Raw genomic sequence first — 57,671 nt, 5'->3', positions numbered from 1 at the left:
TTACGCGGTGCCCATCATTCGTAGGGTGATAAATATCGTAGAAGAATTGCCGCTTGGAGATGATATTCCCTTCGGCCTTGCTCAGCCGGAACTGCTCTGTTACTGCATCTTTGACACTGACCATCGGGAGATTATAGCGTCTGCCTACCGGGGAGAGGCGGTCCTGCAGGTTCCAGTCATTCACGAAGACACTGAACAGCAGGATGACAGCAGGATGGTTCGGGGCAGACAGAATTTTGAGACAGAGGCTCTCGAAGCAGTTACCCTTCGTCTCGTCCCCTTCATCATTCACAGCAAATTCCACCACTACGATGTCAGGAGCGGCTACACTATCCCTCAACACATCCCGCTCATAGCGGATCATCCCCAGCTCGGAGGGCGTCCCGCCAACCCCGGCCTTGATGAAATGAATGTTCTCTCCTCCGTCCTTGCCGAATAACTCCTTAAATCTCAAGTACGACTGATAAGCATAGCATTCTGTATGGATCGGTTTGGCTCCTGCACCCTGTGTGATAGACCCGCCAATATAAGCAATCGTCACATCCTCGCCGCTTGCAGCCTTGTCCATAGCCCGCTTCAGCCGCCGGTTATTGCCCGCATGCAGCAGGGACTTCGCAATCATTGCACGATAAGCAGACGAATCGAAGTCTACGGGAGGTTCCGCTGTCAGCTCAGGTGCCGTGTACCCGTCATTAAGGTAGAGAACGATGCTCGCTGTCGCCAGTTCCCCCTCGTTGTTGAACTCAAAGGCATATTTGCCGGGAGCCACATCCTCCTCAGACCATTCGGTCTCCTCCAGTTTCACTAGGATTTCCGTTCCATCGCCAGGGCAGGGGACCCGCAGCTGCGTGCCAGTCTCATATTTGCTGGTTCTGCCCCAATTCTGCAGGAGAAAAGTGACCGCTGTCCCTTCCTCCCCCGTCTTCACAGATACACCAATGCTGTGCACCAGCTTGCGGAAGCCGGTCCAGTCTCTAAGCATCGCCAGCATCTGCTCATCCGTAACCCCGCCTATGTATTTGGCTTTATCGATCAGATAATTGCCTTCCAGATAGACCTCCTGCGAGGGCTTGCCCTCCGCCCGGGCGGTTGCCTCAATCGCCGTCTCGAACATGACGAAGAAGCCGTCCCGGCGCTCCACTGGATCTTGGGGTGCCGCCGGACCCTCCTGCCCGCCAAGCCCGGTACTGTTGCTATACTTTTCCATATCCATCAGCCTCACTTTGTCTGAAGGCGCTCTCACTCATCAGGAGCAGGACAGCTCTCATCCGCCGCCATGCCCGCTCTTGACTTCAGCTGCGCCATAATAGTCTGCATTAACGATTTCATTATAGCCTGGGGTCTGGAGCAGCTCAACGTACAACCTGAAACTCTGTTTAGTTATTACAACAATTCGTTAGTTTGTCTCTATTGCAGCATTCCGGTGGAGATGAACAGAATCATATGCTCTTTGATCTTGTTCTGATCCAGCGGCTCATGGGATTTGTTCCATTCCGTGGTCAGCGCCAGATACATCCGCAGAATCATAAACGCCGCCACACTGGCATCGCAGGCCTTCACTTCTCCGTTCCCGATGGCCTCCTCGATCTGCTGCTGCAGGAACTCCAGCGCATAACCCTCCATCCGCTTCACGCCTTCGAGCGCCTGGGCCGTACCGATATCCCGTACCTCCTGCGCCAGCTTCACGAACAGCTCATGGTCCAGGCGGAACTCCAGAATGGAGTCCAGCAGATGAAGCAGCTTATGCACGAAGGAAGTTTGCTGCGCAGCCACACGGCTCATCACCGATGTTAATTCAGCTGTGGCCTTGCCCAGAATTTCCTCGAACAGTTCTTCCTTGGTTTTGAAAAAGGTATAGATCGTGCCCTTGCCCACATTGGCGATTCTGGATACCTGATCCATCGTCGTAGCTTTATAGCCGAATTGTACAAAAGACAGGGTTGCAGCCTGCAGGATTAAAGCTTTACGGTCAATAGACATAGGTCATGCTCCTTTACTGTAAACAAGTGGAAACCGCTTTGCCGTCCTTTTAAGGAACGGTACCGTTTCAGCGGGAAATAGAAGGATAATGTATAGCCTTATCTTTTGAAAATATCACAAGCCTCCCCCTTCGGCAAGCCGCGCTTTCGCACAAAATGTCATCAAATGAGTATCCATTGCTGTTCTTTCTGGGGTATGATAGTAAGGATGCAACCACGAAACTAATTGTATGGATGGTGGAATATGTCTGAAATCAAAAAAACATCTAAGAACAAAAAAACCGTTGTAATTCTGGCCGCGCTCGTCGTTGTTATCGCTGCGGCTGTGGTAATCTGGCTTACAGTAGGCAACAACAAGAGTGAAGACAGTCCTGCTGCTACTGGAACCGGCGATACGAAATCCCTGGAACAGACATTTTATATTTATGACACCGTCGTGAATATCAAGGTGTTCGGCGATACAGTGAAGCAGAAGAATATGGACGACATTCAGGCCATGCTGGAACGGATGGACATTGAGTTCAGCCGCACCAAGACGAACGGGGAATTGTACGCAGTGAATCAGGCCGCCGGTAAGCAAGCTGTTGCTGTGTCTGACGAAACGCTGGATATCGTGAAGCTCTCCCTCAAATATGCAGAGGAAATGGACGGGCTTTACGATCCGACCATCGGGCCGCTGGTCGACCTCTGGGCCATCGGCGAAGGCGGAGAGCGCGTGCCGGACCAGGCAGCGATTGACAAGGCGCGCAGCTTGACCAACTATAAGGATGTTATTGTAGATGAAGCCGCGAAGACGGTGAAGTTAGCCAAAGAAGGCATGGTGCTGGACATGGGCGGAATCGGCAAGGGCTATGCGGCTGACCGGATCGCCGACTATCTCAAGGCTCAGGGCCTGAACAGCGCGATGATTAATCTCGGGGGCAGCAGCATTATCGCCCTTGGCAATAAGCCAAATGGTTCCCAGTGGAATATCGGCCTGCAAGACCCCGATCAGAGCCGGGGCACCCAGCTCGGCACGATTAAAATTACCGATGAGGTCATTGATGCTTCCGGGGTGTATGAGCGCTTCTTCATGCAGGACGGGGTGCGTTACCACCATATCCTCGACCCCCGCACGGGCTTCCCTTCCCAGAACGGGCTGAAGAGTATCACTATCATGAGCCCCAATGCGACAGATGCGGACGCTCTTTCCACTGGTGTGTTCCTCATGGGCCTGGAAGAAGGCATGAAGTATCTCGAAGCGCTGCCGGAGAAGGTTGAGGCCTTCTTCATTACGGACGATAACAAGATCTATGCCACCTCTGAGCTGAAGAAGCGGCTGAATCTGACCGATCCCACTTATAGCTTCGCTAATTAACGGAGTCTGGTGCTGATGTGGCTAAGTAGCTTCCAGGTAAAATACACAAAAAAGGTGCCTTCCACTCACGGAGAGCACCTTTTCTGTATGAATATCACACCAGCGGCAGCTCGCTGAACTCTTTATAATTCGTGAAAATATGGCTTGGCCTATGATCCGTCCCCGGCTCTCGCCCGCGCGGATTGTACCAGCATACCTGCCAGCCCGCAGCCAGTGCCCCGACCACATCGTTGGCCCAGGTATCGCCCACATAGAGGCTGTTCTCCGGCACCGTTCCCGTCACACGGTTAACATGCGCGAAGATGGCCGGGTCCGGCTTTGCCAGACCGACCGCATCCGAGATGAAGATCATCTCCGGCGGAATGATCCGGTCGATCCCCAGCCCGCGCAGCTTGCCCATCTGGTGCTCCTGCGGACCGTTCGTGATAATGCCTACCGGGTGCCCTTGGCTAATGAACCGCTGCAATTGCTCCGCTACGCCTTCAATCATCTCAATCGTATATTGGCGGGCAATGTAGGAGGCCTGTATCTGCACCGCCTGCTCCCGAGAGAGCGGCAAGCCAAATTCGTCAAAAGCCAGCTCCAGCCGCATCACCCGCGTCTCCTCCAGCTCCATCTCCCCGCGCAGATACTTCGGCCACAGCAAATCACTGTGATGTCTTACCGTGTAGAACAGCTCTGCGTAATCCAGCTTGTCCTCCTCAGGGGCCAACACCTCACGTACGGCTTCCCGGAAGGGAAGCAGGTGGTCATACAGCGTATCATCCAGATCAAAAAACACAGCCAGCTTACCATTTGTCTCCGTCACACTAACTCTCCTAACCCTGCCTTAGAAATATAAATAATAATTGTAAAAGCTCTCGTCCCGCACATATCCATGGGCTTCGTATAAACGCTGTGCACCGGTGTTGTCCATCATGGTGGACAGCGTCAGGCCTTTGGCTCCTGTCCCCTGGGCGAAGCCCTTCACGCCTTCAAGCAGCAATGAGCCCAGTCCTTGTCCCCGCTGCTTCTGCGTCACGAACAGATCATTCAGAATCCATACCGGCTGGAGCGTAACGGAAGAGAACGAAGGATATAACTGCGCCAATCCATGAACCTGCCTGTCTTCACCCTCACCGGCAACCGCCATGAAGACAACCGATTCCTCATGCTGCAGTCTTGCCGTCAGGAACTCCCGGGCAGCTTCCAGGTCGGCAGCTTGGCCGTAAAAGCTGCGGTAGTCATTAAATACCGGTGCAAGCTCCTCCACATCCTCAAGACCCGCACGTTCAAAGCGAAAATTCAGCAAAGGTACGCCCCCTTATTCCCTGGAATCGTAAAAGACATGACGGGCGGTAATTGTACCGTCCTCAATATCCATCAGACCAAACGAATACTGCTTCTCCCGGCGTTTGTCCGTAGGCGAGCCCGGATTGAACAGCAGAATCCCGTTCTCCCGGCGCATCAGCGGCTGATGGGAATGGCCAAAGAGGATGCAGTCCACATCCTGGCCTTCAAAGGCCAGCAGCGCATTCCCATCCGTTCCTTTGCGGGAATATGGCGCGTGTCCGTGAATCATTCCAATGCGCATGCCCTCTAACGTAAGAATCTTACTCTCACCGAAGCGCTCAATAATATCATAGCCATCGTTGTTTCCGGCAATACCCTCCACCGGGGCAAGCTCGGACAGCATGTCATAGATCTCCGGCGACACCCAGTCTCCCAAATGCAGAATGATATCCACCTGGCGGAATTCTTCCATAAGCACGGACGGCAAGCCCTTGGCCCTGCTTGAGAGATGGGTATCCGACACAACTCCAATCTTCATCTGCCTTCTCCTCCTTATTCAAAATGGCTAAGAAGCGCGGTAAACTGCGGTTCCCAGCCATTGTTATGTTCAAATCCAAGTTTACGTTCTATCATTGTACGATGCCCTGAAGAGGGAATGCAAGCGGGAGGCCCGGCTTCCGCCGCCGCTTCGCCTTGCCCGGCAAGGCGCTTTTCTTCTGCATTTGCGAACCCTATAATGAATGAACGCACCTTTAATTCAGAAAGGAGCGATAGTGCGTATGGACTACTATTTGCTCGAACCGCAATATCCCCGCAGCGGATTTATCAGCGGCGGCACAACCTTTATTCCTGAACTGGACACCAACTATATAGCTGTAGACGGCCCGCTGCCCGTTGATACAAAAGCTGAAGTCGAGCTTATGTCATCAGTCCGCAGCTTGAAGGTGGACTATTTCGAGACGGTCACGGGCACAAGAGTGGTATCAGATGCATTCAAAGCGCTACTGGAGCAAACCGACACAAACGTGCAGTTTATTCCCGCCGTTGTCCGCTATCATCATGGCCTCCCGGTTGAACGGACCTACTGGATCGCGCATCTGCCGGACCGGGTGGACGGCTTCGATTACGAACGATCAGAATACGGACGCAAAGCGGTGATCGCTGCTTCTGAGCACCAGCCGCCGCGCAAGCCCGTCAAGGTAATTTCCAGGCTCGTTCTCGATTCCGGCAAAATTGCCGGGCGGGAATTTTTCTTGCTGGCACACGTGTACGTGAGGCAGCCTATCATCTCTGGTGAATTCTACGCCCTATGCCAAAAGCACAAATTGAAGCTACAGGTCATCGCCATCTGATGCTGACTTGTATCTTGCCGGGAAGCGCTGTAAACTGCGGCTCTTGGACATTATCCTGTATTGCGATCCTCACTCCGTCCAGTTCCACAGCCGCACTTCCCCCACCTGGAGGTGACTCACCCATGAAGCCTCGCGCAGCTTCAGCAGTTCCTTGACCGGTCCGGTGACAACGGCCCCATAGAGCTTCACCCCGTTCTTCTCCAGATAAGCCACAGAGGTGTCTAACTGATTGATATACGCCGCTCTGCCCGCGAGTGTCTGATGCTGCTGCAGCAGCTTAAGGGTCTTGATGAAATTGGCATCCCGCAACGCGCCGCTCCCGTAAGACTCAACGGAAGGCGACACGCTGCTGAATGAGGATACGGAGCTGAACCAGCCTGTTTTTTCCTTGGTGACCTCTGATCTCTTCATATCATCCGCGTGCCACATAGGCTGATAGGGGAAGCCAAGCGGGTGTACGACCACATCGTTATCCCTCTCCCAAGGCCCGGTATCTGCTCCGAACCAGACAGGTTGAAGGTTCAGCGGCTCCAGCTGCTTCAGCAGCTCATCTGTGGTATATAAATGGCTGAGTGACAAATACGCCTCGGCAACCGTACCTTCAGGAAGCTTTGCAAGCCTCTTCCACTGATTATTGTCATCTCCTCCCCTGGCAGTCCCCTCCGCAGACGGATAATAGAACACTTTTCCAGACCCATTCCGCTCATCCGTCCAATTAAACTTACTAATATTAGCTAGTCCCAGATGGAGATCTTGGGTATAGCTGCCCACCTGAATACTCTCGCTGCCCACCTGCTTCAGCAGATTCCCGGATAACTCCAGCCGGAAAAAATAATGTACATCCGCTGAAAGCCGTACCGTGGTGTTAGGACGGGTAACAGCAATCGCTGATTCTACCACATCACGGTAGGTATTCATACGGTCGCCGGTGTTGTAGAAGACTGTTGTAATGATGCTGGTGATAACCGTAAAGATCAGGAACGCCGAAAATACAGTAAGTGTATTGTTAATCCGCGCCTTCCATTTGCCCCGGCGAATAATGGACTTCTCTCTTCGCTTCTTCTTCGCCTTTTTGAACCCTGGAGCTTGCGTATCCGTCTTGGTCCAGCTCCCAGTGGCCTGCCCGTCCTGCTCTTCCCGTTCCATCTGCTCCTCCAGATACAGCTGATACGCCTCAAGCTTCACAAGCTCACTCTCCAGCTCCTCACGCTCTTCCTCCGGGAGGGTGCCCTCACTGTACCTGCGTAGCTTCTCTTTAAATTCCTCACTCATGCTCATTCCTCCTCCGATCCGCCTCACGCAGCTTCTGCCTGGCGCGGAATACGAGTATCTTGTATTGGGACAAGCCTACCTCCATAATGTCAGCGGCTTCCTTATAGCTCAGCCCGTGCACATCGTGCAGCAGCAGGGCATGACGCTGCCCCTCCGGCAACTGGCTGAGCGCCCGCGCTGCTTCCTCCCAGCGTTCCTGCTTCAGCAGAGTGCCTTCCGTCGTCTCCGGGTGGGGCAGGCTGCTGAAATAAGCGCCTTCCTTCGCCACACTCCGCTTCTCCTTGCGCGTATAATCCACGAATGCATTATATGCAACCCGGAACAGCCACGGCTTAATCCGCTCCTCCCGGCAATCCTCCAGATACAGATACGCCCGGTAAAAGGTATCCTGCATCAAATCTTCAGCCGCATGATGGTCCTGGCAGAGGGAGCGCAGATAGCGGTAGATGTCGTCAACATATTGTTCATATAGTTCATCCAGCGAATTCGGCTCCATCTCCTCCCCCCTTACTCCATCCACGTATGAGCACGCGAAAAGTTACACTTTTGCAGGAAATTCCCTTAATACATTGGAACCCTAAACAAGTTTGCTCTAACGTGTGAACCATAGGTAGCATGGATACGCTTATTTAGAATGTGATCGGTTTTTCGATTACATTTGGTCGATGCGCCTCCCCGTCATCATTTCCTGGACATTACGAACAAAAAGGAGCCTCACGGCTCCCTCAAGTACTTGCTATTCCGCCTCTGTTCCCCGGCGGCTCAATAAAATCCAATGCTGGACGAAGCGTCCTTCATCCATTCCCGTTTGCGGCCCTTGTCCAGCTCGCCGCGCATACCGCGCACCAGAAGCTCCACATCTGCCGTGCCGTTCTCATGCCATTCCAGTGCGGCACTGACATACAGCTCGCCGAGCTGGGTCAGGGAGAAATCCCCGGTCAGACGCGCAGCGGTGGCCGTGCCTTCCTCACCTGCGAAGGCGGAGAAGCCGCGCAGCTGCAGATATTCAAGGCGCAGTGCCTCGCTTGGCATCTTGATCTCGTAGGCCCGGTCGAAGCGCCCGGCGCGGTTCATGAGACCCGGGTCGATTTTATCCGGGTAATTGGTCGTGCCGATCAGGAAGATCCCCTCCTTGGAGGTCGCCCCGTCCAGCGTGTTCAGGAAGAAGGAGCGCACCTCCTGCGGCATAGAGTCGATGTCCTCAATCACGAGTACCATCGGTGCCAGCCGGGCAGCAGCCTCGAATACCTCATTCACCGATTCACTGCTTGTGTACTCCGTAATCTGCCAATAGAGCACCGGTCCCGGCACGCTTCCGGCAATGGATTTGACCAGAGTGGTCTTGCCGTTGCCCGGATGCCCGTAGAGCAGAATCCCCCGCTTGTACGGGATATCATAGGTGACATAGAAGCTGCGGTCGCTGTCGAAGAACTGGTCGAGCGAGCGGTAGATCTCTTTTTTGATACCGGCATCCAAAATCACCTCTTCGCGCCTAACCGCACGCGTAATCGGCTCATCCTCACGGGAAATCCCGTTGCGCCGGTCGGTGAACACCGTCACCTTGTTGATATTCTGCTCCCGCTGGCGCTTGCGCACATTGCCAAGGAAGAACTGCAACTGAGCATCCGATGCGGCAAACACATAATCCTGAAAGTTAATCCCGTTCTCCTGAAACACCGGAACCCGTGCCAGCGCAATGCCCATCGCCGGATAAGCGAGCACATTATTGCGGACCGACAGATGGATATGATACTCCGGCTGCTCCTTCTCATCATCAAACACGAAGGTCCGGTCCTCCAGACGGTCAAAAATCCGCGCCACATGCTCCACACCATCATTCCCGCTCTGCACATCGTTCTCCAGCAGCTTCCAGTATTCGCTGTTGGGATCATCGCTGGCATACAGCTCGTAACGGACACCGTACCGGGTGTAGAGGGCTTCAAGGATGCCGTCCACCAGACGGGCGTACACATCGTAGCCTTTGATAATTCCGGCTCTCTCTTCATCATATTCATAGATTACAGCCGGTTTCTTGTTCTCCTGCTCCATCCTTATTTCGTCCCCTTTATCGCTGCGAGCGGCTTGCACTTGGCCACCACGGCAGCCAGGCCGGCGCCCGTAACGCTTTCTATGATCTCATCTACATTCTTATAGGCTTGGGGAGATTCGTCAATAATAGATTCCAGGGAATGCTGGTTCACAACAATCTCATCTTCCGTTCCTACCTTCATCGACCGGGAGAATTTCTGGACACTCACCAGCCGCTTGGTGGCCGAGCGGGAACGGATACGTCCTGCACCATGGCAGATGGAATAATAATTCTCTTCCCCGCCGGGCTGGCCGACCATGATATAGGATGCGGTGCCCATCGAGCCGGGAATCAGCGCCGGATGTCCAGTCGCTGCATAAGGGCGCGGATTATCCGCATGCTCTGCCGGCAGAGCGCGGGTAGCCCCCTTACGGTGGACGAACTTGCTGCCTGAGGAAGTCTTCTCTTCCCAGGCGTAATTGTGCATCAGATCGTAAAGGGTACGCAGCTCGCACTTCGTGCCGAAGACATCCCGGAAGCCCTCACGGACTCCATAAGCAATCAGGTGACGGTTCACAACCGCATAGTTCAGTGCCGAGTTCATCAGATTAACATAGCGCTGAGCCTGAGGATGCGCCAGAGGTGTATAGATCAGGCGCGGATCAGCGCTGCCCAGCCCCAGCTGGCCCATGACCTTGGCGAACGCCGGGGTGCAGAACTGATTGACCATACCGCCCCAGGCCCGTGAGCCGGAGTGGATCATAACGGCAATCTGCCCATCCTTCAGCCCCCAGGCTTCGGCTACTTCCCGCTGCTCCTCTGCGATCTCAATCGCCTGAATCTCCACAAAATGATTGCCGCCGCCAAGAGTTCCAAGCTGGCGGTGGCCCCGGTGCCAGGCCATGTCCGGCAGCTCATTCAGAATCTCTTCATCGAAGCCGAGCTTGCTGATCTCCACATGGGACAGCGCACTTGATTTCTTCGGCGTGTAGCTGTCCGGGATATATTTGTTCGGCAGGCCGTGCAGCCCCTTGCGTACGATATTCTCCAGCCGGATATCACTGTAGTGGCCGCGCTGCTGGGCCTCCATCGGCAGATATTTCTCAATGGCGCGGACCAGCTTGCGGCGCAGCTTCACTTCACGCAGATCATCCATATGCAGGTTGGTCAGATGCACGCGCATCCCGCAGCCGATGTCACTGCCCACAATGGACGGCGACACATAGCCTGATTGGGCATCCCAGACAGCGGTTGTACCGATGCAGGTTCCGACGCCTACATGCACATCCGGCGTATAACTCATATATTCGATGCCGGGAATCTGCAGATTATTGTTAGCCATCTCCAGGACCTTGTAATCCAGCGTACCGAATAATTGCTCACTGGCGTAGATTTTGAGGTCGCCGCCCGGAAGGGCCACCTCATGTTTATAGCGGGACATTTCCTCCGCTTGGTGCTCCATGCTATTCATATCTATTTTCATTTCCTCTCAGGTTGGGTTTCTGGTTAGGTTTCCATAGGGGTTCAGCAAATTCCGAGTTTCCAGGTACACAAAAAGAGCCGCAGACCAGTTCTGATCATGCGGCTCCCGGCGCGCTAAGTGCAGCTTCCCGTTGAAGCTTGCACCCGTTCAAAGCACACCTGTATTCAGTTCAGACATCAGCAGCAATACCCTGCATATTATGTCTTCCGGACGAAGGCGATGAGATCAGATCGTACATATGCGGTTGTGAGGTGATCCTGCTGTCTGTTCCGTTTATTTGTTCCAATCATGACTCATCAGCCTCCCTTCTCTAAATGATAAACCCAATAATATATGGCCTTGCAGCAGATTGTCAACCCTTATTCTGGTAAAGAATTATTTTACTTAAATTTGGACCAGTCCTGATTGCTGTTCTCCAGCAGATGGCCGAAATCATTTTCCAGCCGCTTCTGCTCCGCCTTCCGCTTATCCTCGGCTGCCTTTAGGACAGCCTCCTTCTTGTTCTGTTCTTCTGCCTTGAGCGCATCGGACTGCGCCTTTAGCTTCTCCAGCACCTCGCCGCTCAGCATATCCTTCAGGGTTGCCGGGGCATCCGTTGCCGCAGGGCGCGGGGCCGGTGTATTCTTCTTCTTTTTTGCCATGGGAATCATCCTTTCATGCAGCTATAATCCTTCAAATTTGTTTTAGGTACAGGGAAATTCGTTTATAATGTACAGTAAGAGGTGAGCCTAATGAAATACACAGAGTTATGTCCAAGATTACAAAAAAGCATGGATATTATCGGCAGACGCTGGACGGGCTTAATCATCTATCAGCTGCTCCAGGGCCCCCAGCGCTTCGGGGAAATCGAGTCCTCACTGCCTGTCAGCGGCAGGCTGCTGTCTGAACGGCTGAAGGAGCTGGAGCAGGAAGGCATCGTGCTGCGCGAGGTGTTCCCGGATACCCCCGTCCGCATCCAATATTCGCTTACAGGCAAAGGCCGGGCGCTGGAATCCGTCATTCGCGATCTTCAGGTCTGGTCGGAATCATGGATTACGGAAGAGGAATGCCGTTCCGCCTTCAGCCCTCCTACGCAACCTCAATAAGGCCTGTCTATTTATATATTTACAGCTTGCGGCCAATGATGACCAGATCGCGCGGGATGCCGTCAAGCACTGCGACTCCAGGCAGCAGCCCCCATTCCTTGAAGCCGAACTTCCGCAGCAGGCCGAGGCTGGGCTCATTATGGCCGAATACGAACCCGACCAGATTCTGCAGCCCAAGGCGCGGACATTCCTCCACTGCCTTGGCGAGCAGAATACTTCCCGCACCGCTGCCGCGGAATTTCTCATTTACATAGACGCTAATCTCTGCTGTTCCATTATAAGCCGGCCGTCCGTAGAATGACTGGAAGCTGAACCAGGCCGCGATCTCGCCGCCCTGTCTCAGTACCCACAGCGGCCGGTGATGGCTGCTATGCTCATGGAACCATCCCACCCGCTCCTCCACGCTAACCGGTTCAATATCCGCAGTTACCACTCTACCGGCAACCGTCGAATTATAAATTTCCACAATTGCATCCAAATCCTCAATTCGTGCATCCTCTATGGTATAAGCCTGCCATTCCATGCTCTATTTCCTCCTAATTGTGGTATAAGCATACGTACCGTAATTATACTCCAAGCCGGTCCTATTACGCAGCAGTTCCACAGTTTCAGCAATGCTGAAGCAACCCTACTGAAACGGCTTTACTAAAGCCCCGTCTGATCCAGACTCCACTTCCATAATCGTGCGGCCGCTTCTGTATCCTCCGCCCGTGGCGTCAGCTCCTTGATCTTGCGGCGGTAATAATATTGCCCGCTTACCCCGTCCAGCTCCGGCGCAGTTGCCAGATAGATGGCTGTATCCGCTCCCTGCTCTGGAGTGAGGAAGAAGTAGGACATCAGCTTCAGAACCCTGCGTCCGAAGCCAGTCTCCCGGTTCACGCCGATGCTCGTTCCTACTGCACCCGGATGCAGGCTGTTCACCGTCACCTGCGTTCCCTTCAAGCGTTCCGCCAGCTCACGGGTGAACAGAATATTCGCCAGCTTGGAGCGGGCGTACGCCTTGCCGGGATTGAAGCCACGGGATAACGTATGATCCTCCAGATAGAGCTTGCCGATCTTATAGGCTCCCGAAGCCACAACCACAATCCGGCCCTGCTCAGCAGCCTTGAGGTTATCCAGCAGCAGGCGGGTCAACAGGAAATGCCCCAGATGATTCACGCCCAGATCCAGCTCGTAGCCATCTGCTGTCAGCTCACGCTTCAGCGCGACCACCCCTGCGTTATTGATCAGAACATCAAGTACCGGATATTCGGCAGTGAACTCCCCGGCAAAAGCGCGAATGCTATCGAAGGAAGCGAGATCGCACAGCATCAGCCGGATCTGGCTGGAGCCGCTCTGCCGCACCGCTTCGGCAAGCGCCTCTTCCCCCCGCTTAAGGCTGCGGCAGGCCATAATGACAGTTGCTCCCCTGCGGGCCATTTCTACGGTTGTAGCCAGTCCCATCCCGGAGTTCGCACCGGTGATCAGTACGGTTGTGCCTTGCATGGACTTCCTCCCCTTCCTCGCCGGCCGGCACAGCTCAAACACCGGCCTAACTTACTCCATATCCGAGTATATGCGCTAAGCTCATGTTACATCATTTCAGAGAGTTAACATAGTCTTCGTCCGGGATGTGCAGGCTTCAGGATTATGAATTATAATAGGAACATTGCTGTTCAAGCGTGTAGATGAAAGGGGAACTATTGAAATGAATGCAGCTCTGCAACAACTGGAGCAGGACATGGCGGCCGCAAGCCTGGATGCCCTGCTCGTAACCGATCCTAAGCATGTGTACTATCTGACGGGCTTTGCCAGCAACCCGCATGAACGTTTTCTGGGCCTGCTGCTGATCCGGGGTGAAGAACCGGTGCTGATCGTTCCGGCGCTGGACGCCGAAGCCGCGCATGCCGCCTCCTTGGTGAAGACAATTCTGACACACAGCGACACGGACAACCCGTACGCTCTGCTGAAGTCACGCTTTGGCAGTGTTACTCTGGGCAGCATCGGCATCGAGAAGGAACACTTCTCCGTCAGCCGGTATGAGCTCCTCGCAGAGGCGGTCGCCGCAGGTTCCTATCAGGATATCGGCCATCTGCTCCGGGCCATGCGCGCGGTCAAGACCCCGGAGGAAGTACGTATCATGAAGCATGCCGCCGAGCTGGTGGAGGAGGTTCTCCGCCAGGGTCTGGCGCATGTCAAAGCCGGAGTCAGCGAGATTGAACTGGTAGCAGAGCTGGAGTATCTGATGAAAAAAGTCGGCGCCTCCGGCCCCTCCTTCGACACGATGGTGCTGTCCGGTTCGAACACGGCCCTGCCTCACGGCGTACCGGGCGAACGCCTTATTCAGCCGGGCGACCTGTTAATGTTCGACCTCGGTGTATATGCCGGTGGCTATGCTTCCGATATCACCCGCACCTTCGCGGTGGGAGAAACGGACAGCAGACTGCGTGATATATATAGTACTGTGCTTGCCGCCAATGAAGCGGGCATTGCCGCCTCCGTGGCCGGAGCGTCCTTCGGTTCTGTCGACAAGGCCGCACGTGATGTGATTGACGCCGCAGGTTACGGGGAGTACTTCATGCACCGTGTCGGACACGGACTGGGCATGGACACCCATGAGTACCCTTCGCTGCACGGACTGAATACGGATATTATCCAGAACGGCAACGTCTTCACCGTAGAGCCGGGGATTTATGTGCCGGGTCTCGGCGGTGTGCGTATTGAGGACGATGTGCTGGTCACCGCCGAAGGTCCGCAGACGCTGACCAGCTTCCCTAAAGAATGGACCGTGCTTAACCTGTAATTCAGCTGAACGCAGGAAGTTTCAAGTTAGTGCACGAGCCTACTGTACTTCACGGCACACAAAAGCCCCAGTCACCCGGATCTTCGGGGGCTGGGGCTTTATGATGGGAAGGCTTACTCCCGGATAGCAGGCTTCTGCTCTTCCTCGGCAAATTTGAAGGAACGGCCCAGATACAGCACCGGCGTGCCGGCGGCCGTGAGGATGAACTTGGACAGGTAGGTGGTCAGCAGAATCTCGGTCCACACCTTCATGTCATAGGTTCCGGCAAAAGCAATCGTACAGAAGATCAGCGTATCGACAAAGGAGCTGATCATCGTGCTGCCATTCGAGCGGATCCATAGCTGCTTAGAGCTGCCGTAATACTTCCGGATCCAGGCGTAGAGCCGTACATCCAGGAACTGGCTGATAAAATAAGCGGTCAGACTGCCCAGCGCCAGTCTCGGCATCAGGCCGAATATCGTCTGCAGCGCAGATTGGGCAATGTCCGTCTCCTGCGGCTTGAACACCAGCACCATCTGCATAATGACGGTCGTCATCAGCAGCGTGAAGAAGCCGAACCACACAGCACTCCGCGCTTCAGCCCGGCCGTACCGCTCATTGAGCAGGTCACTGGTCATATAGAGCGTGACATACATCGTATTACCCAGCGTCATCACGATATCGAACGGCATTGCAATGGTCTTGGCGACCTGGATATTAGCGACTACGGTTGCCATGCCGACCCAGGCGTAGAGCCCTTTTTTACCGAATAAGCGGTAGCACAGCAGAAAAAACACAAAATTAACGACAACGAAACAAACGCCCCACAACAAGTTAAACATAATACCTGGTATTCCTCCTAGTTTTGGTTACGCGGGATGGTTACGAACCGCGGATCACAATAGTCAAGAAACAAAACATAACTACTCTATCACATACAAAGCTAACATGCTATGAAATTTTAAATTTTCAGAAAAGCAGCAATTCCTTGCTTCTTTTTGCCGAAATAGTGATAGAGTCATTAAATATTCAGGTATTTCTGAAAATAATGCAGCATATAGCAATTTTTCACTATTCAACCGGAGGTTAATTCTATAGAATATGGAGATTAAGATGCATTTCACGTAAAAAGGAGCGAATGCCATGTTTGGCTTCAAAAAATCAATTAGTCGCAAGTTCACGCTGTTGCTGTTCGTCGTTCTGCTACTCACTTCTCTTACGTTGAGTATCAGCTTCTACCTTATATCTATCGGCACCATTAACAGCTATGTCATTCCGCAGATCGACAAGTCTCTGAGTGCCGCCGCCCAGGATGCTTATAAGAACCTGAATGCAACCAGTGCGCAGCAGACCCTGAACAAGAATGAGCAGGCTAGGACCAATGTCGAATTCTATCTGGAGGATAAGCGTAAAAAGCTGGATGTGGATACTATCTTCCTCATCAATCTGAAGGATGGCCAGGCCACTGTCCTGACCGCAGATCATGGTGCCAAGCTCAAACCGGATGAAGTAATAGAAGTATCTCCTGCCATGGAGCAAGCCTCCAAAGGAAAAACTGGACTTAGTGAAATGTATAGTGATAGCCATGGTATACATAAAAGTGCCTATGTCGGCGTTCCCGGAACGACCATGATTGTAGCTGCAAGCGCAGATATGGACTTCGTCAAAGACAAGATGAGCAGCATCCTATGGACAAGCGCAGGAATTACCCTGCTGGCACTGCTGGTAGGGGTCACTGCCGCAGGCTTCATGAGCCGCAGAATCACCCGTCCGATCACTAAGCTTGCTGCCTACAGCAACAAGCTGGCAAGCGGCGACTTCACCGAAGCGCTGACTCTGGAGGGTACCGATGAAGTTGGACAGCTCTCCGAGAGCTTCCGCATCATGAGTGAGCGCCTGAAGGAGATGATCGGACATGTACTGGATACCTCCGGGACAGTAGTAGCCGATTCCAATGATCTGAAAACGCGTGTCCAGATCCTTAATGAGATGGCTGAACATTCAGCGGTCTCTGTGGAGGAGATCGGCAAGGGCAGTACCATGATTGCCAGCAGTGCCATGGATAACTCCCGGGCCATGGATGAGATCAATATGGGTATCCAGCATATTGCTTCCGCCGCCGGTGAGGTCACCGAGCAGATCAGCGAGGCTTCCACCGAGGCCCAGAGCGGCAATGATATTGCCCAGAGTGCAGTGGAGCAGATGCGCCAGGTAGAGCAGGCCTCCGAACAGTCGCTGGAGCAGTTCCGCTTGATGAACGAACGCTCGCTGATGATTGGGGAGGTCGTACAGGGGATTACCGAGATTACCAAGCAGATTCAAATGCTGTCGCTTAATGCTTCCATTGAGGCCGCCCGTGCCGGGGAGCATGGCCGCGGATTCGCTGTGGTGGCCGGGGAAGTGCGCAAGCTGTCCGAGCAGTCCAAGGAATCCAACGAGCAGATCCGCGAATTCCTGCTGAGTCTGCAGGCAGATATGACTCAGTCCGTATCCGAAATGAACCATGTCAATGCGGAAGTGGCTTCCGGAATGAACAAGGTGGCCGAAGCCGGTAATGCTTTTAACCACCTGCTGATCCTCATTCAGAGCATCAATCACAGTATTCAGTCCGTCTCTGCCGCCACTCAGCAGATCTCGGCAGGCACCGAGGAAGTCAGTGCCTCTGTAGAAGAAACGGCGCAGATTACCGCCAAGTCGCAGCAGAACGCAGACACACTTGCCGACAACTCGGCACGCCAGCACGAGGAGCTGGAAGGCCACGCGCTGACCGTCGAGCACCTCTACCAACAGGCCGTGAAGCTGCAAAAAGCCGCTCAGCAGTTTAAGATTTGAGGGCGCTAAGCGCTACTTAACTAAATTATCTAATAGAAAAAGCAGTTCCCGAGGCGATGCGGCCTTTGGAACTGCTTTTTTTTGGGGAAAAGTGAAGAAAGTTGCTCAGTGCCTGGGCGCCCATAAAATGACGGATACCCCGATGACGCAGATGCCGGCTCCGATCCAGTCGTAGAGATCCGGCGTCTTGCGGTCCACCAGCCAGCCCCACAGTACAGCCAGGACGATGAATACTCCGCCATAAGCGGCGTATACCCGGCCAAACGAAGGGAATTTCTGCAGGGTCGGGATTATACCATAGGCGATCAGGATAACCGCGCCTGCTAATCCATACCATACCGGGCGCGATTCCCGCAGCCAGAGCCAGACGAGGTATCCGCCGCCGATCTCAGCGAGACCAGCTACGACAAACAGCAGCACGGCAAGCAGCATCGCTATTCTCCCCCTCCCGGCAGGCCCATAATTGCATATACCGCAGCCATATTCAAATGGGACTCTACAGCATCTGCCAGCCGGTCGAATTCCTGCTCACGGAGTGCAGCAGCCGAGAAGGTGGCGGGTAGCGGTGCTAGTCCCTTGGAGATACGCAGTCCGTTCAGCCAGCTCCGGCGCAGAGCATCATTGTGGAACAGTCCGTGCAGATAGCTGCCCCAGACTCTGCCGTCCCGGGTCCCCCAGCCCTCCGGCACTGCCTGCCCTTCCGATGCGGCCAGTGTAAACAGGCTGAGCACGGAAGACGGGTCATGGTTCGTGGTTGTTCCCATATGTATCTCATAACCGGCGACAGGCAATGTTTCCGGTGTTACGCCAGTGGCTGCGTCGCTTAACTGCAGGGGATGATCCGCAGCCAGCCCGCCGCTCACCCGCACCGTAGTCTTGTGCTGGAGAAACGCTGTCGAGAGCGGCAGATAGCCCAGCCCCTCGCTCTCTCCCGGTTCCGCACTCTCTACGGCATGGGGATCAAGCAGCTTCAAGCCCAGCATCTGATACCCGCCGCAGATCCCGGCAAGCTGTTGCGTTCCCCGCTCCAGCGCACGCTCGATTGCGGCCGGGAACCCCTGCTCGCGAAGATATTGCAGGTCAGCAGCGGTGTTTTTCGTGCCCGGCAGGATAATCACATCCGGTGTTCCAAGCTCATCTGCCGACTGCACATAACGTACGGCAGCATCCGGCTCCTCCTGAAGCGGATCGAAGTCGGTGAAGTTGGAGATCCGCGGATAACGGATGACGGCGATATCTAGCTCCTTCGCGGACTCCTCCCGCTGGCGGCCGGACGTTCCTTCCAGTACTACGGAATCCTCCGCCTCAATCCGCAGCTGCGGCAGGAACGGCAGCACCCCGAGTACCGGGATGCCTGTGCGCTCCTCCAGCCAGTCCAGTCCGGGCTGTAACAGGGAGACATCCCCGCGGAATTTATTGATGATGAAGCCTTTGACCCGGGCGCGTTCATGCGGCTCCAGCAGCTCCAGGGTGCCGACGATGAAGGCGAAGACCCCGCCCCGGTCAATGTCGGCGACCAGCAGCACGGGTGCATCTGCCCATCCGGCCAGATTCATATTGACGATATCCCGGCTCTTGAGATTGATCTCCGCCGGACTGCCCGCGCCTTCCATCAGCACAATATCATAGGCCTCCCGCAGCCGTCCGAGTGCATCCATTACGGTACCCTTGGCTTCCGGGAGGAACTTCTCGCGGTATTCCCTCGCGCTGAGCGCAGCATGCGGCACCCCGTGCACAACAATCTGCGCACTCATCTCCCCGGAGGGCTTCAGCAGAATCGGATTCATATCGCTGGTAGCCGTAATGCCGAAGGCTTCCGCCTGCATCCCCTGGGCACGGCCGATTTCCTTGCCGTCCGCTGTGACATAGGAATTCAGCGCCATATTCTGCGACTTGAACGGGGCAGTCCGGTAGCCGTCCCGGGTCATTATCCGCCCTATGGCGGCGGTGACCAGGCTTTTGCCGACATCGGAGGCCGTCCCCTGGATCATCAGCACAGCGCCGGGCCGACTCTGACCGGCTTCCGCTGCCCGGGCTGCGCCTGTGTATGCGGCTGTATCTTCCATGTTCATCTTCCTCGCTTTCTTGCTGCTCCCGGCGCTTGGCGGCGGTGCAGGTGTTGGCCGCCGGGCGTGGTGCGGCGTATAGGTGTAGGGCTGGCGCACATGAGCTGGACGGCACAGCCGGTTCTTGCGCCGGGCGAAGCGGTGCACATGGGCTGGACGGCGCAACGAGGACCACTGGTACAACACCTGCTAATTGTGTTCGGTTTTCCGCATACATCGGGCCCCGCACACCCTACCTACACATTGTATGTTGTTTTCAGCATAGATTGGCCCAAGGATTTCACATTTAGTCCTTTTAAGGTTCATCATGCCCACCCGCTAGTGTAAATCTGATGATGCATTAGTCTTCAGCAGATTTTCACCTGTGAGCATTGCTTTAACTCGTCGCTTGCTGAAATTTCGCCGTCCCCCGGTTAGGGTGTAGAGGGTGGCTTAAACGCAGCTTGTACAACTAAATCGTTTGGTCTGCCGCCGAATCTCCGTTTAGCTGTATTTCGTGCATTTAAACAGCCTCTATATCAGGGTTTTCGCCCATTCAGGTAAATTTAGTTGTACAGACTACAGTTACAAGAAGAAAGCCTGCCGTTTCACTGTTTTTAGTTGCACAGAATACATGTATCACTGATTGTTCGCTACGGGCGCAGCGCGAAGCGGCGCATAAATGCTGCGTAGGTACGGCGCATTATTCAGACGGACGCGGGCAGGTGGCTCGCGGCCCGCTAAGGCAGGTTGTGCTGGAGCAGTACCAGCACAAGCAGGGCCACCGTCTCCAGCAGCTCGCCCAGCGCGCCGTAGACGTCGCCGGTGAGCCCGCCGAGCCGGCTGTTGATCCGCCGCGCAGCGAGCCTGCCGCAGGCCGCCGCGGCCAGCGGTGTCAGGATGGCCGCAGCCGCCAGCAGCGGCCATGCCCCGCTGCCCGCGCCCAGCGCCAGAGGCGCAGCAGCTGCGGCCAGCGTCAGCAGCACGGCGCTCAGGCCCGCGCGCCGCTCCTGCCGGGCAGGCAGCCCGCCGAAGGTGGCGGCCAGCCCTTCATTGCCGCGGGCCAGGGGATAGCGGGCCATCGCCCGCACCATGTACCAGCGGCCCCAGACCGGCGGCAGCAGGAGCAGCGGCAGCAGGCTGAAGCTGCCGCCTTCGAGCCATGCCGCCAGCAGCGAGGCCTTCAGCAGCAGGAGCAGCACGCAGGCCAGCACGCCCATAGCGCCGACACGGCTGTCCTTCATGATCTCCAGCATCCGCTCCCTGGAGCGGTAGCTGAGCAGCGCATCGGCGCTGTCCATCCAGCCGTCCAGGTGCAGCCCGCCGGTCAGTCCTACCCACAGGATGAGGGTGACGACAGCGGCAGGCCAGGCCGGCAGCAGCCAGCCTGCTGCGGCGGCGCCAAGTAGGGTGCTAAGGCCGATGGCTGCCCCGACGAGCGGATAATAGGCCACGCTCGCGCGCAGCAGTTCCGGCGAGAAATCTTCCTTGGTGCGGACCGGAAACCGCGTCAGGAATTGAAACGCAGCCGCGGCATTTCCCCGCGCACTCACAGCAGATACTCCCGGCTTCTCAGCTCAATCGGGATTCCGGCAGTCACGAGAAAGACCTGCCCGCACCGGGCAGCCAGCCTGGCGTTCATTCTTCCCGCTAAATCACGGTATAGCCGCCCCAGCGCATATTCCGGCACAATGCCGTCGCCCACTTCATTCGTAACCAGAATCAGCGTGCCCTCGAAGCCCGAGACCGTTTGCTCCAGTTCCGCAATTGCAGCCTCTACCAATTCCTTCCTGCCGCTCTTCTCCTCCACAGCCAGCAGCTGATTCGACAGCCAGAGCGTCAGGCAGTCCACCAGCACAGTCTGGCCGCTGCCGGAGAGCTGCTCCAGCAGCGCTGCGAGCTTAAGCGGCTCCTCCAACGTCTCCCACTGGAAACCGTCCGCCTGCCGCTGTTGCCGGTGCAATGCAATCCGCGCCTCCATCTCCGCATCAAAAGCCTGTCCGGTTGCCACATAGACCGCCCGCTGCGAGTCAGCCAGCTTGCGGGTCAGACGCTCGGCGAAGCCGCTTTTACCGCTGCGTGCCCCGCCCGTGACCAGAATGCTCATACGCTCTCCGAGCCGGAGACGCCCGCACTTTCGAAGGTCGCCATCTCACGCATAATCCGGCAGACCGCTTCGATAAAATGCAGACATAGCGCGCCCCCGGTGCCTTCGCCCAGCCGCAGGCCCATATCAATCAGCGCTTCCAGACCGAGGCGGTCCAGCATCAGCTTATGCCCCTGCTCACCAGAGACATGGGAAGCGATCATGTACGCTGTGGATTCCGGTGCCAGTGCCCGGGCGATCAGAGCTGCCGCACCGGAGATGAAGCCGTCCAGAATGACCGGAATCCGCAGCGCCGCCGCACCGAGAATCAGCCCGGCCAGCCCGGCAATCTCGAGCCCTCCGACCTTGGCGAGCACATCAACCGGATCAGCGGGGTCGGGGTTATTTACCTGGAGGGCACGTTCGATTACCGAAATTTTGTGCTGAAGCCGCTCATCGTTAATGCCTGTCCCGCGTCCTGCCGCCGTCTCTGCCGGAATGCCCTCGAGTGCGCACAAGACCGCCGCACTGGCTGTCGTATTCCCGATGCCCATCTCCCCGGTAATAAAAATCTCCGTGCCGTTCTTCACCGCCTCCTGCGCCACATGAACTCCGGCCAGAATCGCGCGCAGCGCATCCTCCCGGCTCATCGCCGGACCTGCTGCCATATTGTCTGTACCCCGGCGGACCTTGCGGTTAATCAGCTGCGGGTGGTCGATATCGCCGTTGATCCCGATATCCACGAATTGTACCTCAGCACCGCCTTGACGGGCCAGGACATTCACAGCCGCCCCGCCGTTGAGGAAGTTATAGGCCATCTGCATGGTCACCTCCTGCGGAAAAGCACTGACGCCTTCACAGCAGACCCCATGGTCTGCGGCCATAACCACAACCGTTCGTTTGCTGTAGCAGGGCTGCTCTACTTTGGAGATTCCGGCCAGCCGGACAGCCAGCGCCTCCAGCCGCCCGAGGCTTCCGGGCGGCTTGGTCAGACTGTTCAGGCGGAGCACCGCGCGTAGTGTAGCTTTTTCGTCAGGCGGAGCGATCCGTCCGGTTACTTCTTGAATGGCTGAGATCATGATATTGCCTCCTATTAGATAGTGCGAAAGCGGACTCCCGCTGCAAGAATACATCTGTGTCTGCTGATCAGGTTACGTTGAAGCTGTTTATCAGTCATTGAAGTTTAAATCCGCAAGTATTGCAGGCTATGCCGCTCACTAGCGCACTGAAGAGTCTAAGCCTGCCTGTATTAGAAGGATAAATTTAGTCAAATTGCTGCTGTGGAGGTAGTCCACTGTATGAGCATGCTGTGTAAAAGTTGCAAGGTGCGGGGGCAGGTGTGCAGGGTTGGCGGAATGGTGCAACGCGGGGTAGGCCAAGTTAGCCGAAATCAAGTGCACTAATACCCCTCATTCGATCGCCTGGCCCCATTTCGCCAAATTCAGGTGCACTTATGCACCTCAGCACAATAGGATCAAAAGGATTTACCCTTCTCATTTCCTCACCAGCCTAATTTCCGCCACCATCAAAGGGATTTCTCCCTCTCTTTCCTCCCATCAGCCCACTTCGACCACAATCAAAGGGATTTCTCCCCCTTATTCCTCCCGCCAGCCTACATCCCGCCACAGTTACCTAGTTAGCTGCTAACCGTCTACCTGCCCGCCAACTTTCAGCACCATCAAGCTCCCACCGGCTCCCCAGCCTTACCCCATTACAAGCCCAAAAGCCCCCTCCAAATGAAGAAGGGGGCTTCCTGATCCGGCGGCGGGCCGGAATGCTGTTTCAATCTCCCTATTTCTTCCTTTAAGGATTATAGGTGATATGAAATCATCTTACAATTACATTTTTACCTGCAAAACTATGCAGCATTGTCATCTTCATGAAGCCTTCCAGCCGCTCCAGCGCTTCGGTCAGCTTCGCCGTAGAAGCGGCGTAGGAGCAGCGGATGTAGCCTTCCCCTCCAGCTCCGAACACATGACCCGGTACCACGGCAACCCCTGCCTCCTGCAGCAGGCGCATGGCGAACTCTTCTGAACTGAGCCCGGTGCGGCTGATCGAAGCGAAGGCATAGAAGGCCCCCTGCGGCATATGGCAGGACAATCCGGCGGACCGCAGGCCCTCCACGATCAGCGAGCGGCGTTCTTTGAAGCACGCCTTCATCCGCTCCATATCCGGGAGCGCACTGCGCAGCGCTTCGACCGCAGCAATCTGCCCCGGCAGCGGTGCGCACATGGCGGTGTATTGATGAATCTTCAGCATGGCCGAGAGCAGCTCGCGGTTCCCGCAGGCATAGCCTACCCGCCAGCCCGTCATGGCAAAAGCCTTCGAGAACCCGCTGATCACCACCGTCCGCTCCATCATCCCAGGCAGAGAGGCAATGCTGACATGCTTGCTGTCATAAGTCAGCTCGGCATAGATCTCATCAGAAATGACAATCAGGCCATGCTCCTTCACCACTTCAGCAACCGGCAGCCAGTCCTCGTAAGTCATAACCGCTCCTGTAGGATTGCTTGGAAAATTCACCATCAGCAGCTTCGTACGCGGCGTTACCGCCTTACGCAGAGCTTCGGCAGTGAGCTTGAAGCCTTCCTCTACCTTCGTCTCCACCGGCGCCAGTGTCCCGCCGTTCAGATGGGCAATAGGAGCATAGGCGACATAACCCGGAGAAGGAATCAGAATCTCATCCCCGGGAGCCATGAATGCCCGCAATGCCAGATCCACCGCTTCACTGCTTCCCACCGTAACCAGAATTTCATCCGCAGGATCATAGCGCAATCCGAAGCCCGCCTCCAAATAGCCGGCAATTTCTTCCCGCAGCTCCGGCAGTCCGCTGTTCGAGGTATACCCCGTCTCCCCGCGGTCGAGCGCACGGATACAGGCTGCTCTTACCTGCTTGGGTGTAGCGAAGTCCGGCTCGCCTACTCCTAGTGAGATAATATCGTTGTTACCCGCAGCCAGATCAAAAAAAGCCCGGATGCCCGAAGGCGGAATCTCTTGTAACCGCGGATTAATAATATGACTGTGCATAGGGCTGCTGAATCTATCTACAGGCAATGCAGCATTGTCCCTTCTCATCGTACTCATAGCCTGACACCTCCAGATTCTACAGGCTGCGCTTGAGGGGCATGACGGGTATGAATGGAATAATCGGCTTGCTGCGCATCCTTCACTTGCCCCTGCGGTTTAAGTCCTGCATCCACATCCGTCAGCGCTCCCTCTCCACGTTCACCTAGCAGCCCCCCGCGCTCACACAGTGACCCGGTAATGATCTCATCCAGCAGGCTGCTGAAGTCCATCCCGGCTGCCTCTGCACTCTGGGGCAACAGGCTGGTTGCCGTCATTCCGGGCAATGTATTCACCTCCAGCACATAAGGGATACCATCCTTCAGCAGCATATCCACCCGTGCATACACTGCGCATTTAAGCGCCCGGTAGCAGGTTAACGCCGCCGTCCGTACCTGTTCCTGCACCGCATCCGGCAGCCGGATAATCTGCTCCTCCGCTCCGCCCTGCTCGTATTTGGCCTCATAATCGAACCAGTCTGCACCCAGCGATTGAATCCCGATGACCGGCAGCAACTCTCCCCCCAGGATGGAGCAGGTAATCTCCTGTCCCGGGATGTATTGTTCAATCAGCACCGCTCCTCCATCCGCACTAGCAAAAGCCTTATCCACCGCCGCCCGCAGCCCCTCTGGCCCTCTTACCTTGGTCATCCCGATGCTGGACCCGCCGGAATTCGGCTTCACCATCACCGGATAACCGAGCCGTTCCACGGCTTCCGGGGCATAGTCGTCCATGCTGTCCCAACACAGCCAGTCGGGTGTGGGAATGCTTTTGCTGCGGATGATCGTCTTGGCCAGCCCTTTATCCATACACAAGCTGCTTGCGAGCACCCCGCTCCCGGAATACGGGATTCCGAGCGTCTCCAGGGCTCCCTGCACCGTACCATCTTCCCCGTAAGCCCCATGCAGGGCGAGCAGAGCGAAGTCCAGTCCGGCCGTCCCTTCCAGCAGCTCTTTACGCGAGGTAATGTGTACCGGGATTCCTGTGTATTTTGCCGGATCAAGCGCCTTCAGCATCTCTCTTCCGGTCTTCAGCGACACCTCATATTCGGACGACACCCCGCCCATAATCACACCTACTCTTAGCATATCCGCACCTCATTCTCCCATGATTTGCCGTGCTGTCTTCCCGATGATTGCAATACCCCTCACGATATCCTCATCCGCTACCCTGGAGAAGCCCAGCCGCAGCGTGTTCTGCCCTGCACCGTCTGTGAAAAAGATATCTCCCGCCGTAAAAATAACCCCCCGCGCGTGACAAGCCGCCAGCAATTCCCTTGTGTTGAAGCCTTCCGCGAACGTTACGAACAGATGCAGCCCCCCATCACCCGACAAGGAGGCATATGGTATATGCTCCTTACAGCAGGCCAGGGTCAGCTCGTATTTGCGTTTATACTCCAGCCGGGCTTTTTTGAGATATTTCTCCAGGTTGCCGCCCAGCAGATATTGATACAGAATGGACTGGTCAAGCGTCGAGGTATGAATGGTCCGCGCCCGCTTAACACTCTCCAAATAATAGATCAGCTCCTCATCCGCCAGCACCCAGCCTACCCGCAGCCCGGGGAACAGGACCTTGGAAAAGCTGCCGAGATACACCACGCCGTTCCCGCCGCCCGCCGCCGCAATTAACGGAGCCACATGGGCGCCGGAATAGCGCAGCTCTTCATTGAACCCGTCCTCAATCACCGGCACGTTGTAGTCCTGCATCAGCTTCATTAGCCCTTGTCTTTTCTCGGGGGACATGACGATGCCGGTGGGATTATGGTAGGAGGGAACCAGATAAGCACAGTCATACGGCCGCGCCTCCAGCGCCTGCTTCAGCTCCCCGAGGTGGATGCCGTCCCGCTCCATCGTGACCCCGTGAATTCCGAAGCCGTGCAGCTTCAGATTCTTGATTGCCGTATGATGCGTCGGATTCTCGCAGACCACTGCGCCATGCCGCTTGCCGAGAGCCGACAGCACCAGGTCGAAGCCCTCCGTGAACCCGTTCGTAATCAGCATATCCTTGCCGCGCAGATCCACGCCTTTATGCTCCATATATTGCTTGAGATAGTCTATTAACGGCTTATAGCCTTTGGCATATCCATAATTCAGCAGAACGTTGCCCTCTACGGACATACGCTCCAGGAACGCTCTGCGGACATGATCCAGCTCGAAGAGACGCTCATCCGGGGCGATGCTGGTAAAAGAAATCGTGCCCTTCTCCGCGCGTATCCCCCGCTTCATAATGTCCAGCTCCTCTGCAAGCAGCGCCTGCCCGCTAAGCCGTTCCTTCCAGTCCATCGTCCATGAGGCGGCTTCCGCACCGTTCTGCGCTGCCGCGCCTTGGGCGACATAACTGCCTTGACCCTGTACGGTATAGGCGAAGCCATCGTCCTCCAGACCCTCATAAGCCGAGATCACTGAGTTCCGGCTGACCTTCAGCAAGGTGCTCAGCTCACGTGTCGAGGGCAGCTTCTGCCCGCCTTGGAGCGCGCTTTTGATGATGAGATGCTTCATGTAATCCTTCACCTGGATCGATACCGGACGCCCGGCAATGAGCTTGAAATCCTTAAACATCCTGCGATCGCCTCCATAGCTATCATGGCACAGACTTTGCCGTAAAAAAAGAACCACCGCCCCGGGATTTTCTGCCGGACGTGGTTCTGTGGGGGATGAGGGGCGGGAATGTGGAGCTAATATTGCTTATACATGCGTCTTCTCAGCATACCGGTAATGGGGAATACCTGATGCGGGCGGATGCGGGCGGGTTGTGATTATCGGGTATTTTCGTGTATTGCCCGGGCACTAATTGAGCGCTCCCTGAGGGTTCTATTGTATTTTGTACAATCAGATAAGCGTATATTGGCCCTTTTTCGTATTCTGCTGCATTATGTGCATTAGAAATTTGGATTTTGCCTATTATCGGGCTAATTGCTGCAATTCTGTTGCAGGAAATACAGCAGAATGAGTTATGGATACGTTTTTTGGATCATTCTGATGTACAAAGTGCAATCACCCGTTAGCATTCTCCGCCGCCATCTGCCAGCTTCCTCCAACCTTCAGCAGACGCAGGACCGTAACCTCACCAGGAGCCGGTGCTGCTGCGGTATAGAATGTCTGGCCTTCAATGATCTGCGCCAGCAGCTGCCGGATGACGCCGCCATGGGTCACCAGTAATATACGGGATGCATCGGGAGCCTGCACCTCCCGCAGAAGCTCTATCCAGAAATGATCAACCCGGGCAGCGAATTGCGCCCACGCCTCCCCTTCCGGGGGCGTTGCCGACCCGGGGTTGTCAATCCAGCTCCGGTACAGCGGATTATCCTTAAGTTGATCATACGTGTAGCCCTCCCACGCCCCGAAGTCCACCTCCCGTAGCCGGGAATCATAGACTGCCTGCGGCATCAGGTGCGGAAGCAAGGCCGCTAGAGTTTCCCGGCATCTGCGCAGGTCACTGCAATAGACACTGCGGAACTCCCCGCCAAGCGGTGGCTGTGTCCGTAGCTTCTCAAGCCGCTCTGCCTCTCCCGGCACAAGCGGCAAATCGGTACTGCCCAGATAACGGTGTTCCTTATTCCACTGGGTATAGCCATGTCGGACTAAAACCACTTCCAGCTCCGGCTGCGCAGGGTTGGTCTGAGGTGACTGTGTACTCTGCAACTTTTGAGCCTTCTGACTGCCCCAGGTTTCCTGTGTATTCTGTGTATTCTGAGCATTCTGAGTTTTTCGAGCATTCTGAACCTTCTGAGCTTTCTGGATTGCCGGAGAAGACTCCCCCGCACCCAATGCTTGAACTTTCTTCAATCTGCTCAACCCCCGATCCCATGCCATAGCAGGGCAACGGCTGCACAGATGCAGACAAAGATAGCCGAGGACCACATCATCATCCGCGAGGTCACAATAATATCCTCCGGCTCCATCGTCCGCAGCGGATCACCCATGTAAGCGCGAAAGGAAGTTATGCCATGGTATACATTCTCACCGCCAAGCCGGATGCCAAGCGCCCCGGCTACTGCCGATTCGGGATACCCGCTGTTCGGGCTGGGATGCAGGCGGGCATCCCGGCGAACCGTGTGCCAGCATCTGCGCCAGTCCAGCCGCAGAAGTGCCGCACATAAGGTTAAGAGCAGCGCAGTCATCCGCGCCGGTATGTAGTTGGCGACATCATCCAGGCGGGCCGATGCCCAGCCGAGATCGCGGTATTTATCATTCTTGTAGCCGACCATGGAATCCAGCGTGTTCACTGCACGATAAGCCATAGCCAGCGGTGCGCCGCCCAGTAAGGCGAAGAACAGCGGCGAGATGATCGCATCGACGATATTCTCCGCGACCGTCTCCACCGTACCGCGCACAATCTCCGGGCTATCCAGATGGTCTGTATCGCGGCCAACGATCATCCCGAGCGCCCGGCGGGCGGCGGGCAGATCCCCCGAGCGCAGCTCGGCGTAAACTGCCATGCCCGCATCCTTCAGCCCTTTGGAGGCAATGGTGGTGGAGATCAGCCACACTTCGGCTGCTCCGGCCAGCCAGGGCGATAGCCGGTAGAGCAGCATGACAACCAGCGCTGTCAGCGCCCATGCGCCGCCTGCTACCAGCAGAGGAAGAAGAATTCCCGCCCGCTTCAGAGCATTGGGCGTTGCAGCGAAGCGGCGAATCCCCCGCTCCAGGGCACTAATCGCCTTCCCCATATAAATAACGGGATGGGGAAGCTTGCGCGGGTCGCCGGCTATCCGGTCCACAATATAAGCAAAGAGCAGGATGATAGCAAGCTTCACCTTGGATCACCCCGCCGCTCTGTATAGTAGTCCGTGTTCGTCATTCCCGGCCGCCGCTCTGAGAGACACGTGGTGGCAGAGAATGTGGTGCCTGTGGCGCTGCTGCGTCGACTCCTTGCAGAGCCTGCAATGCTTCTGCGTGTACCCCGTGCACAGCCTGTAACGCTTCCGCGTTTACTCCTCGCACTGCCTGTGATGCTTCCGCATCTACCCTCCGCGCAGCCTGTGATGCTCCCGCGTCTCCCCCGTGCGCAGCCTGCAATGCTTCCGCCTGCGCGCTGCTCACAGATTTCGCTGCCTTCACTGAGCGCAGGCTCTCCGTCACCGTGCTGTACACCAGTCTGCCGATGGCTCCGCCGAGGTCAGTCGCCGTCCCGGCATACACATGCTCCGCAGCATAGCGGCGGCTTCCGCTCACCGCAAGCACGATAGCATCCGTAGTGGTGCCGGTCGCAATGAGGCCATTCTCGGAATCCGTGATTCCGAGGTCTGCCAATGCCGCAGCCTTTGCTTCGGTAGCCGTCATCACAGCGTTAACCATGGCTGACTGGGACAACCAGCCATCAATCCCAATCATGATGTTGATCGTGCCTGGACGGTAGGCTGCCAGCACACTACGCTGTGATCCCGCCCGGGCCGCGTTGCCCGCAGCCGCTGTTACGCAGCAGAATATGCCCGCTGATCCGGTATCCTCCTCAGCAACGGCGGCGTGCTCCAGCGGAACTGCCGTCATCAGGCCCGCGCAGCCTTCCAGCGGGTAGCCCCACTCCTGAAGCTTGTTTTCCAGATCCTGCACCGGATTGCTGCATTCGTAGTCCCGGCTGACGTATTGATTCACCGCACGCTTCAGACGCCCCGCGCCTCCGCCATATACCGCACTTGATATACTGTCCGCTTCAGCCGGAAATTCCAGCAGCAGATGGCCCTCCCGCCATTCAAGCACCACCCCGGGCCACACCTTGCTCTGGTACGTCTTCACTCCGTCTTCAAGATTAAAAGGCAGACTAACCTCGATCTCATCCACGTATCACCGACTCCTTTCTTTAGTGACTCTCAAAATCTCCTGATTGCGGATGCCTCACACCCCCGTCCGGATCAGCTCCCCCATCTGCTGCAGCAGACGGTCATTGTCCGCGCGGCCCTTCACCGCTACGCGGATGTGTCCCGGCTCAAGGCCGGGGTACATCGCGCAGCTGCGGACGAGGATGCCGCCCGCGCCCAGCCGCTGCTGCATCTCCTGCGCGCTCCACGGAGCGGGCAGCCGCAGCAGCAGGAAGTTCGCTTCGCCCGGCGGCACGCCGCAGCCGAGCTCAAGCAAGCCCTCCCGCAGCCGCTGCCGCTCGGCTGCGATCAGCGCACGCGTCTCCTGCCCGTAGCCGTCGCCGCAGCTCAGGCAAGCTTCCCCGGCCAGCAGCGCCAGGCCGTTCACGCTCCAGGTCACCTGCTTGCCCGTCATGGCCGCGGCAAGCGCCGGATGCGCGGCAGTGAAGCCCAGCCGCAGCCCCGGAATGGCAAAAAACTTCGTCATCGAGCGCACCAGCACCGTATGACGATAAGCCCCCAGCTCCGGCAGCAGGGATTGCCGGTCCGCCTCCGGGATGAAGTCGATGAACGCTTCATCCACCGCCAGCACCGTCCCGCAGGCCTCCGCCTGCTGCGCGAGCTGCCGCAGCGCGTCCAGCGGATACTGGACGCCGTTCGGATTATTCGGCTGGCCGAGGAACAGCAGATCGACCTGCTCCAGCAGGCCGGAGATACCGTCCACGTCAGCCCGGTAATCCGTCCGGCTGCTCCCCTGAACGGACAAGACCTCCGCGCCGAACTGCTCCGCGAGCTGGCGGTACTCGGAGAAGCACGGCTCCACGATGCCCACCCGGCGCGGAGCCACCGCCAGCAGCAGCAGCGCCATCGATTCTGCCGCCCCGTTCGCCACGGTAATCCATTCCGTGCCGAGACCCAGCTCCTCCGCCAGCAGTGCCTTCAGCCTCCGGTGGCCCGGATCGGGGTACGCTGTGATTGCGGAGACCGCATCCCGCAGCAGCGCCAGCACACCGGGCGGCGGCCCCAGCGGGTTAATATTCGCGCTGAAATCCAGAAACCCGCCGTTGCTATCGCCGTATAATTCAGCTGCGGTCAGCAGATCACCGCCATGTCCATATTTTTCAAGCATATGTATATCCCCCATGTTTATATTTCGCCATCATATATCCCCCGTGTCCATATCTCCCCATCATAATATCCTCCGTGTCCATGTTTCCATCCTATATCCTCTCTGTCCACACTATTAATGATTTATCAATGCTACATCAGGCAGTTACCTTCTGTGTAATATGTAAGTCTCACTTCACTATCCGTAGTTATATCACCATTCTCCCAATTATTGGCCAATTGCCGGAAATCCGTCAATGCTATATCACCCATTTCCCTGCCTCCACCCGCCATTCCCGTTCCGTTTTGTAGAAATCTCTCTTTTAGTTTAGAATAAGTACAGCAGTTTACTATGGTTAACGGAGGAATCACGAATGCTTTTTATTGATAATACCGGCATTACAGACGCATCGATCAATCTGGCCATTGAGGAATTTGCGCTCAAAAACCTCCCGATGGACGAGAGCTACCTGCTCTTCTATATCAACAGCCCGTCGATTATTATCGGCAAGCATCAGAATACGATCGAGGAGATCAACCAGGAGTATGTGAAGGAGCATAACATCCAGGTCGTGCGGCGGCTATCCGGCGGCGGTGCAGTGTATCATGATCTCGGCAACCTCAACTTCAGCTTCATTACCAAGGATGACGGCCAGTCCTTCCATAATTTCCTGAAATTCACCCAGCCGGTCATCGACTATCTGCAGTCTATGGGCGTGAACGCCGAGCTCAGCGGACGCAACGACCTTCAGGTTGGGGAGCAGAAAATCTCCGGCAACGCCCAATTCTCCTCGCGTGGACGTATGTTCAGCCACGGCACCCTGATGTTTGATTTGAATCTGGATGATGTCCAGGCTTCCCTGAACGTGAATCCCGAGAAGTTCAAGTCGAAGAGCACCAAGTCGGTCCGCAGCCGGGTCGCCAATATCAAGGAGCTGCTGGGCAATCCTGATATGACCATTGAACAATTCCGCGAAGGGCTGCTGCGTTCGATCTTCGGCATGGAGGCCGCTGATGTGCCTCAGTACAAGCTGACAATGGACGACTGGGTGCGGATCAATGAAATCTCCAAGGAGCATTACCAGAACTGGGACTGGAACTACGGTCTCTCGCCTAAGAGCAACGTGAAGCACACCCGCAAATTCCCGGCCGGACTCGTGGATATCCGCATGGATATTGAAGATTCGGTCATCCGGGAGATCAAAATCTACGGCGACTTCTTCGGCGTGGGCGATGTGGCAGATGTGGAGAACGCGCTGCGCGGCAAGCGTTATGAGGAGGCAGAGGTCCGCCAGGCGCTGGCTGATCTCGATCTGAAGCATTACTTCGGCCGCATTGAACCGGAGGACTTCATCGGACTTGTGTTTCTTGAGGAATAGCAGCTGCATATAAAAGAACCCCGCTAACCTTGCCGCATCCTGCGCAGAGCTAGTGGGGTTCTTTGTCTTCGTATCCTTGCCGGATTCGCCGCTATACAAGCACGAACACATACACAACGAGCGCCAGCGTAAGCATCACGCATACTTTCTCCACCGCGTTGCCCTTCTTGGTGCCGGTGCTCATCAGCTTCAAGCGCAGCTTGAAGGGAATCGGAGGCAGCGGGGTAATCCCGCGCTGAGTCAGGGAGTCGGCGAGGAGATGCAGTCCGTAGGACAGGCCCCCGGCAATCCACAGACTGCCGCCGTCATTCATGTCAAGGGAGACGAAGTACAGCAGCGCGCCCCATCCGGCCACGGCATACAGCGTATGTGTGATTCCCCGGTGTGGAACTATGGAAGCTACGACCAGCACACAGGCTGCGATATAGTTCCATGGATCATAGGCATCGGCAAAAGCAAACAAGGCCAGCGCAATCAGCAGCATCACCAGATGCCGCAGCCTGCGGCTGGGCAGGAAGGATACGCTGCCGACCAGCAGCGCCAGTGCGATATTCCAGGGCGGCTCCGCTATCCCGGCAAAATAAAGATAAATGCCCGCTCCAATCAGCGCTACCTGCAGAATACGCAGCAAAAACTCCGGCACGGCCTTGCGTACCAGCATGGAATTCGGCTCGTCGATATCGGGCAGCAGTGAGCTGACCACGGCGACGGCAACAGCCGGAAGGGTAATGGCATGCCCTAGCAAGCTCATGGCGGACAGGGTAACCCCGGTGCTGATAACTAAATGGGATTTGCCCATCATGGTGAATCCGCTCCTTAGATGAAAGTGTAAATGCTTCTGGATGTCCCGAAATAAGAACAGGTGTGCGGTTACCGAAGTATACCAAGGCTTTCCTTTTTTGTCCAGCTTATATGTAGTTTCCAGGCTCCTCAGGCCCGCGGGGCCAAGGAAGCCGTACAGTTTCGGCTTGTCCTGCCCCCTGTTTTAGGATACAATTTGGACAACTCAACTGGCCCCGAAAGGATGACACCCTGTGAATCGCTCCCGAATCGCCGATCTCAGTCTCCTCCTGGTGGCGATGATGTGGGGATGCACGTTTCTGATCGTGCAGTCCGCCGTGCGGGTGCTGCCGCCGCTTGCTTTTAACAGCATCCGGTTTACAGGTGCCGCCGTGCTGCTGGCCTTGATTACCGCTGTCTTCTACCGCCAGGAATGGCGTAAGCTGAGCTTGCGCATGGTGATGCATGCCCTGCTGCTGGGCCTCTTCCTGTTCCTCGGCTATGGCTTCCAGACCGTGGGGCTGCTGTACACCACCACCTCCAACACGGGATTTATTACCGGGCTGTCGGTGGTGCTCGTGCCGTTCCTGTCTCTGGCGCTGCTGAAGACGGCCATTTCCAGATATACCTGGCTGAGCGCCGGTCTTGCAGCAGGCGGCTTGTATCTACTGACCTTTACCGGCTCTGCCTTCTCCCTGAATAAGGGCGATGGCCTAATTCTGCTCTGCGCCGTGGCTTTTGCGCTGCAGATCGCGTATACCGGCAGATACGCACCGCGTTATCCGGCCCTGCCGTTGGCGGCGCTTCAGCTCGGCTTCGTAGGCCTGCTCAGCATTGTTGCCTCCCTGCTTGTGGATGGAAGCGGCCCGCTGCTGCACAGCGGAGAGCTGCTCCGCCAGCCGGAGGTGCTCTCTGCGATGCTGATCTCCATCGGGCCAACCAGCGCCTTCGCCTTCTGGATTCAGACGGCCTGCCAGAAATACACCACCCCGTCCCGGGTGGCGATCATCTATGCCATGGAGCCGGTGTTCGCTGCCGTCACCGGCCTGCTCTTCGGCGGAGAGACGCTGGGCGCATCTGCACTGCTCGGCTGCGGCTGCATTCTTGCCGCCATGCTGCTGGCAGAGCTCAACCCCGCACCGTCCGGGACGCAGGCGGAGGGCTGAACCGGAATCCGCGAACCCTTTTACCAGACTTAAAGTTCATATGTTCCATTGCTACAGACAGAAAGCCGTGCTTCCGTTCCCCTTCCTATAGAAGTGATAGCGGATAGCCGGATTACAAACCACACTTAGGAGAGAACCCAAATGTACAAATTGATTGCCATTGATATTGACGATACCTTGATTAACGACGATAAGGAAGTGACCCCGGCCACCCAGACCGCGCTGGAGCAGGCTGTAGCCGCAGGCGTTGTGGTTACCCTCGCTACCGGACGCGCTTATGCTTCCGCCCAGGCGATTGCCCGCCAGACCGGACTGAATGTTCCGATCATCACCTACCAAGGGGCGCTGGTAAAGAACCTGCTCGATGAAGAGGTCCTGTATGAGCGTTATGTGCCGCAGGACGCGGTGCGCAAGCTTTTCCAGTATTGTGTAGAGCATGATCTGCACCTGCAGACTTATATTGACGACAAGCTGTATGCCCGTGAAGAGAATCAGAAGCTGATTGACTATTCCACTCTGAATGGAACGCAGTACTACATCGAACCGGACTGGGAAGCCAAGCTGGTTCCGCAAAAAACACCAAAAATGCTCATTATCGACGATCCCGACTTCCTCGATGAGCTGTCTCCGATCCTGCGCCGCCTGCTCGGCGATTCGGTTCATATCACGAAGTCCAAGCCACATTTCCTGGAGATTATGCATCATGAAGGCACCAAGGGTCTGGCCCTGGAATTCCTGGCTGCGCACTTTGGCTGCGAGTTGTCCGAGACGATGGCTGTCGGCGATTCCTGGAATGATCATGAGATGCTTGAAGCTGCGGGTCTCGGTGTGGCCATGGCGAATGCCATTCCTGCGCTTAAGGATATCGCTGATTTCGTTACACTCAGCAACAATGAGGACGGCGTGAAATACGCTATTGATAAGTTCATTCTTAACGCTGGCCAAGAAGCATAAGCTGCTACAACACCAGCAGAACATCTCATGCTAAATAACCCCACAAAGTGGGGCTTTAGCTTCGATGTATATTCAGATACTTTGCGGGGACCCCAGAACATCTAAATTATCTTTCCAAAAAGGGAGGCACCCCGCAGATTCATGGTATGAACTGCGGTGCGCCACCCTTTTATACTAAATAGAAAGGAAGTGTGCCTTCATGGAAGAGATATCAAATGAGGAACAACTGCAATCCATAGCCTCTATGCAATCGACAATCCGTAAGCTTGAGAGTGCCTTAACCCAGATGACGAATAGCGGCACCAATACTACTCTGGTTCAGAAACGCCTGAACGCCATGCACATCGGGTTAGCAGTTCTGGACAACGTTTGGAATCAGAAGCCGCTCTCTTGTAACCCTGCCGAGCTGGCAGAAGCCCGCCATGTTCTTCTCGGGTTAACCCCCTCCGTAGAATCCAGTTATGCTAAATCTAAGGCTGGGAGCCCGCAGCGGACACTTTTGGACAAAAGATTGAAGGCGCTGGGACAGATCATTCAGGCAATGGACACTCTCTAAGAAGCTAGGCGATAGGGGCTAACAATTCCTCCTTCGCCTCCTGCTCAAGCTGTGAATGGTACAGATCCGAGTAGCGCCCCTCTGCCTCAAGCAGCTCTTCATGTCCGCCCCGCTCCACGATTTCCCCGTTCTCCATCACCAGGATGACATCGGCATTCTGGATCGTTGAGAGCCGGTGGGCGATCACAAGCGTTGTCTTATCCTTCATCAGCTTACGGATGGCCTGCTGGACCATTCGCTCTGACTCATTGTCGAGGGCAGCCGTAGCTTCATCAAGCAGCAGAATCGGCGCATTTTTGAGCATCGCTCTGGCAATGGACAGCCGCTGTCTCTGACCGCCGGACAACCGGGAGCCATGCTCACCGATATCCGTGTGTATGCCTTCCGCCAGCTCCGTCACGAACTCGTACGCATTCGCCTGCCGCAGCGCCTCGATAACCTCTTCGTCTGACGCACCGGGCTTGCCGCTCTCAATATTGTCCCGGATGCTCCCGGAATACAGTCCCGACTCCTGAGGCACATAGGCGAAGTAGCTCCGCAGCTCTGCAAGCGGTATTCCGCTGATCGGACGGCCGTTGATCGCAACCTCACCCGCATCCGTCTGATAGAAACCAAGCAGCAGCTTGAACAGGGTGGATTTCCCCCCGCCGCTCGGACCTACTACGGCCATTTGCTGGCCGCGTGCCAGCTCCAGACTGACCTTGTTAAGGCTCTGCTTCTCACTGCCCGGATAGCTAAATGACACCTCTGCAAGCCGTAGCTCCCCGAACCCCGGCAGCTCCGCCCTGACTTCAGGCAGCACCTCAACTTCAGCAGGCGCATCCATCACCTCGAAGATCCGCTCCGCTGCACCCAGCGACTGCTGCATGGAAGCGACCAGGCCCGGCAGGGATGAGAACGGACCCACCAGATAGTTCATCAACTGAATGAAGGCAATCATCGCCCCGACCTCAAGTCTTCCATTCGCCACGAACCACCCGGCAATCACCAGAGCCAGCAGGAAGGTCAGATTCCCCAGCAAGGAGGAGATCGCTCCGGTTGCGCCTTCGATTCTCGCTTTCTTTTTCTCCCCTGAGGCAATATCCTCACTGTAGCCTACATACTGCTTCTGCAGCCTGCGCTCCATGGAGAATGCCTTGAACACCATGCTGCTGCCCAGAATATCGTTCAGAAAAGCCGTAGTCCGGCTCATACTTTCCTGCACCCGCACACTGTTGATGCGCATGGCATTGCCGAAGATTTTACCGGTCAGGAACAGCAGCGGCCCGATGGACAGGCAAATCAGCGCCAGCAGCCAGTTAATATAGAGCAGATAGCCGAAGGAGGCTACCGCCAGCAGCGGGTTGCGCAGCAGATCCAGTATTACCTGCCCGCACGCTTCCCCCACCGACTGATTGTCATTCGTGAACCGGGACAACAAATCACCCGAATGATTGCGGTCGAAATAAGACTGCGGCAAGGCCAGTGTATGTCCCATCATATCCTGGCGCAGCTCATTTCTGATTTTGGCTGATACATTGGTCTTGAGATACGCACTGACGAAGGTATTCAATCCCGTAACCAGCAAGAATAGAATCCCGAACCAGGCCAGCCCCTTGAACGACTCCACATCCAGCCGGACGGCCGCATCCGTAATCCGGGCCAGGAACCAGGCCATCGTAAGATCGAGCACAATACTGAATAACGTCACCAAGAGCAATACGGCATAAATCAGCTTATGTCTAAGCATGTATGTACTTAATCTGGCAAAAGCACCTTTTTTCTTTTTCACAACCTCATCTCCTCTTTAAAATTCCAGCCCCTACGGCACTAACAGTTTCTTCCTAACCCCTGGCACATCGTTATAGTATAGTCCCTCCTTCCCTTTTTGAAAATAAAGAAATATACGCATCATATACATAAAACTGGAAAGCGGACTCGTAGTGGGCCCACTCTCTGCGGCTCCGATGCCTTTAGTTTACTAGACCCCAGGCAAGGGGCCCAGCGACGGCAGACGGATTCCCTTGTCGGTCTTGGGGATGAAAAGCATAGTAAAAACTCCCCATACAGCAGCAGTAATCAAACCTGTCTGCTTTATGGGGAGCGTATTTTAATCGATATGACTGTGCGTGAATAGTCGGCTGACACGGATTATAAACTTCTGTCGTGGTGATGGACCGGCTTTATTTCTCCCAAAGCTCAACCAGCCGCCCGTCAGGGTCTGTAATCCAAACAAATTGTCCGAATTCGCTGCTCTCTTTGTTCTTGGCAAGCGGTACGCCTATCTGTTCCAGATGCTTGATAACCTCGTCCAGATCATGGACCTGGAAATTCAACATTACCTGTTGCTCTGCCGGGAAATAAGAGTCATGCTCAGTGAAGAAGGACAAGATCGTCTCATTGCCTGACCCGGGTCTGATTACAGTCCCGTTCCAACTGTCGATTTCAAGCTTCAGCGCCTCACTGTACCATTTCTTCACCGCTTCAAGATTTCCGGTCCTCCAGAAGATACCTCCGAAACCTTTGATCATCACAACCAGCTCCTCTCGGCAATCCAACTCACTGCATCAAATTGCACACATCCTAAGTGACACACACAAGTCCCGCACTGCTATGCTGCTCAGATCTCCTCCCGGCACAGCGGAAGCCTCATTCCCGTAACGGCAAGCGTAACCTTCTCCGGCAGAATATAATCCTTCTCCAGATTGATGTCATGCGACATATGTGTGTAGACCGCACGGCGCGGCTGAACGGTCTCCAGCAGGTCGGCGGCTTCGGTCATATCATACACAGAGCGGGTGGACAATTCAGCTGCCTCGTAATAAAAGCTGGTTCCCAGCACCAGCAGGTCCGCTCCATGCATACGCCTGGTTTCCTCCGTGGTCAGAGAGATCGAGTCCGGGCAGTACACCCAGGCATATTCCTCCTTCTCCAGTCTGTAGGCGTAGGAATAACCATTCTTGCCATGGTTGACCCGCCACGTCGAAATCTGCCAGCCGTCCAGTGTGATGCCGTCATCGCAAGGAATCATATCGATATGCCCGGTGAGCCACGGGTATTGCCGCTGAATGACAGGAATAACCTCTGCCGGAGCATACAGCTCTCCCCGGAAGCCCATCCAGCGGCAGCTGTCCGCCCATTCCGGAAGCCCGCCGATATGATCGAAATGCGCATGTGTCACGAGCAGACGCTTCATGGTACGGTGCCCCTGCAGCTCCATCTGCCGCCGCCAGTCCGGTCCGCAGTCGATCGCCAGGAAGCCGCTGCCGTTATCTATAAGCACAGAAGAACGCAGGCGGTTGTTGCGCCCGGTGGTTCTCGCTTCCGTGCAGGTCTCACAATCACAGTAGACCCGGGGTACGCCCATGGCATCCCCTGTTCCGAGGAACACTAATGTATCCATTTGCTTGCCCACCTCATCGTCCTTTTTCTCAAATATCCGTCAGTTCATTATAGAACAGGAGCCACTCCTTTGCACACCGGCCTGCAAGAACGGCAAAGAGCCGTCCTTCGGCCTCATCCGGCCATAGAACAGCTCTCTTCCTCATACGCACCTCAACTCAGAACCTGCCTTTAACTGCCTAGATCCCGGCCAGCACCTGATACCATATGCCCCGCTTGGAGTATAGCGTCGTACGTACTTCCTCCCAGCCGCCAAGATAGCTGATGTCGAACAGTCCGGCAGGAACCGGATATTGGCTCTCATGAGCCGCATAGACCTGCTGGCTCACGGGACGAAAGCCGAACTTGGCGAATATCTCCTGCGCCTGCGGCGTCGTCAGATAATCTACAAGCGCATCTGCGGCCGCACGGGTACCATGCTTATCCGCGTATTTATCCACCACAGCCGCAGGATTCTCGATCAGAATCGTATTCTTAGGGATGACCACCTCATACTTCACACCCTCGGCAATCCGCGCCAGCAGCTCATTCTCATAAGTGACGATCACATCGCCCACCCCGTACTCGAAGGCAGCCATCGACGCCCGTCCGCTTTTATCCAGAGATTCGACGTTCCTGTGTATACTCTCAAGGAAGGCCTTGGCAGCCGCAGGGTCCTTCGCCCCCTCCTGCTCCTCAGAACGCTTCAGGCCGGCCCCGTAGATCGCGTTGATGTCCCACTGGGCACCGCCGGAGGTCTTCGGATTAGGGTAGAGTACCTTCACCCCCGGCTTCGCCAGATCGGCAAAATCATGAATCCCCTTCGGATTGCCCTCCCGCGTTCCCAGGGCCACAACCGACCGCGTCACCATGCCCGCCTCGCCGCCTCGCTTCTTCCAGTCCTTCTCCACCAGACCCGCCTTGACCAGCTTCCCGACATCGCCTTCCATGGCAAGCAGCGTGACATCCGCCTCGAAGCCGCCGGCAATCGCCCTCGCCTGGGTTCCGGAAGCCTCATAGGACTGCTGGAATACGATCGATTGACCGGTATCCGCCTTCCACTTCTCAGCGAACCTGGGAAGAATCTCGCCCATGGCATCCTTCACCACGCTATAGGCACCCACCACAAGCGTTAGATCTCCCTGCGGCGGTGCACCTGCCTCTCCTGCAGCCTGTTGCTCATTCCCGCAACCGGCAGCGGTCAGGGTGAACACCGCCAGCAGTAAGACCGTCAGCCATCCGTGCAGTTGTCTGCTCCTTCTGATAAGCCTCATACCGGCGACACATCCCACATCATTTATTTTTTAGATAAATACAGGCATCGGATCTTTCTTAAGCCCATTCTCCTGAATCCAGCTCCGCTCCTCATTGAACAGGTAAGCGCGGTGTACCAGCACGGATATCTCCTGGCCCGGAGTGAGCGTTTCTTTCTCCAGGGAGCGGTAGGTGACCAGCTTATGTCCTTTTACCTCAACCTCCACGAGCCATTCACTTCCGCGAAAATGCAAATGCTTGACCGTACCCTGCTCCGTGGCCGAAGCCATTCTGAATTCATGCAGGTAGCCTACCTCAATGTACTCGGGACGGATCAGCGCCTTGGTCGGCTTGCCGTCGCCTGCGCCCTCGAAGCCCTTCAGCTCGGAAGCGCTCCCGATCAGCGTGGATTCCCCGATGAAGGTGGCCACGAACGGTGTCTTAGGCTCTTTATAGATATCCCAAGGCGTACCCTTCTGCTCCAGCCGCCCCTGGTTAATGATCATAATCTCATCCGCTACTTCAATCGCCTCATCCTGGTCGTGGGTGACGAAGATCGAGGTGATCCCGACACGTTCGATCAGCTCCCGCAGCCAGGAACGCAGCTCCTGACGGATCTTCGCATCAATCGCGGCGAACGGCTCATCCAGCAGCAGCAGCTGCGGCTCAGGGGCCAGCGCCCGGGCAAAAGCCACCCGCTGGCGCTGCCCCCCGGACAGCTGATGCGGATACCGGTTCTCGAAGCCCTTCAGCCCGGTAAGCTCCACCAGCTCGGTGACGCGGTCACGGATGACAGACTTACTGGCTTTTTTGACTTTCAGGCCGAAGGCGATATTCTCGAACACCGTCATATGCTTGAACAGCGCATAGTTCTGGAAGACAAAGCCGATCTCACGCTCCTGCGGCGGAAGATGGTTCACCGCCCGGCCGTGGAAAATAATCTCGCCGCTGTCCGGCGTCTCAAGGCCCGCCAGCATCCGCAGGATCGAGGTTTTGCCGCCGCCGCTTGGGCCGAGCAGCCCGATCAGATGGCCTTTGGTAATGCCGAAATGGACATCCTTCACCGCATGAAAATCGCCAAAATGCTTATCGAGTCCCCGGACCTCTACATGCATAATTAGTGCCCTCCCTTTCTTCTCTTGCTCCATTCCATAAGCAGCAGCAGTCCTGCGGAGAATGCGGCCAGCACCAGTGCTATCCCGCCCGCAGCCGTAACATTGAAATTCTCGACATCCTGATAGACCAGTGTGGTGGCCGTCTGGGTCCGGTTCATAATATTGCCTGAGACAACGAGCACCGCACCGAACTCACCCAACGAGCGGGCCACCGTAAGAATCACTCCATAGATGACCGCCCAGCGGATAGAAGGCCAGGTTACCTTCCAGAAGGTCGTCCAGCCATATGCGCCGAGTGTGGACGCGGCCTCTTCCTGCTGGGACCCGATCTCTTGCAGCACCGGCATCACCTCACGCACCATTAGCGGGAACGTCACGAACAGGGTAGCAATCACCATTCCCGGAAAAGCGTACACAATCTTCACTCCGATTTGCTCAAACAACGTGCCCAGCGCACTATCCGGCCCGAGCAGCAGAACGATCATCAGCCCGCCGATAACCGGCGATACCGCATAAGGCAGATCCACGATGCTGTTCAGCAGGCTTTTGAGACGCCGCCCCAGCCAATTCGCCCGTACCAGATACAGGGCCGTCATGATGCCAAACAGCGTATTCAGCAGCGTCACAACCACCACAACGTATCCCGTCATCAGCAGCGCATGCAGCGCCTCGGGCCGGGTCAGGGCGTTCCAGAATCCGCTCCAGCCTTCGCTGAAGGCCCCCATTGTCATCCTGCCAAGCGGAGCTGCGATCAGGATGAAGAACACGAGATAGGTCAGTCCAATCCACAATCTTCTCATGATCTTCTCCCCCGCATCTGCATGAGGCTGATCAGCCAGAGAATCAGGAAGGATAAGGTCAGCAGAATGATCGACACCGCTGCGGCTCCCGCCGGATTATCACTTTCGACCTCTCCGAAAATAAATACGGAAGACACCAGCGTGCGCCCCGGAATATTGCCTGCCACGAGAACTACCGCACCGAATTCAGCGAGCGCCCGCGAAAAGGCCAGCATCCCGCCGCCGATCATGCCAGGTGCCATAGACGGAAGAATGACCTGGAGGAAGACCCGGCTCGGCTTCGCTCCCATCGTATAGGCTGCCTCTTCTTCCGAAGCATCCAGCTCCTCCAGTAGCGGCTGCACCGCCCGGATGACGAAGGGGAATGTGACGAAGACCATCGCAATCACAATCGCAGGCTGGTGAAAAACAATCGTGAAGCCCAGGGATTCCGCAAGGCCTCCGATCAGGCTTCCCGGACCCAGCAGCAGCAGAATCATCAGTCCGCCAACCGCAGTTGGCAGGGCAAACGGGAGATCGACAAGGCTGTTCAGCAGCGCCCTGCCCCGGAACTTATAACGGATAAGGACCCAGGCGATCATCGTACCCAGCAGCACATTCGTAAGCGCCGCAATGACCGCCAGCTTGAGTGTTAACAGGACCGACTTCCAGGCAATCGGATCGCTCACACTTTCAGTGAAGCTTCCTAGCCCGGATGAGAATGAATTGTAATAGACCCCGAGGATCGGCAGCACAATCAGTATGACAAAATAAAGTACAACCGTTGATCTAAATCCCCAGGTCCAGCCCTTGTGCCTGATCAGCGAATTCAATGGTCACCCTCCCACCTCCGGATAACCGGTCGGTATACTCGACTTTAAGGTTTGATTATTCCTATTAATATACTTGGTTTAAAGTTATTCCTACTTTACCAAATACCGCTTGCCGCCGTCAATTACTTTGTTAGTTTTTGGGTTAAAGTATAAGTAGCACTTGTTGCATCCAAATCAGAGAGGGGCTGTTCATGATGCTGCATACTATGGAGATCACCACCAGCAAACGGGATGAAATGCGGGATATTACCCGTGAGGTTCAAGCTTATGTGAAGAATAGCGGAGTACTTAACGGACTGCTAATTGTCTATTGCCCGCACACCACCGCAGGGATTGCGATTAACGAGAACGCCGATCCTGATGTGAAGCGTGATGTGTTGATGCGTCTGGATGAGGTCTATCCTTGGGAGCATCCCAAATACCGCCATGCTGAGGGCAATACGGCTTCCCACCTGAAGTCCATTACGGCCGGTCCTTCGCAGACTCTTATCATTCATGAAGGGGCTGTGCTGCTGGGCCGCTGGCAGGGCATCTATTTTTGCGAGTTCGATGGTCCAAGGCAACGCCAGTGCCACCTCAAAATTATAGAAGGCTAGCACTGCCTGCCCTTGTAGAAGAGCAGCAACGCATGAACCGCGAAGCTGCTCTCTATACAATTTATAGTTCCTGTAACACTTTCACCATGCAAAGTTATACCAATGCAACGCTCTAAAGTACGAGCCGTTAAAAAAACAGCTTTTTATAAACTGCGGCTTAATACCTTGACATGCGTCAAGGCAGCTTGCTTCACATCTTCGAACAACACTTTATCCTGAATATAATACGAAATGAATCCGTGAGCAGATAAGAATAAGGTCAGCGGCACATTCTGCCAGTCCTCCGATACATATCCCTCTTCCTTCATATGACGGCGGACAATGCTTGCAAATAACTCGAAACACCGGCCCTGTTCTGCCCGGCAATAAGCCAGCAGCTCTTCGTCTCGAATCATGAACATGATCTCATACTGATACGGATGGTCCAGCCCGAACCGGATGAACTCCATAATCAGCTGCTCTACCCGGGTCATTCCCTCTTGAGGCGGAGTGGTCATAGCTTGATTCAGAAGTGAAGCCACATGATTGAAATCCTCAACGACAATGGCGTAGAAAAGTTCGGCCTTCTCTTTGAAATGGTAATATAGGGAGCCGTGGCTGTAACCCAGGTGCTGGCCAATGCTGCGCATCGAAATGGCACGGTACCCTTTGGTGATGAAAAGATGCCTCGCCGCCTCCAGAATTCTTTCTCTCGACAACTCCTGTTCCACTGCTCTTCTTGCCATAATCTATTCCCCTTCGCTGTAGTAAAGCCGCCGCCCTTCCGTAACCAGGGATTGCCCCTCCGTAAGATCGGTTATCCATGCGATAAATGCGTCACCTTCATCATTGCGCGGAAGACACAGCAGTGTAACTTTATCCGTAAACAAAGTCTCTCCGGTCTGGATATTACGCCCCCGCAGTGCATTCTCCACCTTGCCCAGCCAAGTGTACTCGATTTCCACGAATACCTCCCGTCTCAGCACACGTGTAATGACCTCTCCGGCCGCAAGCGCCAGTACAGCGCCATCGGTATAGGCCCGGATCAGCCCGCCTGCACCCAGCATAATGCCTCCGAAATAACGGGTAACTACAATAGCGACATTCTTCACCTGTTGGCTGCGGATTACTTCCAAAATCGGTTTCCCGGCCGTTCCACTCGGTTCCCCGTCATCCGACTGTCTCTGGATCTCATCCCTCTCCCCGATCATATAAGCAGAGCAGTTATGCGTAGCATTCCAGTGCTGCTTCTTGATCGAATCGATAAATTGCACAGCTTCTTCCTCGTTCTCCACCGGCATAACATGCCCGATAAAGCGTGATTTACGGATTACGACCTCCCGCGAGCCGGGGGTACGTACCGTCCGGTATTGTTCTAGCATTGTTGTCCATTCCTTACTCTACATGTGATAACTTGATATATATTAGGAGCAGCCCTGGTAGTGGTTACCTATGGACTGCTCCCTGATGACTTAACTTACTATGAATGATCTGAGGTTAGAGTGGGACTATTCGGTAAGTCTGGCTTCCAGCTCAGCCTTTTCTTTCTCGTAGCCTGGTTTGCCCAGCAGTGCGAACATGTTCTTCTTGTAGGCTTCAACACCCGGCTGGTCGAACGGATTCACACCCAGCAGGTATCCGCTGATCCCGCAAGCCTTCTCGAAGAAGTACACCAGATAGCCGAAAGTATAAGGCGTCTGGTCAGGAATGGTAACGATCAGGTTCGGCACCTGTCCGTCGGTATGCGCCAGCATAGTTCCCTGGAACGCCTTCTTATTAACGAAGTCCATCGTCTGGCCGGTCAGGAAGTTGAGGCCGTCCAGATCATCTGGATCATTCTCGATCGTTACATGGTGCTGTACCTTCTCCACTTGAATAACCGTCTCAAAGATGTTGCGGTTACCCTCCTGAATGAATTGGCCCATGGAGTGCAGGTCCGTCGAGAAGTCCACTGAGGACGGATAGATTCCCTTGAAGTCCTTGCCTTCGCTTTCGCCGTACAGCTGCTTCCACCATTCAGAGACAAAGTGCAGGGACGGCTCGTAGTTCACGAGGATTTCTGTCGTCTTGCCTTTGCGGTAGAGCGCGTTACGTACTGCAGCATATTGATAGCTCTGGTTCGTAGCCACATCTGGATTGTTGAACTCATCGGCTGCGGCTGCGGCCCCCTGCATCATTTCTTCAATGTTAATTCCCGCTACGGCGATAGGCAGAAGGCCTACCGGTGTCAGTACGGAATAACGTCCGCCTACATCATCTGGGATAATGAACGACTCATAGCCTTCTTCGTTAGCCAGTTTCTTGAGTGCGCCCTTCTCCTTGTCTGTTGTAGCGTAGATCCGTTTGCGTGCTTCTTCCTTGCCGTATTTCTTCTCCAGTGCTGCACGGAAGATACGGAAAGCAATGGCAGGCTCGGTAGTTGTACCGGATTTGGAGATTACGTTCACGGAGAAGTCTTTGCCTTCTACCAGGTCAAGCAGATGCGTGATGTAGGTAGAGCTGATGTTATTACCGGCAAAATAAACCTCCGGTGTCTTGCGCTTGTCCTTGGACAGGTTATTGTAGAAAGAATGCGACAACGCCTCAATAGCTGCGCGTGCCCCCAGGTAAGATCCGCCGATACCAATAACGATCAGCACTTCGGAGTCGCTCTGGATTTTCTTGGCAGCCTGCTGAATACGGGCGAATTCTTCCTTGTCATACGCTGTAGGGAGATCAATCCAGCCCAGGTAATCGGAGCCGGCTCCGCTCTTGTTATGCAATTGTTCGTGGGCCAGCTTCACCGGAGCGGCGAAGTAGTCGATCTCGGTCTGGCTGAAGAAGGAAAGGGCTTTGGTGTAGTCAAAATTAATCTTCTTGGACATCGGTAATGGTAGCCTCCTGTTTATCTCTTTAGATTTGACACCGTGTGTTGCAACATTATAATCTAGAATACTTTAATTTGCCTTGACTGGCAAGGTCTTAAGGCATATCCCCGGCTTTCCGAACCCTGTTTATGAAAAAAACACTGAAAGCGGTTACCAAGCAAACAAGCAGACCTGTTCTGTGGAACATGCTGTAACCTTCTGATAGAATGAAGGCAAACTTAGTTTCTATAATATGATCTCAGGAGAGCAAAGGTGGAATTGAAATGAAGCACATCGGCTTTATCGGACTCGGAACAATGGGAGCACCTATGGCGTCGAATCTGCTGCGAAGCGGCTTTGAGGTTACGGTGTACAACCGTACAGCAGCGAAATGCAAACCTCTGGAACAGGAAGGCGCGAAGACAGCCGCCACTCCGCAGGCAGCAGCAGAAGGCAAGGATGTTATTATCACCATGATCAGCAACGATGATTCGATCCGTGAAGTCTTCTACGGTGACGATGGTATTCTCGCTACCCTTCAGCCGGGAACAACTGTGATTGATTCCAGCACCATCTCCCCCGGCCTTGCAAAAGAGATCGCCGCTGAAGTTGAAGCACGGGGCGGCAGCTTCCTTGATGCCCCTGTAACCGGTAGCAAGCCGGCAGCTATAGACGGCACACTGGTCTTCATGGTCGGCGGACATGCCGAAGTGATTGAGAAGCACCGGGATCTCTTCGACTCCATGGGCCGCCTGCTGCTGCATATGGGCGCTAACGGCAGCGGCGCTGTAGCCAAGCTGGCTCACAATGCCATGGTCGGCATTCACAATGTCGCGCTCGCCGAGGGCTTCTCCATTGCGGTGAAATCCGGAGTACCCGCAGACAAGTTCCTGGAGCTGGTGAAGAACGGCTCAGCCGGCAGCAAGCAGGCCGAGCTGAAGGGCCAGAAGATCATCGAAGGCGACTTCAGCAACCAGTTCTCTCTTGCCCTGATGCTCAAGGATCTCAAGCTGGCCTCCTCGCTCAGTGATTCCACCGGCGTCCCTTCCCCTATGCTCGGCGTAGCCAAGAGCATGTTCCAGGCAGGCTTCAACCACGGCTACGGCGACGAGGACCTCTCCGCGGTGGTCAAATCCTACGAAGACTGGATCGGGAAGAAGATCGGAGAAGGTAACTAATCTAACGGCGGCTTTTCCAGAATCTGTTTATGATGGTGTTACACACTATTGTAAACAGGGGAGGAAATTTCAATGCTGACCTTTGAACTCGCCCGGCCACAAGATGCGGCCATGTTGGCGGATGTACAGAAAAGAACCTTCGACGATGATGCCCGCCGTTATCAGGGTAAAGAAGAGGATGGCCCTCCGGGCTATGATTCTGTGCCCTGGCAAGCGGAACAGATGCAGCAGGGCCATTACTACAAGCTTCTGAAAGACGGTGAAATTGTCGGCGGGATGATAATCATCCCGTCATCTTCAGAAGAGGAATGTCATCTGGGCCGCATCTTTATCGATCCGCTCTGCCAGAATCAAGGCTTCGGACATGAAGCTTTGCATTTCTTATTTGTACAGTACCCTGCTGCCAAGCGCTGGACGCTGGATACTCCCTCTTGGGCCGTCCGGAATCATCACTTCTATAAGAAGCACGGCTTCATAAAGACCGGGGAGACCAAGGACTTTGAGAGTAATGAGAGCATCTGGGAATATGAGCGCACAGGTCCGCTGACAAAGGCAGGCCGTTTAGAGCAGAATTAGCCTAACGGTTGAACTAGCCTGTGCCTTATACCACACCTAAGAATGTACTCGGTTTAATACGAAAATAAAAATATCGGAAAATGCGCCGCAGACTGGGTTTTTGACAAAAAAAGACCCACCACCCCAAAAAAACGTTTCGTTTTTTTTGAAAAAGGGAAGACTATGGGATAGGATTCAATTGAACACTATATCCTAACTGCTGGATATATTTCACGTACCTATCTAACGTGTTTTTCTTGGACGTCTCATCGCCTAGTGAGACGTCTATTTCTTGGTATGACCTCTTCTCCCGCATCAGGGCATGGAGGATTCGAATCAGCAAATGCGCGGTGGCGACGTTTGCTTTTTTATCGCCTCGTCTCTTTCGAATTCGTCGAAAGAATTGTCCGATCCGGTTCGAGGAGCGAGAGTTTGCCCAAGCCGCCTGACACAAGGCCCCTTTCAGATGCTTGTTCCCTTGCATCGTTTTTGACTTTCTTCGCTTTCCAGCGCTTTCGTTGTTCCCTGGACACACCCCCGCCCATGAAGCAAACTGCGCATCACTCGGGAACATTTCCGCGACATGCGGCCCCACTTCGGCAAAGATGGTCACGGCAGACGTCCGCTCAATTCCTGGAATGGAGTCAATTTGTTCAATCTTCTCCAGGTACGGTTCTGCCTTCGCCTCGATTCGAGCTTCCAGTTCCGTGATCCTTTTCTCCAAATAGACCAAGTGGTCCCAGTGGTCTCGAATCATCTCGCGATGATGACGGCGCAGCTTGCCATTGAGCGCGTCTAGCAACTGCGGAACTTTCTTTTTTAAACGGGTTTTGACCAGGTTCTTAACGGTCCCTTCGTCGATGACCTCGCCGTCCATGATCTTCTGGAGCAGGCCCCGCCCTGAAACCCCATATAGATCGGACATAAAGGTGGTTAGCTTGATGTTGGCATCCTGCAGGATTTTGTGAATGCGGTTTTTCTCCGCCGTCACCGCCTGCACCATCTTACTCCGGTAACGGGTCAAGTCTCGCAAATCCCGGATGTCCTGTTCGGGCACCATACTGCCTTCAATGAGCCCGCAACGGTGCAATTGCGCTAACCAGCGCGCATCTTGCATGTCACTTTTTCGACCCGGCGTATTCTTTACCCGCTGGGCGTTGGCCAAGACCAGATCACAACTGCCCTCTAAGATGTTCCATACCGGTTTCCATAACACGCCCGTGCTCTCCATCACCACCTCCCGGCAGCCGTGTTCACTCAGCCAATCTTGCAGGCCTAGCAATTCTTTGGTTGTCGTCCCAAAGGTTTTCAGGTGACATTGTGGTTTCTGTTCGATCGGTCCTTTCAACACGCAGGCCACAACGGTTTCCTGGTGCACGTCCAGACCGGCACAACACATACGTACAGCATCCATTCCAACCATCCTCCAGCGTCAGTTTACAAATCATGCGCTCGAGTGAGTGTAATTTAATACACGTACTTTTGGGGCTACAATAGGCGATGCTCGAAAAGCGCAATAGAACGGTTTTTCGCACGGGGTGTATCCCAGTAACCGTTTCCGCCCTTTGATTTGTATATGTAGTGTTGACGACTACAGCCTCATTTAGAATGGTTGCGACGGATGCCACCCACTTATTTTCATTCCTGGGGGTGACAAGGCCTCCGTCTTGTCATGCCTGTTTTTCGCTTACATTTTGACCACGGGTCAACGCCCAGCCTATTGTGTTCGGTTTTCCGCATACATTCAGCCCGCATCCCATAGAAAAAGGTGCCCTGGAATTCCAGGGCACCTTTCTTTGCATTCATGGCAAGGCCGTCTAATTAGGGCGAGAACGCAAAAATACCGATGATTTCATCACCGGTACGAGAAGTTTATTTTACAGTACATATACAAAAAAACATACGTTTTCCTTGCGTTAACTATAAAATTAATATAGCACAGAAATGTCAACATAACAAGCATTTTTATGGAAAATGAAGAAAATAAATGATTCCCCCCCTGTCAGCCGGGCAGCAAGGATCAAGAAGGCCTCCGACGCGGCTGTCCCCCTCTCCTCCCCTAATGATATGATCTTCTGCGCGAAGGAGGCGACTGATATGCAAATCAGACTGAGAGATATCCGCAAAAGCTTCAAGGTGTACAAACGGCCCGAAGGAAAGTGGGGGCTACTGAGAGGAGCGTTTATGCGGAATGTTACCCGGGTGGACGCGCTCGGCGGCATCAGCTTTGATATTGAAGAGGGTGAACTGGTAGGTTATATTGGCCCGAACGGCGCCGGCAAATCCACCTCCGTCAAGATAATGAGCGGCATCCTGACACCCGACAGCGGAGAATGCACCATCTTGGGCAAGATTCCATGGAAGCACCGCGTAGAGCATGTATCCAAGATCGGCGTTGTGTTTGGCCAGCGCTCACAGTTATGGTGGGATGTTCCGGTGGCAGACTCTTTTGATGTACTAAAGGATATTTATGCGATCCCCCCAGGAGACTACCGCTTAAGACTATCCGAGTTATCGGCAACACTTGGTGTGGAAGCGCTCTTAAGGACCCCGGTGAGACAGCTTTCGCTCGGGCAGCGGATGCGCTGTGAGCTGGTAGCTGCGCTGCTGCACCGGCCGAAGCTTCTCTTTCTGGATGAGCCAACCATCGGACTCGATGCGGTATCCAAGCTGGCTTTGCGCAATTTTCTAAAGGAAGAGAACCGTAAGTACGGGATTACGATGCTGCTGACCACACACGATATGGACGATATTGAGGCATTATGCCAGCGGGTCATGGTGATCGGGCACGGACAACTGCTCTATGACGGGCAGCTATCAGGTCTGCAGCAGAAATATGCGCCGGAGGTCGTCATGAAAGTGAACACGGATGCGATGATTGCGGCTATGTACAATGACTTGGCTTTGGGTTAAGCCCATCAGCCCATCAGGAGGTGCACAATGAACTTTAGAAATACATGCCGGGCCTGCAGCTCCCTCTTCCGAATCCGCATGGCTGAAGGGCTCCAGTACCGGGTGTCCGCCATATCAGGCACGATGGTCAGTGTGTTCTGGGCGCTTATAGAATGTGTGCTGTTCACCGTGTTCTATACATACAGCGACAATGGCTCCTGGAACAATAACGGACTCAGCCTTCCTCAGGCCATATCCTATGTTTGGCTGGCCCAGGGTCTGTTTGTACTCCAGAGTATGAACATCGACAGCGAAATTATGGGAAAAATCAACAACGGCGACGTCGGTATTGAGCTGTGCCGGCCCATGAACCTGTACACCCACTGGTTTGTTAAAAGCTCGGCCGGCAAGCTCGGCACCAGTTGGATGAGGGGGCTGGCTACCATAATGGCCGGGCTCCTGATGCCTGCCGGATATGCCCTAGGTGGACCCGCCTCCCTGCCTGCACTATTCTATTTCCTGCTGTCGGTGGTTATGGCGTTTGTGCTGTGCTCGGCCTTCGCTATGTTTGTGACTGCGATCCGGCTGAATATCACTTGGGGGGATGGACCGACCTATATGCTTCTTCTGCTAAGCGGCATACTGTCCGGAACCTATCTTCCCCTGCGTCTCTGGCCTGATTTCATGCAGACCTTCCTGTACCTGCAGCCGTTTGGCGGATTCGCCGACATCCCTCTGCAGCTATATATAGGCAGCGTGGCTCCTGCTGCCGCATTGCCCGGCATCGGCTTACAGCTCCTCTGGAGCCTTATCTTTATCGCGGCGGGCCGGATGATCATGAAGCGCAGACTGCATAACATTATCGTCCAGGGAGGGTGAGAATAACGAATGCTTGCTGAAGGTAAAATTTATTGCAAATACTTGCGGATGCATCTGCTGTCCGGCATGGAATATAAGGGCTGGTGGCTGATGCTGATTCAGGTGCTCACCGTGGTAGTCACTGATCCCATCGCCACCGTCTTGTTGTTCTCCCGCTTTGGTAATGTGGGCGAATGGACCGTGGCCCATATCATTCTGGTCTACTCACTGGCGGTAGCCTCCTTCGGACTTGCCGAGAGTCTATGCCGCGGCTTTGATTATTTCCCTTGGCATCTGCTGCGCTCCGGCGATTTCGACCGGCTGCTGCTCCGTCCACGGTCCCTGTTCGTGCAGGTTGCCGCCTCCAGATTCCATCTACACCGGCTGGTCCGGCCGTTTACAGGGATCTGTGCGGCGGGCTGGGCGCTGGGACAGCTCGGCGTTCCCCTGACGCCCGGAAGGCTCGGCATTCTGGCGATGGCGCTGGCCGGAGGCTGTCTGATGTACTGCGGAGTGTTCGTGCTAACCTCAGGGCTAGCTTTTTTCACTATCAAAGGGCTGGACTGGATCTTTCTGCTGACCAATGCCAGCTACCAGATTACCCGCTGCCCGGAGCCCTATATGCCGCGGATGCTAAAATCAGTGTTCAGCTTCGTGCTCCCCATGCTGTTCATCAGCTTCTATCCGGCCGCCACCGTCTGCGGCTGGGATTACCCCCGGTGGCTGGGCTTCCTCTCGCTCCCCTCCGGAGCTGCCTTCCTCGGAGTGTCTCTGCTGGTCTGGCGCATAGGCGTGAGGCATTACAAAAGCACGGGGAGCTGACAATGCAAAAAAAGCACCCCAAAGTTATCCGAGGCCACTGAAAACTAACTTTTCATAGACAAAGTAAAAAACGCATCAAAAAGACGACGCTATTCGGTTTCTCCGAATGGATGTCGTCTTTTTTACCTATTTCTTCAACTTTGGTTACTCCATGAGTTTCAATATTCGTTTTAAATATCTATGCTCGGCGTAGCCAAGAGCATGTTCCAGGCAGGCTTCAACCACGGCTACGGCGACGAGGACCTCTACGCTGTGGTCAAATCCTACGAAGACTGGATCGGCCGGAAGATCGGCGGCTCTGGGGATAAGGAATAGATGCTATACTAGATTGCATGATTGCCCAGGCACAGCCGGATTTATCGGCTGTGCCTTTGTGTTGCAGTAGCGCACTGGTGCAGGATTACAGAGTACCCTCAGCAGCCTCAGGCTGCTCTTCTTCTGGTAATCCGCTATCGGTTGCCGGGATTGAATTCTCTGCCTTCTCAGGCCATGTAATCGTTACTTTACGTCCGTCTATCCACCAGTCCCCGCCCGGAGCAGAAGCCCGCTGCCAGGTCCCATATCTTCCCGATATCGCCATAGTCTGCGGATCGATGAAGGTCACTTTCGGTGAGTAAGCATCCGGATATTGATAAGCCGGTATACGATTGCTCCAGCTGGCATTCGCCGAGATTTGCTCAATTACAGCGAGCTTTCCGGGAGATGGATGAATCCATCCCAGGCCCTCCGCTGCCTGAACCTGATACCAGTCACCCTTCCGGGCAATAACATGAAGCTTTTGCGGTAGAATACGTGCACCTCCAGCCGAAGCCCCTATATTCGCGTACAGTTCTGTTTCAGCCAGCAGATCCATGGATTCTTGAAGATATTGTGCCTTCTGCTTAGCCAGCCATAACGAATAGGATTGTCCGGCAGAATATAAGCCAACCGCTTTATTCTCGGACCAGATGCCATTGAACTGTTTCAAGGGAACGCTGCCTTCCCCCGCATAGCTTGCAATCTCAATGGTGAACCCCGGACGGCGGTACTCCTGGATGAACCAATCCTTATATCCGCCACCCGAAGGATTCTTCTCGGGAGCTACCAGAGAATAACCGGTCAGACCGGCAAGGGATCTGGCTATCGTCTTGTCCCGGTTCAGACTGCTATTAATCGTATTGAAATGCCAAAATATAATCTCCCCGGAGCTATGATAGGAAATAGTCACCTCCGGATCAATCCGCTCTGTGAAATTCATCATCATCTGCACTTCCGCAGCCTCTCCCGGCTTCTTCCCCTTATAATTCTGATACCACGGGTATGAGCTGGCATTCTTTATGCCCTTCCAGTTCGCCGGATATTGACGGTTTAGGTCAAGGCCTTGCATGTTCGCCTTCCAACGGTTGAAATTGCTGCTGTTTCCGTTATATTGACGCAGCATTTGAGCCACATCTGCTGACAGTCCTGCTGTACCCTGCTGGGACAGGGTAACTCCATCCGGATTGACCATCGGCACGAACCAGATGCTGACTTCATCCAGTAAACGGCGTACGTTATAACCGCCTATCGTCTCATTGTTATCATAGGCCTGGGCGTACGAATCTATCATTTTCATCAAAAGACTGCTGGTCATCCATTCTCTGGCATGGTGAGAACCGTTAAGGAACAGCGCCGATTCTCCCCGCCCCAGCTTCACTGCCCATAGCTGCCGCCCATAAGCAGTCACTCCCAACGATTCGGATGATACCAGATCAGGGTATCGCGTCACTAGACTCTCAATATCCCTTTGCATAACAGTATAGGAATAGACCTGATTTGGATTCACTATATTTGCCGATGCATAGGTCATTCCTGCAGGTACAAATAACAGCCCTAATAGTATTAAACAGCCGAACCATAACAACGTAAGCTTATGTATTTCCTTGCAAAAGCTTGACTTTCCCAACCTCTCATCTCCTCTATCATTCCTAGCAGAATGTGCCAGTTCCCCAAATGGATAGTGGAAGTATATGAGAATATACCTATTTCGTCAATAATAGATTAAATAGCTTCATCTTTTGTCGAATTGTGTATTTGTGCTCCCGCGTCTTAAGGAATGATGGTCTGTCTACAAAAAAATCCCCCGGCAGCCGAAGCTGCCAGGGGATTCCTGCGTTCCAATTCTTTATTTTATACAATCGGGTAAGAACAGCAATAATCAGTTAATACGAATACTTCCAGGGCAAATTTGGAGTTGCCGGGAACATGGAAGGTCTCCGCTCCGTCAATGTCCTTCCACACTTCAGTGCCGGGAAGCAGCACCTTGAGCTTGCCGGAGAGAATCTCCATCGTCTCAGGGCCCTCTGTGCCGAATTCGTATACGCCAGGCAGCATAATGCCGAGTGTCACCTTAGTGCCGTCTTCCAGAGTAACTGTACGGCTGGTCACTTTTCCGTCGTAATAAATATTGGCTGCTTTTTGAATTGTCGCGTTGGTGAACTGACTCATCTGCTTATTCTCCCCTTTGTTCAAATATAAGAATTTATAGGTTTCACACTATAAATTATCCTTCTATTTCTCGCTGAAACGGTACCGTCCTTTAGAAAGGACGGCAAAGCCGTTTCAACTTGTTAGATCCGTCTATTATAGCAGCGCTTTTACACGGCTGACTACATTTTCTACAGTGAAGCCATATTCTCTGATTACAGTGTCGCCAGGGGCGGAAGCGCCGAAGGTAGTGATTCCCAGAATGTCGCCCTGATCGCCTGTATAACGTTCCCAGCCGAAGGATTGCGCCATTTCGATGGCCAGGCGGGCCTTCACTTCAGGCAGGATAACGGAATCGCGGTATGCCTTATCCTGCTTCTCGAACAGATCCCAGCTCGGCAAGCTGATTACACGAACATCAATGCCTTCTTCGGCAAGCGCAGCCTGAGCCTTAACCGCCAGCTGTACTTCAGAGCCTGTAGCAATGATCTGTGCCTGCGGAGTGCCGTTCTTGGAATCAGATACCACATATCCGCCGCGTTTGATGTTATCGCGCACACCGTCTACGGTTCCAGCCAGGATCGGCAGGTTCTGACGGGTCAGTACCAGTGCTACCGGATTAGCGGTGTTCTCCATAGCGTATGCCCAAGCTGCTGAGGTTTCGTTGGCGTCAGCCGGACGAATGACCGTAAGACCTGGAATGATACGCAGGGAAGCAAGCTGTTCAATCGGCTCATGGGTAGGACCGTCTTCACCGACAGCAATACTGTCATGAGTAAGCACATAGGTTACCGGCAGCTTCATAATGGAAGCCAGACGGACAGCCGGACGCAGGTAATCTGTGAATACGAAGAACGTACCGCCGAATACCTTAAGACCGCTGTGCAGTGCAATACCATTCATAGCTGCGGCCATACCGAATTCACGTACGCCGAAGTAGATATTACGGCCGTCATAGGATTCGGAGGTGAACTGGGACAGACCGTTCAAGTGCGTCATGGTCGAGCTCTCCAGATCGGCAGAACCCCCAACCAACTGCGGGATACCGCCAGTCAGTCCGTTCAGTGCATTACCGGAAGCCACACGGGTAGATACAGCTTTGTCTTCTGCTTTGTAGAAGGGCAGATTAGCATCCCAGCCTGCAGGAAGCTCACCGTTCAGTGCAGTTTCGAGCTGTGCAGCAAGCTCAGGGTATGCTTTTTTGTAGGCTGCAAATTTATCGTCCCATGCCTTGTTGGCGGCGATTCCTTTGGCCTTCACTTCAGCAAAGCTGGCGCGGACTTCATCCGGTACATAGAAATCTTCTTCATATACCCATTTGTAGTACGCCTTCGTCAGCTTCGTTTCATCAGCACCCAGCGGGGAGCCATGAGTCCCGCCGTGGCCGCCTTTACCTTGCTTGTTCGGGCTGCCGTAGCCGATGACAGTCTTCACTTCGATCAGTGTCGGTTTGCTGCTGTCTGCCTGAGCCTCTTCAAGAGCCTTAGCCAGTGCAGGAAGATCGTTACCGTCTTCTACGCGCAGAACCTGCCAGCCGTAAGCTTCGAACCGCTTGGCAACATTCTCGGAGAATGCAAGGTTCAGCTTGCCGTCGAGGGAGATATCATTCGAATCGTACATTACAATCAGCTTGCCCAGCTTCAGGTGTCCGGCAAGTGAAGCAGACTCGGAAGAGATCCCTTCCATCAAATCGCCGTCGCCGCAGATGGCGTACGTATAATGGTCAATTACGTTATGTTCATCTTTATTGTAAGTGGCACCCAGCTGAGCTTCAGCCATTGCCATACCTACAGCCATACCGATA

At 54.8% G+C, this 57,671-nt stretch carries 55 protein-coding genes (2 of these 55 only partly in view); 15 read left to right on the top strand and 40 right to left on the bottom strand.

What is annotated here, in order from left to right:
• On the bottom strand, positions 1-1,207 hold the 5' portion of the coding sequence (locus tag MKZ07_RS30835; protein ID WP_036696042.1) for an SGNH/GDSL hydrolase family protein. 548 nt of this gene lie to the left of the window's left edge; only the first 1,207 of its 1,755 coding nucleotides appear in the window; its start codon is at positions 1,205-1,207; its stop codon lies beyond the left edge, outside the window.
• Between the two features lie 200 nt (positions 1,208-1,407).
• Positions 1,408-1,980: a TetR/AcrR family transcriptional regulator gene (locus MKZ07_RS30830; protein WP_036696040.1), complete on the bottom strand. Its 573-nt coding sequence runs from the start codon at positions 1,978-1,980 to the stop codon at positions 1,408-1,410.
• Between the two features lie 243 nt (positions 1,981-2,223).
• Between MKZ07_RS30830 and MKZ07_RS30825 the strand changes: the two genes are divergently transcribed.
• Positions 2,224-3,336 carry an FAD:protein FMN transferase gene (locus tag MKZ07_RS30825; RefSeq protein WP_036696038.1) on the top strand — a complete coding sequence of 371 codons (1,113 nt, stop codon included), beginning with the start codon at positions 2,224-2,226 and terminating at the stop codon, positions 3,334-3,336.
• A 94-nt stretch (positions 3,337-3,430) separates the two neighbouring features.
• Here MKZ07_RS30825 and MKZ07_RS30820 read toward each other — a convergent pair whose 3' ends face one another.
• From MKZ07_RS30820 to MKZ07_RS30810, 3 genes are read right to left on the bottom strand one after another with little or no spacing between them, the layout of a single operon-like run.
• Complete coding sequence (locus MKZ07_RS30820; protein WP_036696035.1) at positions 3,431-4,144, bottom strand: HAD family hydrolase; 714 nt, start codon at positions 4,142-4,144, stop codon at positions 3,431-3,433.
• A gap of 21 nt (positions 4,145-4,165) precedes the next feature.
• Positions 4,166-4,627, bottom strand: a complete 462-nt coding sequence (locus tag MKZ07_RS30815) for a GNAT family N-acetyltransferase (protein ID WP_036696032.1) — start codon at positions 4,625-4,627, stop codon at positions 4,166-4,168.
• Positions 4,628-4,639: 12 nt separating this feature from the next.
• Positions 4,640-5,146 (bottom strand): metallophosphoesterase family protein, encoded by a 507-nt coding sequence (locus tag MKZ07_RS30810; RefSeq protein ID WP_036696029.1) that lies wholly within the window; start codon positions 5,144-5,146, stop codon positions 4,640-4,642.
• 241 nt (positions 5,147-5,387) lie between these two features.
• On the opposite strand from MKZ07_RS30810, the gene MKZ07_RS30805 reads away from it, so the two are divergent.
• Positions 5,388-5,960 carry an imm11 family protein gene (locus MKZ07_RS30805; protein ID WP_036696027.1) on the top strand — a complete coding sequence of 191 codons (573 nt, stop codon included), beginning with the start codon at positions 5,388-5,390 and terminating at the stop codon, positions 5,958-5,960.
• A 69-nt stretch (positions 5,961-6,029) separates the two neighbouring features.
• Here the strand turns inward: MKZ07_RS30805 and MKZ07_RS30800 are convergent, their stop codons facing one another.
• From MKZ07_RS30800 to MKZ07_RS30780, 5 genes are all read right to left on the bottom strand, one after another.
• The gene (locus MKZ07_RS30800) at positions 6,030-7,232 is read right to left on the bottom strand and encodes an anti-sigma factor (protein ID WP_076159174.1); all 1,203 of its coding nucleotides are present in this window, start codon (positions 7,230-7,232) and stop codon (positions 6,030-6,032) included.
• The gene (locus MKZ07_RS30795) at positions 7,225-7,728 is read right to left on the bottom strand and encodes a sigma-70 family RNA polymerase sigma factor (RefSeq protein WP_341029345.1); all 504 of its coding nucleotides are present in this window, start codon (positions 7,726-7,728) and stop codon (positions 7,225-7,227) included. The genes MKZ07_RS30800 and MKZ07_RS30795 overlap by 8 nt, the downstream gene beginning before the upstream one ends.
• A gap of 266 nt (positions 7,729-7,994) precedes the next feature.
• Positions 7,995-9,281 (bottom strand): AAA family ATPase, encoded by a 1,287-nt coding sequence (locus MKZ07_RS30790; protein WP_036696021.1) that lies wholly within the window; start codon positions 9,279-9,281, stop codon positions 7,995-7,997.
• A gap of 2 nt (positions 9,282-9,283) precedes the next feature.
• Positions 9,284-10,732, bottom strand: a complete 1,449-nt coding sequence (locus MKZ07_RS30785; protein ID WP_341029342.1) for an RtcB family protein — start codon at positions 10,730-10,732, stop codon at positions 9,284-9,286.
• Positions 10,733-11,124: 392 nt separating this feature from the next.
• The gene (locus MKZ07_RS30780; protein WP_036696017.1) at positions 11,125-11,385 is read right to left on the bottom strand and encodes a YqkE family protein; all 261 of its coding nucleotides are present in this window, start codon (positions 11,383-11,385) and stop codon (positions 11,125-11,127) included.
• 90 nt (positions 11,386-11,475) lie between these two features.
• Between MKZ07_RS30780 and MKZ07_RS30775 the strand changes: the two genes are divergently transcribed.
• Positions 11,476-11,829 (top strand): winged helix-turn-helix transcriptional regulator, encoded by a 354-nt coding sequence (locus tag MKZ07_RS30775; protein ID WP_036696016.1) that lies wholly within the window; start codon positions 11,476-11,478, stop codon positions 11,827-11,829.
• A 19-nt stretch (positions 11,830-11,848) separates the two neighbouring features.
• Here the strand turns inward: MKZ07_RS30775 and MKZ07_RS30770 are convergent, their stop codons facing one another.
• On the bottom strand, positions 11,849-12,352 hold the full coding sequence (locus MKZ07_RS30770; protein ID WP_036696014.1) for a GNAT family N-acetyltransferase: 504 nt from the start codon (positions 12,350-12,352) through the stop codon (positions 11,849-11,851).
• Between the two features lie 122 nt (positions 12,353-12,474).
• Positions 12,475-13,314: an SDR family oxidoreductase gene (locus MKZ07_RS30765; protein WP_036696012.1), complete on the bottom strand. Its 840-nt coding sequence runs from the start codon at positions 13,312-13,314 to the stop codon at positions 12,475-12,477.
• 202 nt (positions 13,315-13,516) lie between these two features.
• Here MKZ07_RS30765 and MKZ07_RS30760 point away from each other — a divergent pair, with 202 nt between their 5' ends.
• Positions 13,517-14,611 (top strand): M24 family metallopeptidase, encoded by a 1,095-nt coding sequence (locus tag MKZ07_RS30760; RefSeq protein WP_036696011.1) that lies wholly within the window; start codon positions 13,517-13,519, stop codon positions 14,609-14,611.
• A gap of 113 nt (positions 14,612-14,724) precedes the next feature.
• On the opposite strand, the gene MKZ07_RS30755 is transcribed toward MKZ07_RS30760, so the two are convergent.
• The gene (locus tag MKZ07_RS30755; RefSeq protein WP_036696009.1) at positions 14,725-15,432 is read right to left on the bottom strand and encodes a queuosine precursor transporter; all 708 of its coding nucleotides are present in this window, start codon (positions 15,430-15,432) and stop codon (positions 14,725-14,727) included.
• Between the two features lie 301 nt (positions 15,433-15,733).
• Here MKZ07_RS30755 and MKZ07_RS30750 point away from each other — a divergent pair, with 301 nt between their 5' ends.
• Positions 15,734-17,422, top strand: a complete 1,689-nt coding sequence (locus tag MKZ07_RS30750; RefSeq protein WP_036696006.1) for a methyl-accepting chemotaxis protein — start codon at positions 15,734-15,736, stop codon at positions 17,420-17,422.
• Positions 17,423-17,527: 105 nt separating this feature from the next.
• Here MKZ07_RS30750 and MKZ07_RS30745 read toward each other — a convergent pair whose 3' ends face one another.
• The 12 genes from MKZ07_RS30745 to cobD all read right to left on the bottom strand — a co-directional run bounded on the left by MKZ07_RS30745 (position 17,528) and on the right by cobD (position 31,542).
• Entirely contained in the window at positions 17,528-17,854 is a 327-nt protein-coding gene (locus MKZ07_RS30745) for a YnfA family protein (protein ID WP_341029338.1), read from the bottom strand.
• Between the two features lie 2 nt (positions 17,855-17,856).
• Entirely contained in the window at positions 17,857-19,488 is a 1,632-nt protein-coding gene (locus MKZ07_RS30740; RefSeq protein ID WP_445670318.1) for a cobyric acid synthase, read from the bottom strand.
• Between the two features lie 719 nt (positions 19,489-20,207).
• The gene (gene cobS, locus MKZ07_RS30735) at positions 20,208-21,020 is read right to left on the bottom strand and encodes an adenosylcobinamide-GDP ribazoletransferase (RefSeq protein ID WP_341029337.1); all 813 of its coding nucleotides are present in this window, start codon (positions 21,018-21,020) and stop codon (positions 20,208-20,210) included.
• A complete protein-coding gene (gene cobU, locus MKZ07_RS30730; protein WP_036695998.1) occupies positions 21,017-21,574 on the bottom strand; it encodes a bifunctional adenosylcobinamide kinase/adenosylcobinamide-phosphate guanylyltransferase in 558 nt (185 codons plus the stop codon). Before cobU ends, cobS begins: the two co-directional genes overlap by 4 nt.
• Positions 21,571-22,632 carry a nicotinate-nucleotide--dimethylbenzimidazole phosphoribosyltransferase gene (cobT, locus tag MKZ07_RS30725; RefSeq protein WP_036695996.1) on the bottom strand — a complete coding sequence of 354 codons (1,062 nt, stop codon included), beginning with the start codon at positions 22,630-22,632 and terminating at the stop codon, positions 21,571-21,573. The genes cobU and cobT overlap by 4 nt, the downstream gene beginning before the upstream one ends.
• 748 nt (positions 22,633-23,380) lie before the next feature.
• Positions 23,381-24,628: a pyridoxal phosphate-dependent aminotransferase gene (locus tag MKZ07_RS30720; RefSeq protein WP_445670317.1), complete on the bottom strand. Its 1,248-nt coding sequence runs from the start codon at positions 24,626-24,628 to the stop codon at positions 23,381-23,383.
• 5 nt (positions 24,629-24,633) lie between these two features.
• Positions 24,634-25,704: a D-alanine--D-alanine ligase gene (locus MKZ07_RS30715; RefSeq protein WP_341029336.1), complete on the bottom strand. Its 1,071-nt coding sequence runs from the start codon at positions 25,702-25,704 to the stop codon at positions 24,634-24,636.
• A 9-nt stretch (positions 25,705-25,713) separates the two neighbouring features.
• Positions 25,714-27,174, bottom strand: coding sequence for an aminotransferase-like domain-containing protein (locus MKZ07_RS30710; protein ID WP_341029333.1), 1,461 nt, complete (start codon positions 27,172-27,174; stop codon positions 25,714-25,716).
• 435 nt (positions 27,175-27,609) lie between these two features.
• Positions 27,610-28,257 carry a histidine phosphatase family protein gene (locus MKZ07_RS30705; RefSeq protein WP_235218456.1) on the bottom strand — a complete coding sequence of 216 codons (648 nt, stop codon included), beginning with the start codon at positions 28,255-28,257 and terminating at the stop codon, positions 27,610-27,612.
• 149 nt (positions 28,258-28,406) lie between these two features.
• Positions 28,407-29,372: an adenosylcobinamide-phosphate synthase CbiB gene (gene cbiB, locus MKZ07_RS30700; protein WP_076159145.1), complete on the bottom strand. Its 966-nt coding sequence runs from the start codon at positions 29,370-29,372 to the stop codon at positions 28,407-28,409.
• Positions 29,373-29,412: 40 nt separating this feature from the next.
• Positions 29,413-30,396, bottom strand: coding sequence for an adenosylcobinamide amidohydrolase (locus MKZ07_RS30695; protein WP_341029328.1), 984 nt, complete (start codon positions 30,394-30,396; stop codon positions 29,413-29,415).
• Between the two features lie 54 nt (positions 30,397-30,450).
• On the bottom strand, positions 30,451-31,542 hold the full coding sequence (gene cobD / locus MKZ07_RS30690; protein ID WP_341029326.1) for a threonine-phosphate decarboxylase CobD: 1,092 nt from the start codon (positions 31,540-31,542) through the stop codon (positions 30,451-30,453).
• 352 nt (positions 31,543-31,894) lie between these two features.
• Between cobD and MKZ07_RS30685 the strand changes: the two genes are divergently transcribed.
• Complete coding sequence (locus MKZ07_RS30685; RefSeq protein WP_036700449.1) at positions 31,895-32,899, top strand: lipoate--protein ligase; 1,005 nt, start codon at positions 31,895-31,897, stop codon at positions 32,897-32,899.
• Between the two features lie 91 nt (positions 32,900-32,990).
• On the opposite strand, the gene MKZ07_RS30680 is transcribed toward MKZ07_RS30685, so the two are convergent.
• A complete protein-coding gene (locus MKZ07_RS30680; RefSeq protein WP_036700452.1) occupies positions 32,991-33,701 on the bottom strand; it encodes a metal-dependent hydrolase in 711 nt (236 codons plus the stop codon).
• Between the two features lie 232 nt (positions 33,702-33,933).
• On the opposite strand from MKZ07_RS30680, the gene MKZ07_RS30675 reads away from it, so the two are divergent.
• The 3 genes from MKZ07_RS30675 to MKZ07_RS30665 all read left to right on the top strand — a co-directional run bounded on the left by MKZ07_RS30675 (position 33,934) and on the right by MKZ07_RS30665 (position 36,355).
• Positions 33,934-34,845, top strand: coding sequence for a DMT family transporter (locus MKZ07_RS30675; RefSeq protein WP_036700454.1), 912 nt, complete (start codon positions 33,934-33,936; stop codon positions 34,843-34,845).
• Positions 34,846-34,986: 141 nt separating this feature from the next.
• The gene (locus MKZ07_RS30670; protein ID WP_341029320.1) at positions 34,987-35,799 is read left to right on the top strand and encodes a Cof-type HAD-IIB family hydrolase; all 813 of its coding nucleotides are present in this window, start codon (positions 34,987-34,989) and stop codon (positions 35,797-35,799) included.
• 199 nt (positions 35,800-35,998) lie between these two features.
• Positions 35,999-36,355 (top strand): hypothetical protein, encoded by a 357-nt coding sequence (locus MKZ07_RS30665; RefSeq protein ID WP_036700459.1) that lies wholly within the window; start codon positions 35,999-36,001, stop codon positions 36,353-36,355.
• Positions 36,356-36,359: 4 nt separating this feature from the next.
• Here the strand turns inward: MKZ07_RS30665 and MKZ07_RS30660 are convergent, their stop codons facing one another.
• From MKZ07_RS30660 to cysT, 7 genes are all read right to left on the bottom strand, one after another.
• The gene (locus tag MKZ07_RS30660; RefSeq protein WP_051494009.1) at positions 36,360-38,126 is read right to left on the bottom strand and encodes an ABC transporter ATP-binding protein; all 1,767 of its coding nucleotides are present in this window, start codon (positions 38,124-38,126) and stop codon (positions 36,360-36,362) included.
• 391 nt (positions 38,127-38,517) lie between these two features.
• Positions 38,518-38,865: a VOC family protein gene (locus tag MKZ07_RS30655; RefSeq protein ID WP_036700460.1), complete on the bottom strand. Its 348-nt coding sequence runs from the start codon at positions 38,863-38,865 to the stop codon at positions 38,518-38,520.
• Between the two features lie 89 nt (positions 38,866-38,954).
• Entirely contained in the window at positions 38,955-39,737 is a 783-nt protein-coding gene (locus MKZ07_RS30650) for an MBL fold metallo-hydrolase (protein WP_341029318.1), read from the bottom strand.
• A gap of 178 nt (positions 39,738-39,915) precedes the next feature.
• Positions 39,916-40,989, bottom strand: coding sequence for a sulfate ABC transporter substrate-binding protein (locus MKZ07_RS30645; RefSeq protein ID WP_036700464.1), 1,074 nt, complete (start codon positions 40,987-40,989; stop codon positions 39,916-39,918).
• A 30-nt stretch (positions 40,990-41,019) separates the two neighbouring features.
• A complete protein-coding gene (locus tag MKZ07_RS30640) occupies positions 41,020-42,084 on the bottom strand; it encodes a sulfate/molybdate ABC transporter ATP-binding protein (RefSeq protein ID WP_036700466.1) in 1,065 nt (354 codons plus the stop codon).
• 2 nt (positions 42,085-42,086) lie between these two features.
• Positions 42,087-42,884, bottom strand: coding sequence for a sulfate ABC transporter permease subunit (locus MKZ07_RS30635; RefSeq protein ID WP_036700469.1), 798 nt, complete (start codon positions 42,882-42,884; stop codon positions 42,087-42,089).
• Complete coding sequence (gene cysT, locus MKZ07_RS30630; protein WP_036700471.1) at positions 42,881-43,696, bottom strand: sulfate ABC transporter permease subunit CysT; 816 nt, start codon at positions 43,694-43,696, stop codon at positions 42,881-42,883. The genes MKZ07_RS30635 and cysT overlap by 4 nt, the downstream gene beginning before the upstream one ends.
• A gap of 194 nt (positions 43,697-43,890) precedes the next feature.
• Between cysT and MKZ07_RS30625 the strand changes: the two genes are divergently transcribed.
• Positions 43,891-44,292: a secondary thiamine-phosphate synthase enzyme YjbQ gene (locus tag MKZ07_RS30625; RefSeq protein ID WP_036700487.1), complete on the top strand. Its 402-nt coding sequence runs from the start codon at positions 43,891-43,893 to the stop codon at positions 44,290-44,292.
• A 143-nt stretch (positions 44,293-44,435) separates the two neighbouring features.
• On the opposite strand, the gene MKZ07_RS30620 is transcribed toward MKZ07_RS30625, so the two are convergent.
• The 3 genes from MKZ07_RS30620 to MKZ07_RS30610 all read right to left on the bottom strand — a co-directional run bounded on the left by MKZ07_RS30620 (position 44,436) and on the right by MKZ07_RS30610 (position 47,135).
• Positions 44,436-45,017, bottom strand: a complete 582-nt coding sequence (locus tag MKZ07_RS30620; RefSeq protein ID WP_036700473.1) for a TetR/AcrR family transcriptional regulator — start codon at positions 45,015-45,017, stop codon at positions 44,436-44,438.
• 3 nt (positions 45,018-45,020) lie between these two features.
• Positions 45,021-45,653: a YigZ family protein gene (locus MKZ07_RS30615; RefSeq protein ID WP_341029312.1), complete on the bottom strand. Its 633-nt coding sequence runs from the start codon at positions 45,651-45,653 to the stop codon at positions 45,021-45,023.
• Between the two features lie 126 nt (positions 45,654-45,779).
• Positions 45,780-47,135 carry a glucose-6-phosphate isomerase gene (locus tag MKZ07_RS30610; RefSeq protein WP_036700477.1) on the bottom strand — a complete coding sequence of 452 codons (1,356 nt, stop codon included), beginning with the start codon at positions 47,133-47,135 and terminating at the stop codon, positions 45,780-45,782.
• Between the two features lie 260 nt (positions 47,136-47,395).
• On the opposite strand from MKZ07_RS30610, the gene MKZ07_RS30605 reads away from it, so the two are divergent.
• Together MKZ07_RS30605 and MKZ07_RS30600 are read left to right on the top strand one after the other, a co-directional pair.
• Positions 47,396-48,295, top strand: coding sequence for an NAD(P)-dependent oxidoreductase (locus MKZ07_RS30605; protein WP_327196398.1), 900 nt, complete (start codon positions 47,396-47,398; stop codon positions 48,293-48,295).
• A 72-nt stretch (positions 48,296-48,367) separates the two neighbouring features.
• Positions 48,368-48,871 (top strand): GNAT family N-acetyltransferase, encoded by a 504-nt coding sequence (locus tag MKZ07_RS30600; RefSeq protein ID WP_341029310.1) that lies wholly within the window; start codon positions 48,368-48,370, stop codon positions 48,869-48,871.
• Positions 48,872-49,031: 160 nt separating this feature from the next.
• Here the strand turns inward: MKZ07_RS30600 and MKZ07_RS30595 are convergent, their stop codons facing one another.
• Positions 49,032-50,264, bottom strand: a complete 1,233-nt coding sequence (locus tag MKZ07_RS30595) for an IS110 family transposase (protein WP_076162511.1) — start codon at positions 50,262-50,264, stop codon at positions 49,032-49,034.
• 683 nt (positions 50,265-50,947) lie between these two features.
• On the opposite strand from MKZ07_RS30595, the gene MKZ07_RS30590 reads away from it, so the two are divergent.
• The 3 genes from MKZ07_RS30590 to MKZ07_RS30580 are packed head-to-tail and all read left to right on the top strand — an operon-like array spanning position 50,948 to position 53,422.
• On the top strand, positions 50,948-51,763 hold the full coding sequence (locus MKZ07_RS30590) for an ABC transporter ATP-binding protein (protein WP_235218478.1): 816 nt from the start codon (positions 50,948-50,950) through the stop codon (positions 51,761-51,763).
• 27 nt (positions 51,764-51,790) lie between these two features.
• A complete protein-coding gene (locus MKZ07_RS30585; RefSeq protein WP_036696915.1) occupies positions 51,791-52,621 on the top strand; it encodes an ABC transporter permease in 831 nt (276 codons plus the stop codon).
• A gap of 9 nt (positions 52,622-52,630) precedes the next feature.
• On the top strand, positions 52,631-53,422 hold the full coding sequence (locus MKZ07_RS30580) for an ABC transporter permease (RefSeq protein ID WP_036696916.1): 792 nt from the start codon (positions 52,631-52,633) through the stop codon (positions 53,420-53,422).
• 400 nt (positions 53,423-53,822) lie between these two features.
• Here MKZ07_RS30580 and MKZ07_RS30570 read toward each other — a convergent pair whose 3' ends face one another.
• The 3 genes from MKZ07_RS30570 to tkt form a co-directional block, all read right to left on the bottom strand.
• Positions 53,823-55,193 carry a M14 family metallocarboxypeptidase gene (locus MKZ07_RS30570; protein ID WP_341029811.1) on the bottom strand — a complete coding sequence of 457 codons (1,371 nt, stop codon included), beginning with the start codon at positions 55,191-55,193 and terminating at the stop codon, positions 53,823-53,825.
• Between the two features lie 377 nt (positions 55,194-55,570).
• Entirely contained in the window at positions 55,571-55,888 is a 318-nt protein-coding gene (ppnP, locus tag MKZ07_RS30565) for a pyrimidine/purine nucleoside phosphorylase (RefSeq protein WP_036696917.1), read from the bottom strand.
• Positions 55,889-56,023: 135 nt separating this feature from the next.
• Positions 56,024-57,671 carry the 3' portion of a transketolase gene (gene tkt, locus MKZ07_RS30560; protein ID WP_036696921.1) on the bottom strand. It continues 401 nt past the right edge of the window, so the window shows 1,648 of its 2,049 coding nt (coding positions 402-2,049); the start codon falls outside the window, past its right edge; it ends in the stop codon at positions 56,024-56,026.

Origin of the sequence: Paenibacillus sp. FSL P4-0338 (assembly GCF_038002365.1) — a bacterium.
In the GTDB taxonomy this organism is placed as follows: domain Bacteria; phylum Bacillota; class Bacilli; order Paenibacillales; family Paenibacillaceae; genus Paenibacillus_AQ.
The sequence above is the reverse complement of the archived record's forward strand: the minus strand, read 5'-3'. Positions and strand labels throughout refer to the sequence as shown.

Coding starts and splice junctions, on each gene's coding strand:
- MKZ07_RS30830 (WP_036696040.1), bottom strand. CDS start 1,980: ATGTCTATTGACCGTAAAGCTTTAATCCTGCAGGCTGCAACCCTGTCT.
- MKZ07_RS30825 (WP_036696038.1), top strand. CDS start 2,224: ATGTCTGAAATCAAAAAAACATCTAAGAACAAAAAAACCGTTGTAATT.
- MKZ07_RS30810 (WP_036696029.1), bottom strand. CDS start 5,146: ATGAAGATTGGAGTTGTGTCGGATACCCATCTCTCAAGCAGGGCCAAG.
- MKZ07_RS30805 (WP_036696027.1), top strand. CDS start 5,388: ATGGACTACTATTTGCTCGAACCGCAATATCCCCGCAGCGGATTTATC.
- MKZ07_RS30800 (WP_076159174.1), bottom strand. CDS start 7,232: ATGAGTGAGGAATTTAAAGAGAAGCTACGCAGGTACAGTGAGGGCACC.
- MKZ07_RS30795 (WP_341029345.1), bottom strand. CDS start 7,728: ATGGAGCCGAATTCGCTGGATGAACTATATGAACAATATGTTGACGAC.
- MKZ07_RS30790 (WP_036696021.1), bottom strand. CDS start 9,281: ATGGAGCAGGAGAACAAGAAACCGGCTGTAATCTATGAATATGATGAA.
- MKZ07_RS30785 (WP_341029342.1), bottom strand. CDS start 10,732: ATGAATAGCATGGAGCACCAAGCGGAGGAAATGTCCCGCTATAAACAT.
- MKZ07_RS30780 (WP_036696017.1), bottom strand. CDS start 11,385: ATGGCAAAAAAGAAGAAGAATACACCGGCCCCGCGCCCTGCGGCAACG.
- MKZ07_RS30775 (WP_036696016.1), top strand. CDS start 11,476: ATGAAATACACAGAGTTATGTCCAAGATTACAAAAAAGCATGGATATT.
- MKZ07_RS30770 (WP_036696014.1), bottom strand. CDS start 12,352: ATGGAATGGCAGGCTTATACCATAGAGGATGCACGAATTGAGGATTTG.
- MKZ07_RS30765 (WP_036696012.1), bottom strand. CDS start 13,314: ATGCAAGGCACAACCGTACTGATCACCGGTGCGAACTCCGGGATGGGA.
- MKZ07_RS30760 (WP_036696011.1), top strand. CDS start 13,517: ATGAATGCAGCTCTGCAACAACTGGAGCAGGACATGGCGGCCGCAAGC.
- MKZ07_RS30755 (WP_036696009.1), bottom strand. CDS start 15,432: ATGTTTAACTTGTTGTGGGGCGTTTGTTTCGTTGTCGTTAATTTTGTG.
- MKZ07_RS30750 (WP_036696006.1), top strand. CDS start 15,734: ATGTTTGGCTTCAAAAAATCAATTAGTCGCAAGTTCACGCTGTTGCTG.
- MKZ07_RS30745 (WP_341029338.1), bottom strand. CDS start 17,854: ATGCTGCTTGCCGTGCTGCTGTTTGTCGTAGCTGGTCTCGCTGAGATC.
- MKZ07_RS30740 (WP_445670318.1), bottom strand. CDS start 19,488: ATGGAAGATACAGCCGCATACACAGGCGCAGCCCGGGCAGCGGAAGCC.
- cobU (WP_036695998.1), bottom strand. CDS start 21,574: ATGAGCATTCTGGTCACGGGCGGGGCACGCAGCGGTAAAAGCGGCTTC.
- cobT (WP_036695996.1), bottom strand. CDS start 22,632: ATGATCTCAGCCATTCAAGAAGTAACCGGACGGATCGCTCCGCCTGAC.
- MKZ07_RS30720 (WP_445670317.1), bottom strand. CDS start 24,628: ATGAGAAGGGACAATGCTGCATTGCCTGTAGATAGATTCAGCAGCCCT.
- MKZ07_RS30715 (WP_341029336.1), bottom strand. CDS start 25,704: ATGCTAAGAGTAGGTGTGATTATGGGCGGGGTGTCGTCCGAATATGAG.
- MKZ07_RS30710 (WP_341029333.1), bottom strand. CDS start 27,174: ATGTTTAAGGATTTCAAGCTCATTGCCGGGCGTCCGGTATCGATCCAG.
- cobD (WP_341029326.1), bottom strand. CDS start 31,542: ATGCTTGAAAAATATGGACATGGCGGTGATCTGCTGACCGCAGCTGAA.
- MKZ07_RS30685 (WP_036700449.1), top strand. CDS start 31,895: ATGCTTTTTATTGATAATACCGGCATTACAGACGCATCGATCAATCTG.
- MKZ07_RS30680 (WP_036700452.1), bottom strand. CDS start 33,701: ATGATGGGCAAATCCCATTTAGTTATCAGCACCGGGGTTACCCTGTCC.
- MKZ07_RS30670 (WP_341029320.1), top strand. CDS start 34,987: ATGTACAAATTGATTGCCATTGATATTGACGATACCTTGATTAACGAC.
- MKZ07_RS30665 (WP_036700459.1), top strand. CDS start 35,999: ATGGAAGAGATATCAAATGAGGAACAACTGCAATCCATAGCCTCTATG.
- MKZ07_RS30655 (WP_036700460.1), bottom strand. CDS start 38,865: ATGATCAAAGGTTTCGGAGGTATCTTCTGGAGGACCGGAAATCTTGAA.
- MKZ07_RS30650 (WP_341029318.1), bottom strand. CDS start 39,737: ATGGATACATTAGTGTTCCTCGGAACAGGGGATGCCATGGGCGTACCC.
- MKZ07_RS30645 (WP_036700464.1), bottom strand. CDS start 40,989: ATGAGGCTTATCAGAAGGAGCAGACAACTGCACGGATGGCTGACGGTC.
- MKZ07_RS30640 (WP_036700466.1), bottom strand. CDS start 42,084: ATGCATGTAGAGGTCCGGGGACTCGATAAGCATTTTGGCGATTTTCAT.
- MKZ07_RS30635 (WP_036700469.1), bottom strand. CDS start 42,884: ATGAGAAGATTGTGGATTGGACTGACCTATCTCGTGTTCTTCATCCTG.
- MKZ07_RS30625 (WP_036700487.1), top strand. CDS start 43,891: ATGCTGCATACTATGGAGATCACCACCAGCAAACGGGATGAAATGCGG.
- MKZ07_RS30620 (WP_036700473.1), bottom strand. CDS start 45,017: ATGGCAAGAAGAGCAGTGGAACAGGAGTTGTCGAGAGAAAGAATTCTG.
- MKZ07_RS30615 (WP_341029312.1), bottom strand. CDS start 45,653: ATGCTAGAACAATACCGGACGGTACGTACCCCCGGCTCGCGGGAGGTC.
- MKZ07_RS30610 (WP_036700477.1), bottom strand. CDS start 47,135: ATGTCCAAGAAGATTAATTTTGACTACACCAAAGCCCTTTCCTTCTTC.
- MKZ07_RS30600 (WP_341029310.1), top strand. CDS start 48,368: ATGCTGACCTTTGAACTCGCCCGGCCACAAGATGCGGCCATGTTGGCG.
- MKZ07_RS30595 (WP_076162511.1), bottom strand. CDS start 50,264: ATGGATGCTGTACGTATGTGTTGTGCCGGTCTGGACGTGCACCAGGAA.
- MKZ07_RS30590 (WP_235218478.1), top strand. CDS start 50,948: ATGCAAATCAGACTGAGAGATATCCGCAAAAGCTTCAAGGTGTACAAA.
- MKZ07_RS30585 (WP_036696915.1), top strand. CDS start 51,791: ATGAACTTTAGAAATACATGCCGGGCCTGCAGCTCCCTCTTCCGAATC.
- MKZ07_RS30580 (WP_036696916.1), top strand. CDS start 52,631: ATGCTTGCTGAAGGTAAAATTTATTGCAAATACTTGCGGATGCATCTG.
- MKZ07_RS30570 (WP_341029811.1), bottom strand. CDS start 55,193: ATGCAAAGGGATATTGAGAGTCTAGTGACGCGATACCCTGATCTGGTA.
- ppnP (WP_036696917.1), bottom strand. CDS start 55,888: ATGAGTCAGTTCACCAACGCGACAATTCAAAAAGCAGCCAATATTTAT.